Source organism: Agrobacterium sp., from assembly GCF_059499945.1.
Map to the genome: position 1 here is coordinate 228,953 of NZ_JCABZP010000022.1, position 57,491 is coordinate 286,443.

General features: G+C 59.2%; 51 protein-coding genes (2 of these 51 running past the window's edge). 29 read left to right on the forward strand and 22 right to left on the reverse strand.

What is annotated here, in order from left to right; genetic code table 11:
• The 7 genes from AC5I5B_RS25550 to AC5I5B_RS25580 form a co-directional block, all read left to right on the forward strand.
• Window positions 1–162: the 3' portion of a hypothetical protein gene (locus AC5I5B_RS25550; protein WP_080864629.1), read on the forward strand. 771 nt of this gene lie to the left of the window's left edge; the window shows 162 of its 933 coding nt (coding positions 772–933); its start codon lies beyond the left edge, outside the window; its stop codon occupies window positions 160–162.
• 165 nt (window positions 163–327) lie between these two features.
• Window positions 328–711 (forward strand): hypothetical protein, encoded by a 384-nt coding sequence (locus AC5I5B_RS25555; RefSeq protein ID WP_162690422.1) that lies wholly within the window; start codon window positions 328–330, stop codon window positions 709–711.
• An 87-nt stretch (window positions 712–798) separates the two neighbouring features.
• Window positions 799–1,029 carry a hypothetical protein gene (locus AC5I5B_RS25560; protein ID WP_003508366.1) on the forward strand — a complete coding sequence of 77 codons (231 nt, stop codon included), beginning with the start codon at window positions 799–801 and terminating at the stop codon, window positions 1,027–1,029.
• On the forward strand, window positions 1,026–2,504 hold the full coding sequence (locus AC5I5B_RS25565; protein ID WP_111834820.1) for a TolC family protein: 1,479 nt from the start codon (window positions 1,026–1,028) through the stop codon (window positions 2,502–2,504). The genes AC5I5B_RS25560 and AC5I5B_RS25565 overlap by 4 nt, the downstream gene beginning before the upstream one ends.
• A 14-nt stretch (window positions 2,505–2,518) precedes the next feature.
• The gene (locus AC5I5B_RS25570; protein ID WP_080864632.1) at window positions 2,519–3,868 is read left to right on the forward strand and encodes a multicopper oxidase family protein; all 1,350 of its coding nucleotides are present in this window, start codon (window positions 2,519–2,521) and stop codon (window positions 3,866–3,868) included.
• 43 nt (window positions 3,869–3,911) lie between these two features.
• Window positions 3,912–4,388 carry a cupredoxin domain-containing protein gene (locus AC5I5B_RS25575; RefSeq protein WP_111834819.1) on the forward strand — a complete coding sequence of 159 codons (477 nt, stop codon included), beginning with the start codon at window positions 3,912–3,914 and terminating at the stop codon, window positions 4,386–4,388.
• A 23-nt stretch (window positions 4,389–4,411) separates the two neighbouring features.
• Entirely contained in the window at window positions 4,412–4,696 is a 285-nt protein-coding gene (locus tag AC5I5B_RS25580; protein ID WP_080867454.1) for a copper-binding protein, read from the forward strand.
• Between the two features lie 87 nt (window positions 4,697–4,783).
• On the opposite strand, the gene AC5I5B_RS25585 is transcribed toward AC5I5B_RS25580, so the two are convergent.
• Window positions 4,784–5,620: a phosphatase PAP2 family protein gene (locus tag AC5I5B_RS25585; RefSeq protein ID WP_111834818.1), complete on the reverse strand. Its 837-nt coding sequence runs from the start codon at window positions 5,618–5,620 to the stop codon at window positions 4,784–4,786.
• Between the two features lie 174 nt (window positions 5,621–5,794).
• Between AC5I5B_RS25585 and AC5I5B_RS25590 the strand changes: the two genes are divergently transcribed.
• The 3 genes from AC5I5B_RS25590 (at window position 5,795) to AC5I5B_RS25600 (ending at window position 8,752) form a co-directional block, all read left to right on the forward strand.
• On the forward strand, window positions 5,795–6,493 hold the full coding sequence (locus AC5I5B_RS25590) for a response regulator (RefSeq protein ID WP_003508360.1): 699 nt from the start codon (window positions 5,795–5,797) through the stop codon (window positions 6,491–6,493).
• Window positions 6,490–7,647, forward strand: a complete 1,158-nt coding sequence (locus AC5I5B_RS25595) for an ATP-binding protein (RefSeq protein ID WP_107677799.1) — start codon at window positions 6,490–6,492, stop codon at window positions 7,645–7,647. The genes AC5I5B_RS25590 and AC5I5B_RS25595 overlap by 4 nt, the downstream gene beginning before the upstream one ends.
• A 151-nt stretch (window positions 7,648–7,798) precedes the next feature.
• Window positions 7,799–8,752 (forward strand): DUF535 family protein, encoded by a 954-nt coding sequence (locus AC5I5B_RS25600; protein WP_111793770.1) that lies wholly within the window; start codon window positions 7,799–7,801, stop codon window positions 8,750–8,752.
• 30 nt (window positions 8,753–8,782) lie between these two features.
• Here the strand turns inward: AC5I5B_RS25600 and AC5I5B_RS25605 are convergent, their stop codons facing one another.
• Entirely contained in the window at window positions 8,783–10,300 is a 1,518-nt protein-coding gene (locus tag AC5I5B_RS25605) for an MFS transporter (RefSeq protein ID WP_111834817.1), read from the reverse strand.
• 130 nt (window positions 10,301–10,430) lie between these two features.
• Between AC5I5B_RS25605 and AC5I5B_RS25610 the strand changes: the two genes are divergently transcribed.
• Both AC5I5B_RS25610 and AC5I5B_RS25615 read left to right on the forward strand, forming a co-directional pair.
• The gene (locus AC5I5B_RS25610; RefSeq protein ID WP_003522061.1) at window positions 10,431–11,285 is read left to right on the forward strand and encodes a LysR family transcriptional regulator; all 855 of its coding nucleotides are present in this window, start codon (window positions 10,431–10,433) and stop codon (window positions 11,283–11,285) included.
• A 121-nt stretch (window positions 11,286–11,406) separates the two neighbouring features.
• On the forward strand, window positions 11,407–12,189 hold the full coding sequence (locus AC5I5B_RS25615; RefSeq protein ID WP_080867453.1) for a pyrroline-5-carboxylate reductase: 783 nt from the start codon (window positions 11,407–11,409) through the stop codon (window positions 12,187–12,189).
• A 55-nt stretch (window positions 12,190–12,244) separates the two neighbouring features.
• Here the strand turns inward: AC5I5B_RS25615 and AC5I5B_RS25620 are convergent, their stop codons facing one another.
• From AC5I5B_RS25620 to AC5I5B_RS25645, 6 genes are all read right to left on the reverse strand, one after another.
• Entirely contained in the window at window positions 12,245–13,843 is a 1,599-nt protein-coding gene (locus AC5I5B_RS25620; RefSeq protein WP_003508354.1) for an MFS transporter, read from the reverse strand.
• Window positions 13,840–14,280, reverse strand: a complete 441-nt coding sequence (locus tag AC5I5B_RS25625; RefSeq protein ID WP_020813628.1) for a DoxX family protein — start codon at window positions 14,278–14,280, stop codon at window positions 13,840–13,842. The genes AC5I5B_RS25620 and AC5I5B_RS25625 overlap by 4 nt, the downstream gene beginning before the upstream one ends.
• Window positions 14,281–14,488: 208 nt before the next feature.
• Window positions 14,489–16,471: an amidohydrolase gene (locus tag AC5I5B_RS25630; RefSeq protein WP_035213268.1), complete on the reverse strand. Its 1,983-nt coding sequence runs from the start codon at window positions 16,469–16,471 to the stop codon at window positions 14,489–14,491.
• On the reverse strand, window positions 16,471–16,761 hold the full coding sequence (locus AC5I5B_RS25635; protein ID WP_020813626.1) for a XapX domain-containing protein: 291 nt from the start codon (window positions 16,759–16,761) through the stop codon (window positions 16,471–16,473). The genes AC5I5B_RS25630 and AC5I5B_RS25635 overlap by 1 nt, the downstream gene beginning before the upstream one ends.
• Window positions 16,762–16,833: 72 nt before the next feature.
• A complete protein-coding gene (locus AC5I5B_RS25640) occupies window positions 16,834–17,526 on the reverse strand; it encodes a hydrolase (protein WP_087746307.1) in 693 nt (230 codons plus the stop codon).
• 143 nt (window positions 17,527–17,669) lie between these two features.
• Window positions 17,670–18,602, reverse strand: a complete 933-nt coding sequence (locus AC5I5B_RS25645; protein WP_111834815.1) for a ring-cleaving dioxygenase — start codon at window positions 18,600–18,602, stop codon at window positions 17,670–17,672.
• Window positions 18,603–18,721: 119 nt separating this feature from the next.
• Between AC5I5B_RS25645 and AC5I5B_RS25650 the strand changes: the two genes are divergently transcribed.
• The gene (locus AC5I5B_RS25650) at window positions 18,722–19,621 is read left to right on the forward strand and encodes a LysR family transcriptional regulator (RefSeq protein WP_107677805.1); all 900 of its coding nucleotides are present in this window, start codon (window positions 18,722–18,724) and stop codon (window positions 19,619–19,621) included.
• Between the two features lie 120 nt (window positions 19,622–19,741).
• On the opposite strand, the gene AC5I5B_RS25655 is transcribed toward AC5I5B_RS25650, so the two are convergent.
• Genes AC5I5B_RS25655 through AC5I5B_RS25665 form a run of 3 tightly spaced genes read right to left on the reverse strand, consistent with a single transcriptional unit; the run spans window position 19,742 to window position 22,496 of the window.
• Window positions 19,742–20,821 (reverse strand): alpha/beta hydrolase, encoded by a 1,080-nt coding sequence (locus tag AC5I5B_RS25655; protein WP_111834814.1) that lies wholly within the window; start codon window positions 20,819–20,821, stop codon window positions 19,742–19,744.
• Between the two features lie 26 nt (window positions 20,822–20,847).
• Window positions 20,848–21,312, reverse strand: a complete 465-nt coding sequence (locus AC5I5B_RS25660) for a cyclophilin-like fold protein (protein ID WP_111834813.1) — start codon at window positions 21,310–21,312, stop codon at window positions 20,848–20,850.
• Window positions 21,309–22,496, reverse strand: a complete 1,188-nt coding sequence (locus AC5I5B_RS25665) for an MFS transporter (RefSeq protein ID WP_080864642.1) — start codon at window positions 22,494–22,496, stop codon at window positions 21,309–21,311. The genes AC5I5B_RS25660 and AC5I5B_RS25665 overlap by 4 nt, the downstream gene beginning before the upstream one ends.
• Window positions 22,497–22,621: 125 nt before the next feature.
• Here AC5I5B_RS25665 and AC5I5B_RS25670 point away from each other — a divergent pair, with 125 nt between their 5' ends.
• From AC5I5B_RS25670 to AC5I5B_RS25695, 6 genes are all read left to right on the forward strand, one after another.
• Complete coding sequence (locus AC5I5B_RS25670) at window positions 22,622–23,515, forward strand: LysR family transcriptional regulator (protein WP_035213264.1); 894 nt, start codon at window positions 22,622–22,624, stop codon at window positions 23,513–23,515.
• Window positions 23,516–24,225: 710 nt separating this feature from the next.
• Window positions 24,226–27,168 (forward strand): beta strand repeat-containing protein, encoded by a 2,943-nt coding sequence (locus AC5I5B_RS25675; RefSeq protein ID WP_495752925.1) that lies wholly within the window; start codon window positions 24,226–24,228, stop codon window positions 27,166–27,168.
• Between the two features lie 93 nt (window positions 27,169–27,261).
• Entirely contained in the window at window positions 27,262–28,227 is a 966-nt protein-coding gene (locus AC5I5B_RS25680) for a glycosyltransferase family 2 protein (RefSeq protein WP_111834812.1), read from the forward strand.
• A 220-nt stretch (window positions 28,228–28,447) separates the two neighbouring features.
• Window positions 28,448–30,493 carry an O-linked N-acetylglucosamine transferase, SPINDLY family protein gene (locus AC5I5B_RS25685; protein WP_111834811.1) on the forward strand — a complete coding sequence of 682 codons (2,046 nt, stop codon included), beginning with the start codon at window positions 28,448–28,450 and terminating at the stop codon, window positions 30,491–30,493.
• A gap of 102 nt (window positions 30,494–30,595) precedes the next feature.
• Window positions 30,596–31,753: a UDP-galactopyranose mutase gene (glf, locus tag AC5I5B_RS25690; RefSeq protein WP_003510423.1), complete on the forward strand. Its 1,158-nt coding sequence runs from the start codon at window positions 30,596–30,598 to the stop codon at window positions 31,751–31,753.
• 270 nt (window positions 31,754–32,023) lie between these two features.
• Window positions 32,024–37,216, forward strand: a complete 5,193-nt coding sequence (locus AC5I5B_RS25695) for a beta strand repeat-containing protein (RefSeq protein ID WP_111834810.1) — start codon at window positions 32,024–32,026, stop codon at window positions 37,214–37,216.
• Between the two features lie 211 nt (window positions 37,217–37,427).
• On the opposite strand, the gene AC5I5B_RS25700 is transcribed toward AC5I5B_RS25695, so the two are convergent.
• From AC5I5B_RS25700 to AC5I5B_RS25730, 7 genes are all read right to left on the reverse strand, one after another.
• Complete coding sequence (locus AC5I5B_RS25700; RefSeq protein WP_003510187.1) at window positions 37,428–39,371, reverse strand: methyl-accepting chemotaxis protein; 1,944 nt, start codon at window positions 39,369–39,371, stop codon at window positions 37,428–37,430.
• 392 nt (window positions 39,372–39,763) lie between these two features.
• On the reverse strand, window positions 39,764–40,339 hold the full coding sequence (locus tag AC5I5B_RS25705) for a DUF1349 domain-containing protein (protein WP_060723754.1): 576 nt from the start codon (window positions 40,337–40,339) through the stop codon (window positions 39,764–39,766).
• Between the two features lie 202 nt (window positions 40,340–40,541).
• Window positions 40,542–40,784, reverse strand: a complete 243-nt coding sequence (locus AC5I5B_RS25710; protein ID WP_111834809.1) for a hypothetical protein — start codon at window positions 40,782–40,784, stop codon at window positions 40,542–40,544.
• A gap of 116 nt (window positions 40,785–40,900) precedes the next feature.
• Complete coding sequence (locus AC5I5B_RS25715) at window positions 40,901–41,677, reverse strand: ABC transporter permease (protein WP_080864649.1); 777 nt, start codon at window positions 41,675–41,677, stop codon at window positions 40,901–40,903.
• Entirely contained in the window at window positions 41,664–42,485 is an 822-nt protein-coding gene (locus AC5I5B_RS25720) for an ABC transporter ATP-binding protein (RefSeq protein WP_077998766.1), read from the reverse strand. Before AC5I5B_RS25720 ends, AC5I5B_RS25715 begins: the two co-directional genes overlap by 14 nt.
• A 9-nt stretch (window positions 42,486–42,494) precedes the next feature.
• Complete coding sequence (locus AC5I5B_RS25725) at window positions 42,495–43,496, reverse strand: ABC transporter substrate-binding protein (protein ID WP_003510196.1); 1,002 nt, start codon at window positions 43,494–43,496, stop codon at window positions 42,495–42,497.
• Window positions 43,497–43,544: 48 nt separating this feature from the next.
• Window positions 43,545–44,627, reverse strand: coding sequence for a 4-oxalomesaconate tautomerase (locus AC5I5B_RS25730; protein WP_111834808.1), 1,083 nt, complete (start codon window positions 44,625–44,627; stop codon window positions 43,545–43,547).
• Between the two features lie 105 nt (window positions 44,628–44,732).
• On the opposite strand from AC5I5B_RS25730, the gene AC5I5B_RS25735 reads away from it, so the two are divergent.
• Window positions 44,733–45,629 (forward strand): LysR family transcriptional regulator, encoded by an 897-nt coding sequence (locus AC5I5B_RS25735; protein WP_003510199.1) that lies wholly within the window; start codon window positions 44,733–44,735, stop codon window positions 45,627–45,629.
• Window positions 45,630–45,719: 90 nt separating this feature from the next.
• Here the strand turns inward: AC5I5B_RS25735 and AC5I5B_RS25740 are convergent, their stop codons facing one another.
• A complete protein-coding gene (locus AC5I5B_RS25740) occupies window positions 45,720–46,265 on the reverse strand; it encodes a MarR family winged helix-turn-helix transcriptional regulator (RefSeq protein ID WP_111834807.1) in 546 nt (181 codons plus the stop codon).
• Window positions 46,266–46,413: 148 nt separating this feature from the next.
• Between AC5I5B_RS25740 and AC5I5B_RS25745 the strand changes: the two genes are divergently transcribed.
• Window positions 46,414–46,749: a cupin domain-containing protein gene (locus tag AC5I5B_RS25745; protein ID WP_003510203.1), complete on the forward strand. Its 336-nt coding sequence runs from the start codon at window positions 46,414–46,416 to the stop codon at window positions 46,747–46,749.
• 27 nt (window positions 46,750–46,776) lie between these two features.
• Entirely contained in the window at window positions 46,777–47,181 is a 405-nt protein-coding gene (locus AC5I5B_RS25750; protein WP_174054853.1) for a VOC family protein, read from the forward strand.
• 147 nt (window positions 47,182–47,328) lie between these two features.
• Here AC5I5B_RS25750 and AC5I5B_RS25755 read toward each other — a convergent pair whose 3' ends face one another.
• Complete coding sequence (locus AC5I5B_RS25755) at window positions 47,329–48,171, reverse strand: LysR family transcriptional regulator (protein WP_111834806.1); 843 nt, start codon at window positions 48,169–48,171, stop codon at window positions 47,329–47,331.
• 89 nt (window positions 48,172–48,260) lie between these two features.
• Here AC5I5B_RS25755 and AC5I5B_RS25760 point away from each other — a divergent pair, with 89 nt between their 5' ends.
• On the forward strand, window positions 48,261–48,662 hold the full coding sequence (locus AC5I5B_RS25760; protein WP_060723747.1) for a tautomerase family protein: 402 nt from the start codon (window positions 48,261–48,263) through the stop codon (window positions 48,660–48,662).
• Between the two features lie 155 nt (window positions 48,663–48,817).
• Here AC5I5B_RS25760 and AC5I5B_RS25765 read toward each other — a convergent pair whose 3' ends face one another.
• Window positions 48,818–49,591 (reverse strand): SDR family NAD(P)-dependent oxidoreductase, encoded by a 774-nt coding sequence (locus tag AC5I5B_RS25765; protein ID WP_060723746.1) that lies wholly within the window; start codon window positions 49,589–49,591, stop codon window positions 48,818–48,820.
• An 87-nt stretch (window positions 49,592–49,678) separates the two neighbouring features.
• Between AC5I5B_RS25765 and AC5I5B_RS25770 the strand changes: the two genes are divergently transcribed.
• A complete protein-coding gene (locus AC5I5B_RS25770; protein WP_495752926.1) occupies window positions 49,679–50,302 on the forward strand; it encodes a TetR/AcrR family transcriptional regulator in 624 nt (207 codons plus the stop codon).
• A gap of 128 nt (window positions 50,303–50,430) precedes the next feature.
• Here AC5I5B_RS25770 and AC5I5B_RS25775 read toward each other — a convergent pair whose 3' ends face one another.
• Window positions 50,431–51,237, reverse strand: coding sequence for an AraC family transcriptional regulator (locus AC5I5B_RS25775; protein ID WP_003510209.1), 807 nt, complete (start codon window positions 51,235–51,237; stop codon window positions 50,431–50,433).
• A gap of 433 nt (window positions 51,238–51,670) precedes the next feature.
• Here AC5I5B_RS25775 and AC5I5B_RS25780 point away from each other — a divergent pair, with 433 nt between their 5' ends.
• From AC5I5B_RS25780 to AC5I5B_RS25800, 5 genes are all read left to right on the forward strand, one after another.
• A complete protein-coding gene (locus tag AC5I5B_RS25780; protein WP_111834805.1) occupies window positions 51,671–53,701 on the forward strand; it encodes an FUSC family protein in 2,031 nt (676 codons plus the stop codon).
• Window positions 53,698–53,907, forward strand: coding sequence for a DUF1656 domain-containing protein (locus AC5I5B_RS25785; protein WP_111834804.1), 210 nt, complete (start codon window positions 53,698–53,700; stop codon window positions 53,905–53,907). Before AC5I5B_RS25780 ends, AC5I5B_RS25785 begins: the two co-directional genes overlap by 4 nt.
• Window positions 53,904–54,782: an efflux RND transporter periplasmic adaptor subunit gene (locus AC5I5B_RS25790; protein WP_495752927.1), complete on the forward strand. Its 879-nt coding sequence runs from the start codon at window positions 53,904–53,906 to the stop codon at window positions 54,780–54,782. Before AC5I5B_RS25785 ends, AC5I5B_RS25790 begins: the two co-directional genes overlap by 4 nt.
• Before the next feature lie 420 nt (window positions 54,783–55,202).
• On the forward strand, window positions 55,203–56,471 hold the full coding sequence (locus AC5I5B_RS25795) for a sugar ABC transporter substrate-binding protein (protein ID WP_111834802.1): 1,269 nt from the start codon (window positions 55,203–55,205) through the stop codon (window positions 56,469–56,471).
• Between the two features lie 13 nt (window positions 56,472–56,484).
• Window positions 56,485–57,491: the 5' portion of a carbohydrate ABC transporter permease gene (locus AC5I5B_RS25800; protein ID WP_060723737.1), read on the forward strand. 82 nt of this gene lie beyond the right edge of the window; the window shows 1,007 of its 1,089 coding nt (coding positions 1–1,007); it begins with the start codon at window positions 56,485–56,487; its stop codon lies beyond the right edge, outside the window.

Below are 57,491 nucleotides of genomic sequence, written 5' to 3' on the forward strand. Positions count from 1 at the left end.
GGCCGCAAGCTTGCCGCGGCCGAACTGATCGGCGGCATAGGCTGGAGCGGACGGCGCGGCCGTTCCGCGCTCTGGATCTCGCAGGGCTTTTACGAGGAATATGCCCGCACACAGGCCCGCAAGCTTCTCATTCTCGATGATGCCTTCATCGACTTCGTGTGAGCTGCGGACAAACTGCACGCCCTGCCATTCGACTGGAAGGTTTGGCTCCGCATCAAGCGCGACATAAAGGCTTTCGTTGATGGTTATGAGGGATATCCATTGACAAATCACAGGACTGCAGCTTTTCTATCCAGCATGCGTGAGATGTTGCGAGCATCGAAATTGATGGCCCTGTTGTTCAGACTGGTGATGATCCTGTCACTGGCGGGCTATAGCGTTTCCACTGTCAATGCCGCAATGCATCCTGCCGAAGCCGGTGGAATGCAGCACGATCAGTCCGCCATGATGGATCACGGCGCGATGATGGACCATGGCGGTTCAGCCATGATGTCCGACAGTCATGATCACAAAGATATGGTCGCCGAGCATGATAGCGGCGCCCAAAAAACCGCAAAGCCCCAATGCTGCGGCGATTTCTGTCTCGGCATGGCGGTCCTGATCAGCCACGACACCACTGGCAGACCCGTCGTCAACAGCATCCGTTCCTTCCTTGACGACAGCAAGGCGCTCGGCCAGACCCCGCTGCTTCACCGCCCCCCGAATATCTGAACAGGCAAAGCCCGCCTTTGGGCAATGACCGTGCGTGAGCGGCTTTAGCGCCGTCGCGCCGTTGCATCTCCTGTTCGGAAAATATCCATGAACCCGATTTATATTGTGGTTGCAGCGCCCCTGCTTCTGGGCGGCTGCACAGCCACATCCCTGATGAACGACGCCGCCTCCTATGACGATGCGGCAAACCCGACGCTTGGCGCGGGGCCCATCCGCTATCAAACCCCGGTTGCGGGTTACACGCACCGCGCGCCGGTGGACCCGAAGCCCTGGCGTAACCAGAACGATGCACAGGCTCCGAAAGGAGATGCATCATGACATCACGCACATTCAAGCTCGGCGCTAAACTCGCGGCCACCCTTTGCCTGCCGTTTCTTCTCGGCGGCTGCGTCACAGCCGCCCAATATGCGTCGCGCGACGCCGGTTTCACCAATGTTTCGGCCCGAACATCCGAAGCAACAGGCAAGCAGGCGGTCTGGGTGCAGAACCGGGCCGAGGCGCAGGCGACGCAGGCCCGCGTCAAATCGCTGATGACAACCAGCAAGACCCTTGATGTCGAGACGGCGGTGCAGGTTGCGCTCCTGAACAACAAGGGCCTTCAGGCGGCCTATGCCGATCTCGGCGAATCCGCCGCCACCGCATGGCAATCGACCATGCTGGTCAATCCGCGGGTCGGCATCGGGCTGACGGGGATCGGCACCCCGGGGCTCAGGGCCTACAAGGCGATCGAAGGTGTCGTCGTCACCAATATTCTGGCGCTCGCTACCCTCAAGGAAAATGTCGAGATCGCCGATACCGGTTTCCGCAAGGCGCAGCTCGCGGCCGCGCTGAAGACGCTGCAACTGGCGTCGGATACCCGCCGCGCCTGGATCACCGCAGTGGCAGCATGGGAAAATGTCGGCCAGCTGGCGCAGGCACAGACCGCGGCGGATGCCGCCTCGGAACTTGCCGTCAAGCTTGGAGAAGCCGGTTCGCTCAACAAGGAAGGTCAGGCCCGCGAGCAGGTCTTTTATGCCGAACTGACCGGCCAGATCGCCAAGGCGCGGCTTGAGGCCCGTCTTGCCAAGGAGGAACTGACGCGGCTGATGGGACTGTGGGGAGCGGATATCGAATACACCATTCCCAACCGCCTGCCCCCGCTTCCGAAGGCGCTTAACAAACGGGATATGATCGAGGCCGAGGCGCTGCAGCGCCGTGTGGACCTGCAGATGGCCAGGCTCGATCTGGAGGCCACCGCACGATCGTTCAAGCTCACCGAGGCCACCCGATACGTGACCGATCTCGAAATCCGCTCGGGTTTCGAGACCGAACGCGAGCTGGAAGACGGCGAAAAACACAAACAGACGACCGGCAATGCCGAGCTGGAATTCGTCATTCCGATCTTCGATTCCGGTCAGGCGCGCATGCGGGAATCCGAACTTGCCTATATGCGCGCGGCAAACCTGCTCGCGGAAAAGGCGGTCAATGTTCGCTCGGAAGCCCGCTCGGCCTATCAGGCCTATCGCTCGAATTATGACATCGCCCGGCACTATCGCAACAGCGTGGTGCCGCTGCGCACCAAGATCGAGGAGCAGTCGCTGCTGACCTATAACGGCATGATCACCAACACCTTCGAACTGCTCGCCGACAGCCGGGAAAAGGTCAATTCAAGCCTGCTGGCCATCAATGCGAAACGCGATTTCTGGCTCGCGGACGCCGGCCTCGCTCCCGCCATCTACGGCGGAGGTACAGGTGCTGCGGCAGGTGCGGAGACCGAGGTTGCCACCGCTGGCGGCGGCGGTGGCGGACATTGAGAAAGGAAATTACCATGTTCAATAGAAGAAACTTTCTGGGTGTCGGCGCCGCTATGGTCTCCACGGCGGCCTGGGCGAAAACATCGAATAGCAGCCTGCCGGAAGCAGCCGTGATGGAAACGGCCGCGACCCAGGCTCCGGTCAAGCCCACCACAGGCCCCGATTACAACCCGGTCGTTACCCTCAACGGCTGGACCCTGCCCTTCCGGATGAACAATGGCGTCAAGGAATTCCACCTTGTCGCCGAGCCGGTGGAGCGCGAGATGGCGGAGGGCATGACCGCCCGGCTGTGGGGTTATAACGGCCAGTCGCCCGGCCCGACCATCGAGGCCGTCGAAGGCGATCGGGTGCGTATTTTCGTCACCAACAAGCTGCCGGAACATACAACGATCCACTGGCACGGCATGATCCTGCCGTCAGGCATGGATGGTGTGGGCGGCCTGTCGCAGCCGCATATCCCCGTTGGGAAGACCTTCGTCTACGAGTTCGATCTCGTGAAGTCGGGCACCTTCATGTACCACCCGCATTCGGACGAGATGGTGCAGATGGCGATGGGCATGATGGGCTTTTTCGTGATCCACCCGAAGGACCCGGCATTCATGCCCGTGGACCGCGACTTCGTGTTCCTCATCAATGCCTTCGACATCGATCCCGGCTCCTATGTGCCGAAGATCATGACCATGACCGACTTCAATCTGTGGTCATGGAACAGCCGGGTGTTTCCGGGCATCGATCCACTGGTGGTTTCCAAGGACGACCGGGTGCGCGTGCGCGTCGGCAACCTGACCATGACCAACCACCCGATCCACATGCACGGTTACGATTTCGAAGTGACCTGCACGGATGGCGGCTGGGTGCGGCCCGAAGCGCGCTGGCCGGAGGTCAGCATCGACATCCCCGTCGGGGCGATGCGCGCCTATGAATTCGACGCCAAATATGTCGGTGACTGGGCGATCCATTGCCACAAGTCGCACCATACGATGAACGCGATGGGACATGATGTCCCGACCTTCATCGGTGTCGACAAGAAGACCGTCACCGAAAAGATCCGCAAGGTCCGGCCGGAATATATGCCGATGGGCACCGCCGGCATGGCCGATATGGGCGCGATGGAAATGGAGATCCCTGAGAATACCGTACCGATGATGACGGGATGGGGTCCGCACGGCCCCATCGAGATGGGCGGCATGTTCTCCGTGGTGAAGGTTCGCGAAGGCATCTCCGCGGGCGATTACGCCGATCCCGGCTGGTACGAAAACCCGCCCGGAACCCAGGCCTGGGAATGGACCGGCGAGTTGCCGGATACGCAGAAAAACACCGACCCCAAAACGCAGATCACGCCGCAACCGATGAAACACGGCTGATTGCGCAGACCAACGACCCCATCAAAATCAAGGAACATACAGAATGACCAAATTGAAACTTGCACTGCTTCTCACCGCTCTCGCCACGCCTGCCCTGGCATCGGGCACCCACGGCGGCGGCCATGCAGCGATGGCGATCGGCGAACCCGGCGACAAGGCCAAGGTGACCCAGACCATTCAGGTGACGATGAAGGAAACGTCCGACGGCAAGATGCTGTTCGCGCCCGCCAAGTTCGAATTCAAGAAGGGTAAGACAGTTCGCTTTGTCGTGAAGAATGTCGGCGAACTGGACCATGAATTCATTCTCGATGAACAGAAGGCCAATCTGGAGCACAAGGCTGCCATGGAGAAGGCGCCGGAGATGGAACACGACAATCCGAACGCGATCAGCCTCGCGCCGGGCGAGAGCGGCGAAATCGTCTGGAAATTCACCAATGACGGCATGTTCGAATTCGCCTGCCTGAAACCCGGACATTACGAGGCCGGCATGCGCGGCGATCTCAAAGTTTCTGCAAAATAATCCAGCAACAAAGGAATATGACCATGAAGACCATCGTTAAAATCACCGTCGCAGCAGCACTCCTGCTCACCGCTCCCCTCAGTGCATTCGCAGAGGAGTTCACCAAGGGAACGGTCAAGAAGGTTGATGCCGCGGCCAAAAAGGTCACCATCATCCATGAAGAACTGAAGAACCTCGACATGCCGGCCATGACGATGGTGTTCCGCGTCAAGGACGATGCGATCCTCGCCAGGCTCAAGGAAGGCGCCAATATCGAGTTCATTGCAGAACGCGCCGAAGGCAAGCTTGTCGTCGCACAGGTGAAATAAGGCCTCAGCAGCCGGTCCAAAAGAAACAGAAAGGGCAGCGGTTTTCCGCTGCCCTTTCTGTATTGGTGTCAGGACGTCCTGCGAACTCTAGTGTTCGGCAAATGGCCTTGGTCCTGCGGCGGGCCGCGACCCGCCGACCTTGGGCGAGAAGGCCGCGTCTATCGCCTGCCGATTGTTCATGAACGGCCGTTGGAGCAGAAGGAACACCACGAGCATCAAGGGCCATGCAATCAGGACATCGGAGAGGAAGTGAGCCCCCATCGCCACCCTGTTCAGGGAGACAATCACGATAAACGGCGCCAGTATTGCGGTGCCTATCAGGCGAAATTTCTCTGGCAGGAGGATGATGAAGGCCAGGAGGGCGACTGCGGAAGCACTTTCACCGGAAGGAAAAGAGCAGTTTCGGGCGCAGCTGCCATTGAGGGAAAGAACCGGCGTAAAAAACAGCTCTCCCCCGAACTCTGCGAGATGCCGCGGCCTTGCCCTGCCGAACAGGTTTTTCAGGGCATGCACCGTGGCTCCTGGCCCAAGAGCAAAAAAGACCATAATAAACAGTAGCTTATGTGGCGGCAAAAGCCGTAGCAGGCCGCGCGAAAATGGCATGGCGAAAAGCATGCCCGCAAGTCCTGATAACAAGACCGCCGGAAGCATGCGGTTCAGATCACGGACGGCAATCAGGAACTCGTCCTCACCGAGGGTGAAACCGTCCGCCCAGAATTGCCGGCTCACTTCAAGATCGATATCCGGCCTGATCGTAAAGACGATCATCATCGCAAAGGCGACCAGCAGAGCCTGCAGAGAGGGGCTGCCGGAAGCACTCACAAATGCCTGACGGACGACAAAGACGGCGTTTGCGCGAAATTTCGACCGCCGGGTCCAATTCCGCTTCTTTTGGTGGGTTTTACTGGCGAGAGACTGGTGCATGACCAGTTCTCTTCCGCAGAAATGTCAAGGCATTGCGGAGAAAGACACAAGACTGCAAGGAAAGCGGTGCGCATTGGCTTTATTAGAGGATAGAGGCTCTTGCCCGACGTTTCGCATCCGCTTAGCGTCCCGCCACCACCACAGCCTATATATAAATAAATTTGCGGGTTCAGCATGGACAAAGGGCTTATTCTGATCGTCGAAGACGACCCTGATATCATTCAGATTCTGGACGCCTATCTCATTCGCGAAGGATACAGAACCGTCAGAGCCGGCGATGGAGAAACGGCGCTGACCCATTTCTCCATGTTGAGGCCGGATCTGGTTCTCCTCGACATCCGCCTGCCGAAATTCGATGGCATCGAGGTGTTGAACCGCATCCGGCGGGAACGGGAAACGCCCGTCATCATGGTCACCTCTCTTGCGGAGGATATGGACAAGCTGACCGGCCTTCGCCTCGGCGCTGACGATTACATCGTCAAACCTTTCAACCCGCATGAGTTGATCGCCCGGGTGAATGCCGTGCTGAAACGCACGCGACAGCCAGGCTCCGGCGGGGTTTTGCGCTTCGGGGCCATCGAAGTGGACACCGAAGCTTATGTTGCGGCCGTCTGCCATGGTGGAGAGCGGGCCGTTCTGCCCCTGACGCTGAGCGAGTTCCGGATCCTCGCCCATATGACGCGCCGTCCCACCCACGCCTTTCAGCGCGCCGATATTCTCGACGCCTGCCTGCCGGAAAGCGATGCGCTGGCGCGCACCATCGACACACATATCGCCAATCTGCGCAAGAAACTGACGGATCATGGCGCCTGCGGTTATCTGGTCTCGGTGCGCAGCGTCGGTTATCGGCTGGCCGGGGAGCAAAAACCATGAAGCCCTGGCGACTCCGCCTGCGCACGATGACGGCGATCACCATCACCACGATGCTCATCTTTGCCGTTGCTTTGGTCTATTTCGGCGTTTCCTGGTATGCGGACAACATTGAGGAGCGCATCATCGCCCAGCTGTCGCCCGATGCCGCCAAGGCCTTCTCGGATATCGACCTGGGCATGATGCCGGATCAACGCCAACTTCAAGCCCTTGTCGAGGTTTTGCCGGGCCTGGAGGATCAGGCAGATAACGAGCTTATCAAATCGGTGTTCGTCTTCGGATTGCTCGGTGTCTTCCTGTGCAGCTTGCTTGGTTATTTCATATCTCGGCGCATTGCCGCACCTCTCGGCGAACTTGCTGATGCCGCGCGGCGCATGGCGACCGGCAACTTCAGCGGCGGCGCAAAGATCAAGGCGAGCCCCATCGCCGAAGTCGCATTTCTGGTTGACAGTTTCGAGACTCTGACGCGGGAACTTCAGATGATGGAACGCCGGCTGAAGTTCAACACGATGGCGGTGGCCCACGAGCTGCGCACCCCACTCACGATCCTGCGGGGCCGTTTGCACGGCATCGCGGATGATGTCTTTCCCCTCGACAAGCAAGCCATTCGCCACCTCATCGTCCATGTTGAGGGACTGGCGCGTCTTGTTGACGATTTGCGCACGCTTTCGCTGGCGGAAACCAACAGTCTCGTCAAAGACACCGAACCGCTTGATCTTGCCGCCGAATGCGCGGCGGTGGCTGAAGCGGCCCGGCCACTGATGGATGAGGTCGGCATTGATCTCGATATGTCGCTGGAGCCCGCTCCCGTTTGCGGCGATCGACAACGCCTTCGGCAGCTTCTGCTGATTCTGATGGATAATGTGCGCCGCTACGCGGCGAGCGGCGGGTTTCTGCGTTGTTCGACCGGGCTTCAGGACGGGCGCGCCTTTGTCGCGATCGAGGATAAAGGGCCGGGCTTTCCCGCTGGCGTCGAGGCGCACGGCATCGAACTCTTCTGGCGGACGGAACCGTCGCGCGCGCGCAAAACCGGTGGCACAGGTCTCGGCCTGTCGATTGCCCGCGCAATCGCACGGGCGCATGACAGCGATCTGCAGATAAAGGCGCGGCCGGATGGCGGAACTATCGTGACGATTGTATTCGGGGAAGCCTCCTAAAATCTCCCGGCCAACCGTCTCTTTGCGGTTGCTTGTTTTTGCGCTGAGGCGACGAACCGGTCTTCACATGGGACAGGCCGTTTCTCGACAGAATCTTGACAATTCCGGCGCATGCCCCGGCTGAACGCAATGTTCTGCCGGAAGCCCATTTATGTCGCGCATTCAAGATGCTGCCGTTCTGGCAGAGAAACTCCCGGTCACGGATGATGTGGCCGAGACAGTTTCGGAAACACCCCGTTTTTTGTTGTTCTGGAGAATTATGACCTTTACCCGGCGCGCCTACTGGAAGCGGGCGGTTCTTTTCTGGCTGCGTTTTGCGATCAATCCATTGGTCACCTTTCGGTGGTGGCGGTTTCTGGCGGATTTTTCAACAGAGCGAAAACTACCGCTCCCGCATGACGACCTTCTCCAGAAACCTCTGTCGAAACTCCTCATCAATAAAGTTTCCCAGAAGAGACGGCTGGCTTTTCTCATGGATAATTTCGCAATTGCGGACCGGCATTTTTCCAGGAGCGTGATGGCCGGGCTGTGGGCGGGAAAAACCATTGATATGGGCACGGTTTGCGGCCGGAACGATGAATATCGATGCGTCCTGGCCTTGGCGGATTGTTGCGGCGGTCGACACGAGGGTGCGTTTTCCATCAGACTCATGGATAGCCATGACAACACCGTTCTGTGGACGGCAACGTTCACTTTCGTTGAAGGGCGCGAGACACAGAACCACACGATTGTCGTTGGCGGCATGCAGGGCCCACGCGCCGCGAAGGAACAAATGGTGTCGATGACGCGCGATCTCTCGGGACTTCGTCCCAAGGAGGCTGCATTGATGGTTCTGCAAGGTCTCGCTGGTGAGGGTGCACATGACTATTTCGCTGTCGCCCACTCCAGACACCCCATCCGCTACCGGCGCGCCCGACGGCAAAAAATGATGGTTTCGGACATCGATGCATTCTGGCGGGAACGCTCTGGCGAGCCGGATGAAATATTCGGTTTCAAGGTGCCCTTCTCCAGCCTTGAGGGTGGAGATAAACGCAGCCAAATGAAGTCCTCTTTTTTCAGCCTCGGCAAACGTCTCGCCGAGGCCGGAGTAAACGAAAGCGCCTGAGGCTCGTCCCAGGTTGCCTAGGACTTCGCGCTAACCATGGGCAGGTTTTCGCGCCGGACCGAAGATCATGAAACTGATGGCGGCAAGGAACCAGACGCTGGTGCCGGCATAAAGCATGACCAGACCAAAACCGTCCGCAAGCGCCTGATGGACGAGCTCTTCCGAAACACCCTGCGCCGCGCCGGCGGTGCCCGCCGCGATCTTTTCCGCAAGCGACTGCAACGCATTGATGTCAGCACCTGATGGCAGGTTTGCCAGAAGCGAAGCCCGGACGCCCTCGACCAGAATAAAGCCCATGATCGGGATGTTGATGGCGAGCGAGATCATGCGCGCGCTCATGTCGATACCCGAAGCCATGCCGGAACGGGCGGGGGAAACCGCCCCTGTGGTGGTGTTGGTAACAGGCGTATTGGTCAGTCCGAGCCCGATACCGGCAAGGATGCAGCCGGGCAGCATGGTGAGCCAGCTCGCATTTTCGATGCCGCTTCCCAATTTCATCAACATGAAACCGAGGCCGATGGTGAACAGCCCGGCCGGAATGACAAGGCGCGGCTGGTAGCGCAACGACAGGCGCTCCGCCAAAGGCGGCACCACCAGCGCCGGCAGCGTATAGGCAAGCAGGCCGAGGCCGGCGGTGACGCTGTCATAACCGAGGCCTGCCTGAAACCAGATCGGCAGATAGATCATGAACGGCCAGAAGCTGATGTTCATCGCCGCCGAACCGATGATCGCCCCCGAAAATGGCCGGATGCGGAAGACGGAGAAGTCGAACATCGGTCGCGTGTTGAGCTTTTCAGCGAACACGAAGGCGATGAAGCTCGCGACAGAAATGCCAAGGATCAGAAGCGCCGCCGGGCTCACAAAACCGAGCTCGGGTCCCTGGGTGATGAAAAAGGCAAGGCTAAAAACGGCGACCGAGAGAGTGACCATGCCGGCAAGATCAAGACGCGCCGCTTCCGGATCTCGCGATTCTCCCACACCACCGGCGGCGAGCAGCCATGTTCCCACGCCAAGCGCGACGTGAACGAGGAACACCCATTCCCAGCTCCACAGCGCGACGATGGCGCCGCCGATGATCGGGCCGAAACCCAGCCCCACGCCCGAGACGATGCCCCACCAGCCGAACGCCATGCCGCGTTCACGGGCCGTGCGGAACTGATGCGACAGGATGGCGATCTGGCACACCAGCATCGCCCCGCCGCTCAGTCCCTGCAGGAAACGCGCGCCGATCAGCACCGAGACGTTTTCCGTCATTCCGCAGGCGAGGGAAGACAGTGAGAAAGCGGCGATGCTGGCGATGAAGACACGTTTGCGGCCGAAGCGATCGGCCAGCGCGCCCGTCGCCATCAGCACCATCGTCACGCCGATCGTATAGGCATTCATGATCCACTGAAGCTGCCGGAAATCCGCGTGCAGCACCTGTTCGAGTGTTGGCAGGATCGCCGGAACGCTGGAAATTTCCAGTCCGAACATCAGGGCGGAGAGACAGACGGCAGCGAGCGCCATGGCGCTTCTGCTGCCCGCTGGTGCGGTAACGGCAAGGGTCATTCTTCAGCCTTTCGTGGGTCGGCGCGCAATGGCGAAAACCGATCTGTGGAGGAGGCAGGCTAGACAAAGCTTGACCATAACTGAATTGGATGATTGGCTATTTCAGAGACAACAAATCGGAATAATCGACATGAGCACGCTGGATGTTGAGGCCGTCGAGGCCTTCGTCACCATCGCTGATATGCAGAGCTTCACCCGCGCTGCCGAAGCGCTCGGCACCACCCAGGGCGCCATCAGCGTCAAGCTCAAACGGCTGGAGGACAGGCTCGGCCAGCGGCTGCTCGAACGCACACCCCGCTCCGTGCGGCTATCCGCACAGGGTGCGGTATTTCTGGCGCCCGCCCGCGAGTTTCTCGCCGCGCATGATCGGGCTCTTGCAGGGCTTTCCTCGCCGCGCCGCCGTTTCGGCCTTGGTATTGCCGCCCATGTGGCGGGACCGGAGGTTCCGACCCTTCTTGCACGTCTCAACGACCACGACCCCGGGCTTACGATTGAAGTGCGGATGGATCATTCCCGATCCCTGCTAGATGCCTTCGACCGCGGAGAGATCGATGCGGCAATCATCCGCCGCGAGGACGACCGGCGCGACGGCGAGGTGCTGGGACCGGAACATTTCGGCTGGTATGCAACCCCGCAATTCGAACACCGTCAGGGTGAACCGCTGCGGCTGGCGGCGCTCTCACCCGCCTGTGGTGTGCGTGACATAGCCACCCGCGCCCTGGATGCGGCGGCGATTGCGTGGACGGAGGTGTTTCTTGGCGGCACATCGTCGATGGTGACGGCAGCCGTCTCGGCCGGGCTTGCGGTTTCCGCCTTCTCCTCCCGTCTTGCACCACCCGGCACGGTGGAGGTCAGCCAGCGTTTTGGCCTGCCGCCCCTGCCCTCTACCGAAATCATCATGTTCTCGACCCTGACGGACAGCAGATCCCGGGAGGCGTTACGCACGCTCGCCGCCGCCTTTCGCGAGCATCGGCCGGGATCGTGACCATGATCACACAGATTGACACCGTCCGCTTGTCGACAACTACCGGCGGAAAATCTAGCATCGGGCGAAAATGACCCGGCCGATGTCTCTCTCGGTCCAATCGCTGCAGTGGAGTCCCCTCATGTCCCTTCCCCAGAAAATCGGCTTTATCGGAACGGGTGCCATCACGGATGCGATGGTGCGCGGCCTGCTCGCCAGGCCTACCGCCTTGCCGCATGTCATGGTGTCCCAGCGCAGCGCGGATATCTCGGCCAGGCTTGCAGTCGATTTTCCGCAGGTGATCATCTCCGGCGACAATCAGGCGATCGTCGATGGCTGCGATACCGTCATGCTCGCGATCCGTCCGCAGATCGCCGAAGAGGTCATCCGGCCTCTCCGGTTCCGCGACGGGCAGAAGGTCATCAGCGTCGTGGCGGCAACCAGCCGCGAGTCGCTCCTGGACTGGATCGGCGCGGATGTGCGTCTCACCCAGGCAATCCCGCTACCCTTCGTCGCCCGGCGCAAGGGCGTCACCGCCATCTATCCCGCTGATACGGATACTGCCGCAATCTTCAACGTGCTCGGCAATGCGGTGGAATGCGAGACCAAGGCGGAATACGACCTTCTGGCCGCGGCCAGCGCTCTGATGGCCACCTATTTCGGCATCATGCAGACCACGACCGAATGGCTGGCCGAGAACGGTCTGCCGGAAGAAAAGGCGCGCGCTTATCTTGCCCCCCTCTTCGCCGGCCTCTCCGAGGTGGCGATGCTTGCTGGAAGCAAGGCGGATTTCAACGAGATCAGCCGTGAGTTCGCGACAAAAGGCGGCCTCAACGAGCAGGTGCTGCTGGACTTCGACGGCAAGGGCGGCTCAGGGGCGCTGAAAGACGCATTGAGCCGCGTGCTGGAGCGGATTACGCAATAGCCGGACAGGTGCAACGGCAACAACAAAAAAGGGGCCTTTCGGCCCCTTTTTTGTCTTATGCCTTCCCCGGACGGTTGATTGTTAGGAAGTGCCGCACGACAGGCTTTTCCAGTCCGGAATGGTAAGCCAGCACCTTGCCCTGCAAATCCGCGTCGGCATGGGAAACCCGCTTGTGCTGGCGCAGATGTTCAGCCCAGGATTCCACCATGAACCATTCGACAATCTTCTGCGGATCGGCGGAGTCTTCCGTCACGCCCCAGCCATAGGCGCCATCGCGGCGACGTTCCTGGGAGAGTTCGTCCAGCGCATGCAGGAAATCGGAACGGTGATGCTTTTCGACATTATATTCGATCAGGATCAGAACCGGGCCACGATCATGAGCCACCGGCTCGGCAACGAGCGGTTCGGGCCAATGGTTGGACGGCACCATATCCGCATCGCCCGCAGGCAGTTTCAGACGGTGCATGACGAGGCCCGCAACCAGCAATCCCGCAGCGCCGATCAGCAACGCACCCGGCACGCCTGTGGCTTCACCAACAGCACCCCAGCCAAGGCTGCCGGCCGTCATCGCGCCATTGAAGACGGTGAGATAAACGGCAAGGCCACGGCCACGCACCCAGTTCGGCAGAACTGCCTGGGCTGCGCCATTCAGCGTCGTCAGCGCCGTGATCCATGCGCCACCGAGGAACAGCAGGATGATGATGGCAAGCCACTTTGGCGGTGCGAAGGACAGTCCAGCCATGACGAGCGCAGTCGTGAGAGCCGCACCCAGCAGCAGGGCATCGGCATCGAAACGTTCGCGCAGCTTCGGCATGACCAGCGCGCCGCAGATGGCGCCGGCGCCAACGGCGCCGAGCAGGATACCGTAGAAGCTCGCATCTCCACCGAGCAGTTGCCGGGCGACCAGAGGCAGCAGCGCCCAGACAGCACTGGCGAATGCAAAGAAGATCGCTGCCCGCAGCAGGACGACATGCAGCGGCTTGCTGGCGCGGGTATAACGAAGGCCCGCCCGGAATGCGCCGAAGAAACCTTCCGCCAGTGCATCATTGGCGTTCTTTGCCCGTGGCCACCACAGAAGGGCGGCGATAACCACGAAATAGCTGGCGACATCAGCGCCATAGGTAAAGGCCGCCCCGAAGGCCGCGAGCAGGATGCCGCCGGCGGCCGGGCCGATGGAACGGGCGATGTTGATGCCGAGCGAGTTCAGCGCCACGGCGCTCTTGATATCCTCACGTTTCACCAGCTCCGGCACGATGGCCTGCCAGGTCGGGCCCATCAGCGCGGCGCCGATACCGCCGAGGAAGGTGAGACCGATCAGCGCGCTGACGGACAACAGGCCGGTTTGGGCCAGAACCATAAGGGTGACGCTGACGGAGGCCAGCAACAGCTGCACGGCGATCAGGAATTTGCGGCGGTCGAGAATATCGGTCAGCACGCCGGCCGGAATTGCCAGAAGAAAGATCGGCAGCGTCCCTGCCGCCTGAACCATGGCGACGGCCGCCGGCGAGGCCGAAAGATCGGTCATCAGCCATGAACTGGCGACATCGCGCATGAAACTGCCGGTATTGCCGAGCACCGTCGCGGCCCAGAGGACGGCGAAAACCGGTTGCGCAAGAGGAGCAAAGCTGCTCGCCGAGGATTTTGCGGCACTCATTTGCCTGTTCCTTTCGTGAGATCGATTGCGGCGACGATGATGAAGGCGCCGGCAAGGCCAAGATGCTCGAAGAAGGCGTTGGTGGCCATCATGCGGTCCATGCCGGGCGCCATTTCCCAGAAGCGAAGAGCGATGAAGGTGGCCAGAAGCGTGAAGCCCGCAAGTGCCAGAGCACCGGCCCAACGCAGGAAGCCCGACACCACCAATGCGGAGGCGGTGAGTTCGAACAGGATGACGACGACGGCGAATGCGGCCGCCGGCTGAAGGCCAAAATGGTTCATCTCGGCGATCGCGCCGGGGAAGTCGAAGATCTTGGTCAGCGGCCCCTGAATATAGGCCGAGCAAAGCGCCAGAAGCGCAAGGGTTTTCGTGGCGGGGGCGGCAACGACATTTGCGAGGAAGCCGCGAAGGCGAAGGGTTGAAGATGGCTCGGTCATTTTTTGCTCCTGCGATCTGGCCGGTCGGTTCGAGCGGCGCTGCGTTCATGTGATGGAGCGATATTGGCGCAAAGGATTACCGCCAACAATTGCATCAATAGTTTCTATATAATTGCGAATTTTGTAATATTCTTTTTATCGCCGGATCTTTCGCAGACAACGGGCAGCGGCAATCCACTGCCCGTTGGATTTCTCTTGCCAATCAGCCTCAGACCGCCCAGCAGGAGCAGCCGAGAGCGCCGAAAAAGCCCTTCAAATCGGCAATCGGCAGTTTTGACGTCCAGGCGCCGGCATGGTCGTGACCATGCACACCGCAATCACTGGCACAGCCGCAAGACGAGATCGCCGCCCGTCTGAGCGAGTTCTTTCCGGCACCCTGCGGCTCACCCCAGGCGGCATAACCACCGAAGGTTCGCACAGGCGACCAGTCGGGCATCGCCGGCGGAATATTGCTTTCATCAAGCGTCCTGAAGTCGCCGGCGCCATAGACGATCTTGCCGCCGACCATGGTCAGTTCGGATGTAAGGAAGGAGATTTCATCCTCCGCGCAGGAGAAATAATCCTTGTCCGGCACCACTAGATCGGCGAACTGGCCTTTTTCGATGCGGCCCTTCTTGCCTTCCTCGTTGGAGAACCAGGTGACTTTTTCGGTCCACATGCGCAGCGCCGTCTCGCGGTCGAGGCAGTTGGCGCGCGGATAAAGCTGCATGCCGCCCACCGTCTTGCCCGTCACCATCCAGAACAGCGACACCCACGGATTATAGGAGGCGACGCGTGTTGCATCCGTACCGGCCGAAACGTTCACGCCCTTTTCCAGCATCCGCGCAATCGGCGGTGTGGCCTCCGCCACGCCCTGGCCATACCGTTCGACGAAATATTCGCCCTGATAGGCCATGCGGTGCTGGGTTGCGATGCCGCCGCCAAGCGCGGCGATGCGGTCGATCGAGCGGTCGGAGATGGTTTCGGCATGATCGAAAAACCAGTTCAACCCTTCGAGCGGGATATCCCGGTTGACCTTTTCGAAGACATCCAGCGCCCGCGAAATGGTCTCGTCATAGGTGGCGTGCAGACGCCAGGGCCAGCGGTTTTCCGCCAGAATCCGGACAACGTCTTCAAGCTCGCCTTCCATTTCCGGCGGCATGTCCGGCCGTGGCTGGCGGAAATCCTCGAAATCGGCAGCGGAAAAGACCAGCATTTCGCCTGCACCATTGTGCCGGAAGTAGTCGTTACCCTGCTTGTATTTGACCGATGACGTCCAGTTGAGGAAGTCCTCCTTCTCCTGCTTCGGCTTCTGGGTGAAGAGGTTGTAGGCCAGCCGAACCGTCATCTGGTTCTCATCCGACAGCTTCTGGATCACTTCGTAATCATCAGGGTAGTTCTGGAAGCCGCCGCCCGCGTCGATCACGCCGGTCACACCCAGCCTGTTCAGCTCGCGCATGAAGTGGCGCGTGGAATTGACCTGGTAGTCGAGAGGCAGCTTCGGCCCCTTGGCGAGCGTCGAATAGAGGACGCCGGCATTCGGCTTGGCGAGCAGCAGACCGGTCGGATTGCCATTCGCATCGCGGGTGATCTCGCCGCCGGGCGGGTTCGGCGTATCCTTGGTGTAACCAACGGCGCGAAGTGCTGCGCCGTTCAGCAGCGCCCGGTCGTAGAGATGCAGCAGGAAGACCGGCGTATCCGGCGCCACCGCATTGATTTCCTCGATGGTCGGCAGGCGCTTTTCAACGAATTGATGCTCGGTGAAACCGCCCACGACCCGCACCCATTGCGGGGCCGGGGTAATAGCCACCTGACGCTTCAGCATGTCCATGGCATCGGCAAGCGAGCGCACGCCATCCCAGCGCAGTTCCATGTTGAAGTTCAGGCCGCCGCGCACGACGTGGGTGTGGTTGTCGATCAGGCCGGGCAGAACCCGCTTGCCCTTCAGGTCGATGATCTTCGTATCCGGCCCGGCAAGGGCCATAACCTCGGCATCGCTTCCCACTTCCAGAAACAGGCCATCCTTGATGGCCACTGCCGTTGCATTCGGATTGCCGCGGTCGAGCGTCGTGACGCGGCCGTTGTGAAGGATCGTATCTGGGTGCATGGAAGAACCTCCGGTCTTGATGAGATCAGCGGCCTTAGCCGGTGAAAACAGATTCGGAAAGGCAAGGCTCGAAGCCGCGCCAAGAAAGGTGCGTCGTGTCGGCATCAGCTTCTCTCCCGGTTGATAGGCTGTTTGACCTCGGCAAGGCCAGTTGTTTCAGCGCCACCCTTCGGCATATGGCCGAACATATGCGGCTTGATCTGGTTGATCCACGAAACCACGGCCGGCTCCTTGCCGACGATCGTCTTCGCGAGGGGGATGATCTGCTCTCCAACCAATATGCCGAGCAGACCGACGAGAGCAATGACGGGCGGTGCGGGAGAACGCACATTAAGCAGGCTGTAAACTATGCCGACCAGCAGACCGGCGCCAAGGGACAGAAGATAGACTTTCATCGAAACCTCCTCGATGGGTAAAAGCCGCACCGGACTGGATGACGATCCTGCCGGCGCGGCGTGGTTGAAAGCTTATTTCTTGGCCGGGTTGGGGCCGATGCGCTTGCCGTGCTTGACGCGCTCGGCACCGCCGTGGACATGGGTGACGGCATAATCGATGCCCATACCGTAGGCGCCGGAATGTTCCTTCACCAGCGCGGTGACGGCGTCATAGGTTTCCTTGCGTGCCCAGTCGCGCTGCCATTCGAGCAGCACCTGCTGCCAGGTCACGGGAATGATGCCGGCCTGCACCATGCGGTCCATGGCATATTTATGCGCGTCGAGAGAGGTGCCGCCGGAGGCGTCCGCCACCATGTAGATCTCGTAATCCGCGACATCATGGAGCGCCGAGAGTGCGAAGGTGGTGTTGCAGACTTCCGTCCACAGGCCGGAGACGACGATCTTCCTGCGGCCACCAGCGGCGTTCTTCGCCAGCGCATCGCGGACATTCTGGTCGTCCCAGGAATTCATCGAGGTACGCTCGAGAATGTCGTTTTCCGGGAAAACCGCGAGCAGTTCCGGGAAGGTGTTACCGGAGAAGCTTTCCGTTTCAACCGTGGTGATGGTCGTCGGGATGTTGAAAATCTTTGCCGCCTTGGCGAGGCCGACGACATTGTTCTTCAGGGTCTGGCGATCGATCGACTGCACACCGAAAGCCATCTGCGGCTGCTGGTCGATGAAGATGAGCTGGCTGTTGGCGGGGGTAAGGACTTCGAGCTTGGACATTTTCAGTTCTCCGTTCAGGGGGTGATTGCCGATCTGCGGCGGTGGAAACTAGGAAGGCTTCGCCGGCCGGCTGCCCGGCAGGGGCAGCCGTCTTGAAAAGTATAGATCTGTTTTGGTCAGTGGATGCGGATCAGAGATCCGCTTTATGCCGCAAGGGGAGCGAGGTTGGCCTCGATCTGGTTGCGGAAAGGCTCGTAGCGGCTCGGCAGCTTGAGCGCTTCGCCCAGATGCGCGGTATCCTCGTCACGGTCGAAACCGGGTTCATTGGTGGCGACTTCAAACAGAATGCCGCCCGGCGTGCGGAAATAGATCGCCCAGAAATAATCGCGGTCGATGACGGGGGTGACCTGATAGCCCGTATCCATCAGCGCCTTGCGCACTTCCAGCTGCTTTTGACGGTTTTCGACGGCGAAAGCGATATGGTGGACCGAACCTGCCCCCGGACGGGCAAAGGGCGTCTTCGGCAGGGCCGCAAGATCGATCGTGTCGGCCCCGTTGCCGCCGGGAATGACGAAGCGCGTCACATTGCCTTCAGCATCAGCGCGTTCATAACCCATGAAACGAAGGAGTTCCTCAGTGGCGGCCGTGTCGTTCAGATTGAAGCGCGCGCCGGTGAAACCACGTATGGCGCTGTCTTCGGAAATACCCTCGGCCAGCCAGGGGGCGCGGGCATCATTCTCCGTTTCGATCAGCGCAAGTCCATCGCCATCGGGACCGGTGAAGCGCAGGCGCTCGGCACCGAAGACCGTGTCGGCCTGAAGGCCGGCGGCGCCCTTGGCAAGCAGGCGCTCTTTCCAGAAGCCCAGCGAACCCTTGGGGATGGAAAACTGCGTCTCGCCCACCTCGCCGACGCCGGGACGGCCGGCCATCATGTTGGCGAAGGGAAAATAGGTCATGACCGTGCCGGGCGTGCCATTTTCGTCTCCGTAATAAAGGTGATAGACGCTGGGTTCGTCAAAGTTGACGGTTTTCTTGACCCGGCGCAGGCCGAGCGTATCGGTGAAGAAACTGTTGTTCTGCCGCGCATCCGACGCCATTGAGGTGACGTGGTGCAGGCCCTTGATATCCTTGATCATCGGCGGCGCCTTTCGTTGTTGGTGTGTCCGTTTCGATGGACAGAGATGTAACCCGCTTGATTGCATCGCGGAATTGCAATATTTCTCTCGAATGAATTGCGATTTTTGAAATAATAGAGATGAACGATCATAAAGCTCTGAAAACCTTTCTGATGGCGGCCGAAAAGCGCAACTTCGCGCAGGTCGCCCGTGAACTGGGCATGACGGCGGCCGCCGTCACCCGTGCGATTGCCGCGCTTGAAGATGATCTCGGTGTGCAATTATTTGTCCGAACCACCCGACAGGTCTCCTTGACGACGGACGGAGCCATCTTCGCCGCACAGATCCAGCCGGCGGTCGAGGCGCTGGAGAATGCCCGGCGCGATGTCCGCAACGCCCATAAGGCTGATGAGGGGCGGCTGAGGATCAGCGCGCCGACATGGCTCGGCAAGACGGTGCTGCCGCCGATCCTGTCGGGTTTCCGGGAACTCTATCCAAAAATGTGCTTCGAGATTTCCCTGTCGGACGGCCTGGTCAATATCGTGGATGACGATTACGATCTGGCGATCCGCATCTCGTCCGCCCCATCAGACAAATTCACCATCTGGCGCAAGATCAGGGCTGTGCCGAGAATATTGGTGGCGGCCCCGGGCAGCCGGTTCACGCAGATGGAACATCCAAGCGAACTGACCCCTGACGATTGCCTTGCCTATAGCGGCGAAAGCCGGCGGGAGAACTGGGTCCTGTCAGATGGTGGATCAAGCATCGCCATCTCGGCTGGCCGTGCATTCAGCGCCAATAGCGGCGAGGTTCTGGCCGACATGGCGGCGGAAGGCGCCGGCGTGGCCATGCTGCCGGGATTTAACATCGCCGAACATCTCCATAGCGGCCGGCTCGTTCATGTCCTGCCCGGCTGGGCGCCGCCCGAACTCTGGCTGACGCTTTATTATCCGCCCTATCAGGCACTGCCGCCCCGGATCGCAACCTTCTCGAAATTCTTCGAAGAGCAATTGCCGGCGCATATGGTGATGCTGGACTAGAGCCGGCAACCTTAACCCCGCCGACGCGCACGAGCGCGTCGGCCTGATGCGTGGCTTAGCGTGGCAGCAGCAAGAAATGGCAATAGCCGGGGCTGCCGCAACGTTCTGATGGTCGGGCCTCTAGGCCAGATGCTGGCTGAAGAAGGCGGCGATCCGGTCGAACGGGATTTTGTCGGCGCGGTCATACAGGTCCGTATGGTTGGCGTCCGGAATGATCACGAGTTCCTTCGGTTCGGCAGCGGCAGCGAAAGCTGTCTCGCTGAAATATCGGGAATGCGCTTTCTCCCCATGGATGAACATCACCGGGCGCGGCGATATTTCGGCGATATAGGTCAGGATCGGCATGTTCATGAACGACAGGGGTGTCGTCTGCGTCCAGGAATTACCCGAATTGACAGCACGCGCATGATAGCCGCGCGGCGTCCGGTAGTAGTCGTGATAGTCGATCAGGAACTGCGCTTCGCCACCCTTGAGATCGTTATAAGGCGGCTGATAGGCGGGGCTTCCCTTTTCCGCATCCTGCCAGCGCTGCCGGCTCATCTGCTCCAGCGCCTGTGTGCGCTGTTCGAGGGTGACGCTGTCGTTGTAGCCTTTGGACATGGCCCGCGTCATGTCATACATGGTGCTGGCCACGACCGCCTTCACGCGCTTGTCCGCCGCGACAGCGTTCAGCGCCATGCCGCCCCAGCCGCAGATACCGATCACGCCGATACGCTCGCGATCCACATAGGATTGCAGCCCGATGTAATCCACCGCAGCGCTGAAGTCCTCGGTATTGATATCCGGCGAGGCGACGTTCCGGGGCTCGCCGCCGCTTTCTCCGGTATAGGAGGGATCGAACGCCAGCGCGGCAAATCCGCGCTCCGCCATGGTCTGCGCATAAAGACCGGATGACTGTTCTTTTACCGCACCGAAGGGGCCGCTGATGACAAGGGTGGCCAAAGGCGCACTTTCGCGGTTCTTTGGCAGGTAGAGGTCACCTGCCAGGGTAATGCCGTAGCGGTTCTTGAACGAGACCTTCTGGTGATCGACATTGTCGCTCTTCGGGAAGACCTTGTCCCATGAAGAGGTTTGGGCGAAAGCCTGCGTCGCGCTCGCCATCGGCACCATGCCCATTGCGGCGACGGCGATGCCCGTTGCCTTCATCAGGTTGCGCCTGCCGGTATTGCAGGTTTCATCAGTTTCAACTGGCTTGCTCATGCTGGGAACTCCTGTTGTGGTTCGGTTCATTGGACGCGTTCGATGCGCAGCGGAAATTCCCCGGGGATATGAAGCGCTTCATAGCCTTTATCGAAGCGTCCCAGCCGGATGAGGCCGGGATGCCTGTAGTCGGCATAGAACATCGCGAGATTGCCCCAGGGCATGTAATAACAGAGGTCGTAAGGTCGCTCGTTTTCGAACGGACCGTGGCCTTCGACCGTCAGCTTTCGAGGGAGATAGGCGATCTTCTCGTTGGAGCCGAAGTCAGCGATCCTGACGTCGAGCGGCAGCATGGACGCGAAATCGCGGGCTGACGGATTGTCGTAGAGCGTCGCTATCATCGTGTTTTCTGCGAAAATCAGCTTGATCTTCAAATCGGTCCTCTCCTGATTGTTAGGCCCGCTTTTGCTGAAAGCTCGCCCGGGCAGGATGAAGGCGGCGGCCATCGCCAGCAGGATGCGTCGGGCGAAAACCGCCGGGCGACCATTCACGATCGCCTCCGCGCCAGCCGCCAGGCGACAAAAGAGGCAAGCGAGGAACCGCAGAGCAACAATGCGCTCAGTGTGAAGGCCGACCACCAGCCGAAACTGTCGAATAAAATGCCGCCGACCGATGCCCCCGCCGTGATCGCCAGTTGAATGACGGCAACCTGCAGCCCGCCGCCGGTCTCGGCATCATCAGGCAGAATGCGGCTCAGCCAGGTGCCCCAGCCAACCGGTGCGGCGGTTCCAACGAAACCCCAGCCGACAAGTGCGGCTGCGACAGGAAGTTTCGCGTCGCCAAAGGCGACCATGAAGAGCGCGATACCGGCCATCAACAGGGGAATGATCGCAAGAATGCTGAAGAGACGGTGTTGCAGCAGCCGGCCGACGACCCAGGTTCCAACCGCCCCCGCCAATCCCATGATCAGCAGCAGCAGCGACAGCATCGTGATTTCGACCCGCGTGACCTGCTCGAGAAAGGGCCGCAGATAAGTAAAAAGTGCGAACTGACCCATGAACAACAGCAGGATCGCGATCATGCCCGCCGTGACGGCTGGACGTCCAAGCAGCCTGAAGACATTCGCGGATACACGGGCGCGGCGCGGCGGAAGTTCCGGCAGGACGATCCATTGCCACAGGAGCGCAAGCAGGCCGATAGGCACGACCAGAAAGAAGGCGCCGCGCCAGCCGATATAGGCGCCCAGCAGGCTGCCAAGTGGGGCGGAAACCGTTGCCGCAACCGCGTTGCCGGCATTCAGCAGTGCAAGTGCTTTCGGCACCTGATCATGGGAGACGAGACGCATCACGATCGCGGTGGACATCGACCAGAAGCCGCCGATCGAAATTCCGAGCAATGCCCGGCCAAGCATCAAGACCGGGAAAGACGGTGCAAGGGTGACCACGATGCCGGACACCATCAAGAGCGCCGTGAGGCCGAGCACGACAACGCGCCGGTCCAGCCGCCGGGTCAGGCCGGTAATCAACAGGCTGGTGATAACCGCAAAGATGCCGGAGATGGAGATCGCCTGCCCCGTATTACCTTCTGAAACGCCGAGATCGGCGGCGATTGGCGTCAGCAGACTGACGGGCATGAATTCCGAAGCGATCAACACGAAGGCGCAGAGCGTCATGCAAAACACGGCGCTCCATGCCGCACGTCTACTGCCCATCTTGTCGTCATAGGTGAGAGTCATTCGCCAGATCCCACTAAAATCCCGGTTTCTTTCGATGGCGGGAAGATATTGCCGGGCGACTTTGCGGACAATCCGTGCTAATTCGCATGGACTTATCGAAATTCAATATTAATCAGAGGTTTTTGATGCAGCGAGAGGATATGAAGGATCTCCTCTGGTTCATGGAGGTTGCCAAAGAGCGGAGCTTTACGAAGGCTGCGGCGACGCTCGGAACATCGCAATCGACATTGAGCTATACAATCAAGCAGCTTGAAGCCCGGCTGGGCGTGCGCCTGCTGACGCGGACGACACGCAGCGTGGCCACGACGGAAGCCGGCGAACGCCTGCTTTTATCTATCGCTCCGCGATTTCAGGGGATCGAGGCGGATCTGGCGGATCTCGTCGCCTTTCGCGAAAAGCCCTCAGGCACCTTGCGCCTCACCCTGTCCGATCACGCCCTGCAAACAACCGTCTGGCCGAAACTGGGCCGCGTCCTGTCCAACTATCCCGACATTCGTATTGAGCTCTATAGCGACAATGGCATGCGCAATATTGTCGAGGAACGCTTCGACGCCGGCGTGCGACTGGGCGAGAGCGTCGACAGGGACATGATCGCCGTTCGGATCGGCCCGGACTGGCGTCTGAGAGCCGTGGCTTCGCCAGACTATTTCGTCAGACACGGCATCCCTGTCATACCCCAGGATCTGGTCGGCCATGTCTGCATCAATACACGTCAGGCAACCTGGGGTGGATTTTACGCCTGGGAATTTGAAAAGGACGGGCGGGAGCTGCGGGTCAGGGTTGACGGACAACTAAGCTTCAATTCCTCGATCTCCCAGATCGACGCCGCGATGAAAGGCTACGGGATCGCATACGTTCCGGAAGACCTCGTCGAGGCGCACATCGCTGAAGGGAGATTGCAGGCGGTTCTGGACAATTGGAGCGAGCCCTTCACCGGCTATCACCTCTATTATCCGAGCAGGCGCCAGATGTCTCCGGCGATGAAGGTGATCATCGACGCCCTGCGCCATCATGCCTGATATGGAGGATTGACCTCCTATCGGGACAACCGCCCTGAACCCAAACCGGCCCGTCATTCGTGGCGGATCATCGCGGCCCGCGTCTGTCCGTCTAAAGCATTGCCATATCCACGAAACGGGAAATCACAGCTTCCTCTCCCTAAAAACAAACTTCACGGCACCCGATATAAAGGAGACAAAGCAAATTATTGACTGCGGCTGACGCCCGTTACATCAGCGAATCAGCTTGCGACAAGAATTGTTGTTCCGTTTTGACCGACAATAAACATTAAACCCTTGCGCTCCCGCCTGCTCAAACGGGCGCTACTTATACGAGCGCGGACATATCTGGTTTCCCGCAGTGAAAACCGACCGACTGGGTAATTGGATTCGCAATTTTATACTCTATAAAGCTCTAAGATACGCAAACATCAAGAATAAACGCGCCCCCTCCAAATATTAACTAGGCTTTAAATGTTCGCCTGATATGACACGCACGTCGCGAAGATGTTAAGCGGCGGAAATTATTAAGCGGCATTCGCACAAGCTAGCGTGGAAAATCCGGGCCCCCTTCTCCGGCTCGAATTGCATGATGCCTTTCCAGCGCAGGTTCACATGAGCCATGTTCTCCACAATTTCGCTTTATTTGCGGATGTCGGACCGCTGTCATCATGGGCAGTGTCTGGCGGCAGATAGGCGTGACCAGTCGCCATTCGGTAAAGGACACGTTCATGACTTCTATTCTTTCCTCACTGTCTGCTGTGCAGATATCCAAGCTTTCCACGGCCACAATCGCCAGCCTAACCTCTGAAGACGTGAATGCCCTTGACAGCACCAAGATCAAGGCCCTCTCGTCGTCTCAGATCGCTTCTTTGAGCACAGATAACCTTGCTCTTTTCAGCTCTGAAGACCTTCGGGCCATCTCCGTGAGCGCCTTTAAGGGACTGACCCTGACCCAGATCGCAAAACTGAGCTCCGCTCAGATCGGCGGTCTGTCGGCGTCTCAGGTTACGGCACTTTACACCAGCCAGATTGACGCCCTCTCCACCGACCAGATCAAGGCTCTTAACTCGGCTCAGGTCGCCGGTCTCAGCTCCGCACAGGTTGCAACCCTGAACAGCAGCGAACTGGCTCTGTTCTCGACCGACGAAATCAAGGCCATCAGCGCCAATGCCATCGCCGGTCTTTCCGCCGCAGCGCTCGCTGCTCTCAGCACCGAAAACGCCGCCGCACTGACAAAATCCCAGATCGCCGCCCTGTCTTCGACGCAGCTGAACGCCCTGTCTTCCGACAGCCTTGCCACCTTCTCCGCCGATGAAGTCAAGGCCATCAGCACCAAGCTCCTCGCCGGCCTCGACGTCAGCAAGCTGAGCACTGGCAACATCGCCGCCCTGAGCAGAACGCAGATTTCGGCACTGTCCTCGGCACAGTTCGCAGCTCTCTCGACCGATCAGATCAAGGCGCTCAACTCCGATCAGATCGCCGGTCTCAGCTCCGCACAGGTCGCCACCCTGAGCAGCAGCGAACTGGCTCTGTTCTCGACCGACGAGATCAAGGCCATCAGCGCCAATGCCATCGCCGGTCTTACCCTGGCTGGTCTCGGCACCGAAAACGCCGCCGCTCTGACAAAAACGCAGATCGCCGGCCTGTCTTCGACACAGCTGAACGCCCTGTCTTCCGACAGCCTTGCCACCTTCTCCGCCGATGAAGTCAAGGCCATCAGCACGAAGGCACTCGCTGGCATCGACGTCACCAAGCTGAGCACTGGCAACATCGCCGCCCTGAGCAGAACGCAGGCAGCGGCGCTTTCCTCGGCGCAGTTCGCAGCCCTGTCGACCGATCAGATCAAGGCACTCACCTCCGATCAGGTCGCCGGTCTCAGCTCCGCACAGGTCGCCACCCTGAACAGCAGCGAACTGGCATTGTTCTCCTCTGACGAGATCAAGGCTATCAGCGCCAATGCCATCGCCGGTCTTTCCGCCGCTGCACTTGCTGGCCTCGGTACAGAAAACGCCGCCGCACTGACAAAGACGCAGATCGCTGGCCTGTCTTCGGCACAGCTCAACGCCCTGTCCTCCGACAACCTTGCCACCTTCTCTGCCGACGAGGTCAAGGCCATCAGCACCAGAGCCCTCGCCGGTCTTGATGCCAGCAAGCTGAGCACCGGCAACATTGCGGCCCTGAGCAGAACGCAGATTTCGGCACTGTCCTCGACACAGTTCGCAGCTCTCTCGACCGATCAGATCAAGGCCCTCAACTCCGATCAGGTTGCCGGTCTCAGCTCCGCCCAGGTTGCGACCCTGAACAGCAGCGAACTGGCACTCTTCTCGACCGACGAGATCAAGGCCATCAGCGCCAATGCCATCGCCGGTCTTACCCTGGCTGGTCTCGGCACCGAAAACGCCGCCGCTCTGACAAAAACGCAGATCGCCGGCCTGTCTTCGACACAGCTGAACGCCCTGTCTTCCGACAGCCTTGCCACCTTCTCCGCCGATGAAGTCAAGGCCATCAGCACGAAGGCTCTCGCAGGCATCGACGTCACCAAGCTGAGCACCGGTAACATCGCCGCCCTGAGCAGAACGCAGGCAGCGGCACTGTCCTCGGCGCAGTTTGCAGCTCTCTCGACCGATCAGATCAAGGCCCTTACCTCCGATCAGGTCGCCGGCCTCAGCTCCGCTCAGGTCGCCACCCTGAGCAGCAGCGAACTGGCGCTGTTCTCGACTGACGAGATCAAGGCCATCAGCGCCAATGCCATCGCCGGTCTTACCCTGACTGGTCTCGGCACCGAAAACGCTGCGGCATTGACCAAGACACAGATCGCCGGCCTGTCTTCGACACAGCTGAACGCCCTGTCTTCCGACAGCCTTGCCACCTTCTCCGCCGATGAAGTCAAGGCCATCAGCACGAAGGCTCTCGCAGGCATCGACGTCACCAAGCTGAGCACCGGTAACATCGCCGCCCTGAGCAGAACACAGGCCGCAGCACTTTCCACGGCGCAGTTCGCAGCTCTGACGACCGATCAGATCACGGCCCTCGGCTCCGATCAGGTCGCCGGTCTCAGCTCCGCCCAGGTTGCGACCCTGAGCAGCAGCGAACTGGCACTCTTCTCGACCGATGAGATCAAAGCGATCAGCGCAAATGCCATCGCCGGTCTTTCCGCGGCGGCGCTCGCGGGCCTCGGCACCGCAAACGCCGCGGCACTGACAAAGACGCAGATCGCTGGCCTGTCTTCGGCACAGCTTGGCGCCCTGTCCTCTGATAGCCTTGCCACCTTCTCGACCGACGAGGTCAAGGCCATCAGCACCAAGGCACTCGCAGGCCTCGATGCCAGCAAGCTGAGCACCGATAACGTCGCCGCCCTGAGCAAAGCACAGGCCTCAGCGCTCTCTTCGGCACAGTTCGCGGCCCTGTCGACCGACCAGATCAAGGCCCTCAACTCCGATCAGGTTTCCGGCCTCAGCTCCGCACAGATCGCGACCCTGAACAGCAGCGAACTGGCACTCTTTTCGACCGATGAGATCAAAGCGATCAGCGCAAATGCCGTCGCCGGTCTCTCCACAGCTGCCATTGGTGGTCTGAACAGCGCCCAGGCCGGCGCTCTCTCGCCCCAGCAGCTCAAGGTCATGAACGATGCACAGGTCGAGGCGGTCATCAAAGCCTACAAGGCAGTATAAGACTTAAACGACCAGAAAACCTACGACGCGGCTCAGGGCCGCGTCGTAACATTTTAATTGCAGAATGCCCCAGAAGGACATTCAGTCTCTGTCATGGCAAAAATATCCATCATCATTCCGGCCTTCAACATGGCCAGTCTTATCGGCGAGACACTCGACAGTGTTCTGCGTAATGAAACCGAAATGGATATCGTCGTTGTCGACGATGCCTCCACCGACAATACCTGCGACATCGTTGAGCAATACATGGCGCGGCACGCCAATATAAGGCTGATGCGCAGCGAGACGAACACCGGCCCGGGCGTCGCCCGCAACAGGGCGCTGGCGACAATCGACAGCGAATATTGCCTGTTTCACGATGCTGACGACCTCCTGCATGGGGGAGCCGTCGATACCGTTCTGCCCTTGATGGATGATACGAATATCGATGTCGCGGCATTCAGATATAGCGTGCTGAGAACGGCCGGTGGCGCTCCTGGCGAAATGGCGCCTATCGACAAGAATATCTGGGATAGCGTCCTCGGTAGTCGCGACAGCGCCATGATCGATCTCGACTCGACCGCGCAGTTCCTGGTGACGATCAATTACCCGTGGAACAAGATACTGCGGACATCTTTCATTCGCCAGACGAACTGGCGCTTCTCCACCGCGCGGATCAACGAAGACATCCTGCCGCATTGGGCGGCCTATATGAATGCCGGGCGCTTTCTGGCCATCAACAGCAGCCTGACAACACATCGCCTCATCCCGGGACGGGAGCAGCATACGAGCACTTTCGACGAGCGCCGACTTGAAATGTTCGCGGCGCTGAAAGACACCGAAAAGCTTTTCCTGGAAAATCCGATCTTCAGGGCAAAATATTACCCGATCTTCATCGTCTTCAAGGCAGGTCTGCTGGAATGGGCGGCCAAGCAGATGCGGGAGGACCTGCACGGTCTTTTCCGGGAATATGTCGCATATTCATACCAATACTTCACGGACGAAGACTTCGACAGTGTCTATAGGATAAACCCGTCAATCGCTCTGGCGAGTTACAGGATGAAACATTCCCGTCGCTAGACATGTGAGCGATCCTTATTGCGGCGCGACAGCATCAACGCCTCAAAAGCCGGCGCCTGACTGGGAGAAACCTTCGCTCCGCCGGGCCGCCGGCTGATCTGGACACGCAACGCCGCTTCAAACACATCCAGCCACAGGCAAGTTACCTGCGATAGCTAAGTACGGCCCATCAACAGGCCGTTTTTATCTTCGACCCTTTGTCGCCTTGCCGCAGGATGTCATGACCGCCAACCACGTCTCTCCTTCAAACGATGACACCGCTCCCAGCGCACTTGATCTTGCGCGGAACCAACGGTTAAGTCTCATGGATCTGCTGAGCGTGACCGAGGCGCTCAATGCTGCCGGCCAACGAGCCGCTGCTGTGGAACTCTACAAGACCTGGGTCGCATTCAACGACAACAATCCCGTCATTCATCTTGCCTATTTCAACTATGCCGTCGCGCTCAGCCAGCTCGGCGACCGCGCGGGCGCCGTACAGGCATTCCGCGCCTGTTTGAAGGCCAATCCGCAATTCGCTCCCGGCCATATCAATCTCGGTCGTGTCCTTGAAGACAGCGGGTTGATCGGCCAGGCAGTGGAACAGTGGTCGCATTATGCCGAGACGACGAAACATCTCGACGCCGAAGCGGTGGGCCATCGGCATATGGCCCTGCAGAACATCGGCCGGGTCCTCGAAGGCGCCGGAAAGCTTGATGACGCTGAGACCGCCTTGCTGCAGGCGTTCGAGCTGCGGCCGGAATTGCCGGAAGCAGGCCAGCACTGGGTGTCATTGCGGCAGCGGCAGTGCAAATGGCCGGTGCTTGCGCCCTCGAACCACGTCCCTGCCCGCAAGATGCTCGACGCCATGTCGTCGCTGACGCTGAGCTGTTACGCCGACGATCCGATGTTCCAGCTGGCCAAGGCATATCGCTATAGCAAAACGGTGGTCGGCACGCGCCCGGACCTCAGCCGTTTTCCGCGCAGATCACCGAAGCAGAAGTCCGGGACCGGTGAGCGGCTGCGCGTCGGCTACCTCTCGTCGGATCTTCGCGATCATGCCGTAGGCTTCGCTCTTTGCGAGGTTCTGGAGTTGCATGACAAGAACAGCCTTGACGTCTTCGCCTATTATTGCGGTAACGTCCGCAACACTGACAGCACGCAGGAGCGGATCAAGGCAGCGGTTCATTGCTGGCGGGATATCCATGGCCTCGACGATGCCGCGGCGGCATCGCAGATCATTTCCGACGACATTGATATCCTGATCGACGTGAATGGCTACACCAAGGACGCTCGCACGAAGATTTTCGCCTATCGTCCCGCGCCTGTTATCGTCAGTTTCTGCGGCTATCCCGGATCGATGGGAAGCCCCTTCCATCATTATCTGATCTCCGACGGCTACATGATCCCGCCGGAGAACGACATCTATTACTCCGAAAAGGTCCTGCGCATCGCCTGTGACCAGCCGCTTGACCGCAAGCGCCTAATCGCCGCCCGGCCAAGCCGGGCCGAGGTCGGACTGCCAGAGGATGCATTCGTTTATGCCAGCTTCAACGGCATGCAGAAGATTACCGAAAGCTGCTTTGCGCGATGGATGACGATCCTGTCTGAAACGCCCGGCAGCCTGTTGTGGCTGCTGGCGGGCGATGAAGATGTCAATCAACACCTGCAAGGCATCGCAGAAAAAAGTGGCATCGCACCGGAACGGCTCGTATTTGCGCCGAAGGTCCCGAACCCGCAACATATTGCCCGTATTGGCGTCGCCGATCTGTTTCTGGATACGTTCCCCTATGGCGCTCACTCCACAGCCGCGGATGCGATAACATCCGGCCTGCCCGTCCTCACCATGCCCGGCAAGACATTTGCGGCGCGCTTCTGCGGCAGCATCGTCACGGCAGCGGGTGTTCCGGAAATGATTTGTTCTTCGCCGGAAGATTATGTCGCCCGCGCCATCGGTTTCGAACGCGACCGGAAGAGCCTTCTGGAGGTTAGAGAATCGATCGCCCGGCAGCGCGACACCAGCGTATTGCGCGATATCCCCGCTCTGGCGCAACGTCTGGAAGAGCTGTTCTGGCAGATGCAGGGCGAATGTGAGCGCGGCGAGACACCGGTGCCGGATCTCAGCAATCTCGATCTCTATTACGAACTGGGCGCGGAAGCCGTATTCGAGAACATAGAGTTTGAAGACGAGCAGAGCTACCGCAACCGCTACCTCAAGAAGCTTACCCAGTGGCACGACTATGCGCCAATTCCCTATGACCGTCGCCTCTGGCAGAAACCGGACAACTGAGCGCGGACTATTCTCGACCGGCCGGGGCACGCGCTGCACGGCAGCTCTTCGATGCAAATCTTGACCGCCCGCCGGGCGACGTATGAACAGGACTGATTATCAATGTTCGCGGACGAAAGAATTGTCATTGTGGGCGCCGGGCTTTCCGGCGCAGTCATTGGCCGGGAGCTTGCACTGGCAGGCCATATGGTCGACATCGTCGACGCCCGCGATCACATTGCCGGCAATTGCCACACCGAACGCGACAGTGAGACTGGCGTCATGGTGCATGTTTACGGTCCGCATATCTTCCATACCGACGACAAGGAAGTCTGGGACTATGTGAACGGCTTCCAGACGTTCATGCCCTACAAGAACCGCGTCAAGACGACGAGCGGCGAGCGCGTCTATTCGCTGCCGGTCAATCTGCATACGATCAACCAGTTTTTCGGCAAGAATTTCCGACCCGATGAAGCCCGGGCCTTCATCGAGGAAAAGGCCGACAAGTCGATTACCGACCCACAGACCTTTGAGGAGCAGGCGCTACGCTTCGTCGGCCGCGATCTCTATGAGGCCTTCTTCAAGGGATATACCGAGAAGCAATGGGGCTGCTCGCCGACAGAGCTGCCGGCCTCGATCCTGAAGCGCCTACCGGTGCGCTTCAACTATGACGACAACTACTTCTTCCACAAATATCAGGGCATGCCGGAAACCGGCTATACGGACATGATCGAGCGCATCCTCGATCATCCGAACATCACCGTCAGGCTTGGCACACATTTCCAGCGCACCGAGGCGCCCGCCTCCGGGCACGTTTTCTATTCCGGTCCGCTTGACGGTTATTTCGACTTCGAATTCGGCCGCCTGGCATACCGGACGCTGAACTTCGAACGCTTCACCTATGACGGCGACTACCAGGGCTGCGCGGTGATGAACTATGGCGATGTTGCGGTACCCTTTACCCGCATCACCGAACACAAGCACTTTTCTCCGTGGGAGGAACATGCAGGCTCCGTCTGCTACAGGGAGTTCTCCCATGAATGCGGCCCGCAGGACATTCCCTATTATCCCATCCGGCTGGTCGAAGACAAAGAACAGCTTGCCGAATATGTGGCGCGTGCCGAACGGGAAGCGTCGGTAACCTTTGTCGGACGGCTGGGGACCTATCGTTATCTCGACATGGATGCGACCATTCGAGAGGCGCTCGATACCGCCCGGCTCTATCTCGCCAGGCAATCGGAGGGCGCACCCATGCCGGCATTTCTGCATTCGCCCGTCTGAGACGGATCTGTCGCGTTCTTCTCCATAACACCCGCCGGCTTTACCGGAGCTCGCCGACGTTTTGCCGCGACGGCATAACGTCCCTCGCCGGCGGCGTTAAAGACAAGTATCGCAAAGGGAGATCGGCTGAGACGTAGCAACTTCAGGTTCAGGCAAGCCCGATTGCGTAATCAACATCTGAAAAATGGTGGACCCGAATAACCGATGCCCCTTTGGGGGGCTTGGGCGGAAAATCCACCTGTTAAGCTTGGACTTTAGGATTTTTCAGACATGACGTCGATCATTTCTTCCCTGAATGTCAATCAGATCAGATATCTTTCGACAGAGGCGGTCGCAGCCTGGACAACCGACGACGTGGCGTCGCTTTCCACAACGCAGATCAAAGCGCTCTCGTCGGCTCAGATCGCGGCGTTGGATGTAGAGGATGTCAAAGTCCTCAACTCGCAACAGTTGAGCGCCATTTCGCAGGTCGCCATCGTTGGCCTGACGCTGGATCAACTCAATATTCTCGATCAATACGCCATTAAAAGTCTGAATTCGAGCCAGGTTTCTGCGCTCACCACCACCCAGCTTCAGGCCCTGACGACCGATCAAGCGGAGGCTTTGACCTCATCTCAGGTGCGCGCCCTCAGTGCGACGCAAATTGCCGCCCTGAGCGCGGAAGATATCGCAACATTCTCAACCGCTGATATGGCCGCGATCACGAACAGAGCCGTGCCGGGCCTGAGCACGGAAGTGATTGCAGGACTGACCCCGGATCAAATCGCGGCCCTGAGCACAAGCGCCGTTGCAAGCCTGACAACCGACCAGATCGCGGTCCTGAGCCCGGATCAGGCCGAAGCCCTTACGCCGGCACAGGTCAGGGTGTTGAGCTCGATGCAACTCGCGGCCCTCGGCACAGATGACATAGCGACATTCTCCACCGCCGACATCGCGGCGATTACCGTCAAAGCCATGCCGGGCCTCAGCACCGAAGCAATCGCAGAGTTTACCCCTGATCGGATCGCCGCCCTCAATGCAAGTGCGATTGCGGGTCTGACAATCGACCATATCGAAAGCCTGAGCACCGCCCAGATCGCCGCATTGACGACGGCTCAGATTGCCGCGCTCAAAACAACGCACATTGCCGCCTTAAGCACGAGCCAGGTCGAAGCCCTATCACCGGCACAGGTGAGATCGTTGAGTGCAGCACAATTCGTGGCCCTGAGTGCGGAGGATATAGCGACATTCTCAACCGCCGATATCGCGGAGATTACCGCCAAAGCCATGCCACGTCTGGGCACGGAGACGATCGGCGCGCTTACCAGAGATCAGGTCGCCGCATTGACGACGGCCCAGATGAACGCGCTTGGCGTCGCGCAATTCCAGGCCCTGAGCGCTGCTCAGATCGAAGCCCTGTCAACCGCTCAGATTGCCGCCCTCAACACAGGGGTGATCGCAAACCTGATCGCCGATCAGATCGAAGCCTTTAGTACCCAGCAGGTCGAAGCCCTGTCCTCGGCACAGGTGAAGTTGCTGAACTCGGTACAACTTGCGGCTCTGAGCGCGGAGGACATAGCAACATTCTCGACCGCCGATATTGCGGCGATCACGAGTAAGGCCATGGCCGGCCTCAGCACGGACGCAATCGCGGCGCTGACCACCGCCCAGATCGCAGCCCTGACCACCAGCGCCATCGCCGGCCTGACGGCCGATCAGGTCGAAGCATTGAGCACCGGTCAGGTCGAGGCCCTGTCGCCGACACAGGTGAAGTCACTGAGTTCAACGCAAATTGCGGCCCTGAGCATTGAAGATCTGGCGACATTCTCGACCGCCGATATCGCAGCCATCACCAACAGAGCCATGCCGGGCCTGAACACGGATGTTATCGCAGCCCTCACCACGGCTCAGATCGGTGCCCTGAGCACCAGTGCTATTACCGGCCTGACCTCCGACCAGATCGAAGCCCTGAGCGGCAATCAGGTCAGCCTTCTATCCGCCGCGCAGATCAAGGCATTGAGCGCAGCACAGGTCGCCGCTCTCGGCAACGATGTGACCGCCTTGTCCACCAACCAAACAGCCATGTTGAGTGCTGCGAGCGTCAAGGGTCTGACCACGGATCAGATTGCAGCGCTCAGCATCGATCAGTTCTCGGCCTTGACCACCGTCCAGATCGGAGCTCTCAGCTCGGGACAGATTGCGGCATTGAGCACGGACAATATCGCATCGCTTTCCGTGGCCCAGCTCGCGGCAATGAGCACCTCTGGCATCGTCGGACTTTCGAGCAGCCAGATCGCCGCCCTCAGCACCGATCAGGTTTCCAGACTGTCGACCAAGCAGATGGGGCGGCTGAGCGCGGCACAGGTCGCCACCCTTGGTACAGACGACATAGCCGCTCTTTCAACCGCCCAGATTGCCTCCCTGAGCGCTGCGGGCATTGCGGGACTCAGCTCGCAGCAACTGGCGACCCTCAGCACCAGCCAGGCTGAAGCCCTGACGAGTGCGCAGATCGTCAATCTCGGTTCCACACAGATTGCGCAGCTGGGAACGGACGATCTGGCGAAATTCACGACCAAGGACATCGCCGCGATCAGTTCGAGTGCGATCTCAGGATTGTCGGCGGAGACCATCGCCTCCCTGACGACAGCCCAGATTGCCGCCCTGAATATGCAAAGCATCGCTGCGTTGAGCACCGTGCAGATCGCCGCCCTGAGCATCGCCCAGGTCGAGGCCTTGACCACCGCCCAGGTCAGCGCTCTCAGCTCCAAACAGATAGCGGCCTTGAGCGCGGACGACATTGCGACATTCTCGACCAAGGACATCGCCGCGATCAGTCCGAATGCGGTCGCGGGTTTATCAACGGAAACCATGGCGTCGCTGACGACAGCCCAGATTGCAGCGCTGAGCACGGCGGGCATTGGCGCACTGAGCACCGGGCAGGTCGCCGCCTTGAGTACCGCTCAGGTCGAGGCCTTGACCAGCGCCCAGGTCGGCGCACTCAGCTCGACGCAGGTAGCGGCCCTGGGCGCAGACGATATCGCAACGTTCTCGACCAGAGACATTGCCGCGCTCAGTTCGAATGCGGTCCCGGGCCTGTCAACGCAAACCATAGCGTCGCTGACAACAGCGCAGATCGCCGCGCTGAGTACGGCCGGCATCGGCGCGCTGAGCACGGGACAGGTCGCCGCCTTGACTGGCGATCAGGTGGACGTTCTGACCAATACCCAGATTGCTGCGCTCACCTCCAAACAGGTTGCGGCTCTCAGCGTGGCTGACATTGCCTCGCTTTCGGCGGCCCAGATCGCCGCCCTCAGCACCGGCGGTATAACGGGCCTGACCACTGATCAGATCGCGGCCCTCGACACCACGCAGGTCGAGGCCCTGACCGATATCCAGGTCGGTGCTCTCAGCTCGAAACAGATTGCAGTCTTGAGTACGGATGACATAGCAACGTTCTCGACCAAGGACATCGCGGCGATCAGTTCGAATGCCGTCCCAGGTCTGTCAGCGGAAACCGTGGCGTCGATGACCACGGCTCAGATCGCAGCGTTGAGCACGGCCGGCATTGGTGGACTGAACACCGGACAGGTCGCCGTCCTGACCAGTGATCAGGTGGACGCCCTGATGAGTACCCAGGTGGGTGCCCTCACCTCCAAACAGGTTGCGGCTCTCAGCGTGGCCAGCATCGCCTCGCTTTCGGCAACCCAGATAGCCGCGCTCAGCACCGCGGGTATAGCCGGCCTGACCACTGACCAGATCGCGGCCCTCAACACCGCTCAGGTCGAGGCCCTCACCAGTGCCCAGATCGGTGCTCTCAGCGCAAAACAGATTGCGGCGCTTAGCGCCGATGATCTTGATACATTCACCGCCGCCGAACTGGCTGCCATCAGCTCGAGTGCAATCTCGGGCCTGTCGACGGCTGCAATCGCTTCGCTGACGACAGCTCAGATCGCAGCCCTGGGCACGGCGGCGCTACCCGGCCTGACCACCGACCAGATCGCGGCGCTCAGCATCACCCAGGTCGAGGCCCTCACCAGCGCCCAGGTGGGCGCCCTCACCTCCAAGCAGGTTGCCGCTCTCAGCGTAGCCGGCATCGCCTCGCTTTCAGCAGCCCAGATCGCCGCCCTCAGCACGGCGGGCGCGGCAGGCCTGACCGCTGATCAGATCACGGCCCTCAACACCGCTCAGGTCGAGGCCTTCACCAGCGCTCAGATCGGTGCTCTCGGTTCGAAACAGATTGCGGCCCTTGGCGCCGATGATCTCGATACATTCACCGCCGCTGAGCTGGCTGCCATCAGCTCGAGTGCGGTCTCGGGCCTGTCGGCAGCAACGATCGCTTCGCTGACGACAGCTCAGATCGCAGCCTTGGGTGCGGCGGCAGTGCCGGGTCTGACCACGGACCAGATCGCCGCCCTCGGCACCGGTCAGGTGAACGCGCTGACCAATGCCCAGATCGCCGCCCTCACCTCCAAACAGGTTGCGGCTTTGGATACGGCCGACATCGCCTCCCTTTCCGTAAACCAGATAGCTGCTCTGGACGCCAAGGCGATCGCAGGCCTTGGCAGCGCACAGACCGGCGCGTTGAGCATTGAACAGGTTCAGGCATTATCCACCCGTCAGATCGCATCGTTGAATTCGGATGCGCTCAAGGGCCTGTCTGCGGAGATGCTGGAGACCTTCTCGACGGAAGAACTCGCCGCGATTGGTTCAAGCGCGATAAAGGGACTGTCAACGGGCTTTATCGCCGCTCTTTCCACCGCTGAGGTTGCAGCCCTCAGCACGGCCGGCGTTGCCGGATTGACCAGCGAGCAGATCAATGCCCTTGGCAGGGACCAGATCGAAACACTCTCCACCAGCCAGATCGCCGCATTAAGTTCGGCCGGACTTGCGGGGTTGACGACTGAAGATCTGGCGACATTCTCGACCGGGGAGCTTTCCGCCATCAGTTCGACGGCGATCAAGGGACTGTCCGCCGCCGTTGTAGCGTCCCTGTCGCCTCAGGAGATCGCCGCCTTGACCACAAGCCAGGTGGCTTCGCTGAGCTACGGCCAGGTGGCGGCAATGGGATCTGCACAAATCGGAGCGCTTTCACTGTCGCAGGTCAGCGCCCTCAACGCGATGCAGGCAGCCGCGCTTGGCGGCGACGACCTCACAACATTTTCCACCGAGCAAATCATCAGCTTGAGTTCGAGCGCGATCTCGGGACTGAGCACCGGCACGCTCGCTGCCTTGACGACCTCCCAGGCGGCCGCCTTCACGCCGGGTCAGATCGCCGCCATGACGTCCGCGCAGGTTACGGCATTAAATAGCGCAAAGCCCACAAACAGCTCCGTGCAGGATATCGCCTCCTTCATCTCAACCACCGAGCAGAAGGCTGCGACCCCGGACAATACAGCCGGGACCGACACATCAGCGAACGCTTCGAGTGAGACGCAGGAGGCGTCTGACGTCGCTGCAACCATTTTGTCCTACCTGGACGTCTGACTTTCGCTCGTGAGCAGACCGGAAAATCGGTGAAGCCCCAGCCGGCTTGACCACCATGCAAGGGCATAGATGGGCGGCAGTTCCGGGCTCATATCGTTCAAAAGCAGAACACCGGGGATCAGGGTCCAACAAACCTCCGATCCCCGGCGTCAATGTTCAAAGCGATGCTTTCAGTCCCTCAGCTGAGGCCGGCATAAGAGCGGGACAGGGATCAAAACTCCTCCCAATTATCCGCCGCGGTATTCAGTGCCGCATTGCCGGAAAACGCAGCCTTGATCCTGCCGCCCAGGGCGCGGGCGGGAGAACGAGCGGGCCTGTCGGCAGGTGAAGCCGAACGCACTGGCGCAGCGGCCTCGCTGAACGAACCTTCCGACAGTTTGAACTGGGCGATCAGCCCGTTCAGCGAAGACGCCTCGCGCGCAAGGCCGTGGCTGGCGGCAGTGCTTTCCTCCACCATGGCGGCGTTCTTCTGGGTGTCCTGATCCATCTGGTTCACGGCCGTATTGATCTGCTGAAGACCTGAGGATTGCTCCTGCGCCGATTCCGCGATGGCCGCAACGTGCCGGTTGATTTCCTTCACCTCCGTCACGATCAGTTCCAGCGCCCTGCCGGTTTCGCCAACCAGCTGTACACCCTGCTGAACCTGACCGTTCGATGTCGTGATCAGGTTCTTGATCTCCTTGGCGGCGCCGGCGGAGCGCTGCGCCAGTTCGCGAACTTCCTGCGCGACAACTGCAAAGCCTTTGCCCGCCTCTCCCGCACGGGCTGCTTCAACGCCCGCATTCAGCGCCAGAAGGTTGGTCTGGAACGCGATCTCGTCGATCACGCCGATGATATTGGAAATCTCATTGGCGGATGTCGCGATCTGCTCCATTGCCGCAACGGCCTGCTGCACCACCTCCCCGGACTTTTCAGCGCCGACTTTTGCGCGGCCGACGAGGTGACCCGCTTCCTGCGCCCGTTTCGTGGCGTCTTTCACCGTCGTGGTGATCTCTTCCAGCGCAGCCGCAGTCTCTTCGACGGCGGCGGCCTGCTGCTCCGTGCGTCTCGCCAGATCGTCTGCCGCAGACCTGATCTCGTTGGCGCCGGCATCGATGCCGCGTGCGTTCTGCGCCACCTGGCTCAAGGTCGACTGCAACTGCTCCGCAGCCCGATTGAAATCACCACGGATACCGTCAAGGCCGGAGACGAATGGCTGAACGATCCGGTAGGTAACGTCGCCCTCGGCGATCTTCGAAAGGGCCGTGGCAAGATTATCGACGGCAAACTGTACGTCGGCAGCTTCCCTGGCCTTCTGTTTCTCGCGCTCGATCCGGTCCTTTTCCGAAGTCGACCGGTTGGCTTCCGTTTCATTCTCAAGCCGGAGGCGCTCGATTGCACCTTCGCGAAATGCCTGCACGGCCGCGGCCATCTGGCCAACTTCATCCCTGCGATCCATTCCGGCGATTTCGCTCGCCGTATCACCGGCCGCCAGCGATTCCATGCGCGCACGAAGCCGCGCAATCGGGGTGGTGATGCCTCGGGAAGAAACAAGCAGGCCAAGTGCGATCACAGCCAGAGAAACGAGCGCGAGCGTAATCAGGCCCGTCCAGATCGTCGTATTGGTGCTGGCTGTGAGGCGCTCTCTCCCCTCGTTCATGACCTGGATGAGCTGCTCATTGCCGGCACTGATCTTTGGCGAGACTTCGGCAATTTTTCGAAGCACGTTGAGCGCCATCTGCTGCGCTTCGGCGCGTTGCCCTGCCTGCATGAGGGCGATGACCTGATTGCCGATCTCTTCGACTTCGACAACACCCTTGAGGATATCGCGGGCGGCATCCGTGCGCGCCGGCACCAGCTCCATGATCTTGTTCTGGCGTTCCTCGAGCTGCTTCCGGTCGGCTCTGAAGGTTTTGACGGCAGCTTCGAAATCGCCGCTGGCCGGGTCGTTGAGGCTGGCGCGAAGCATCTGCATGCCGAGCGCATTGAGGTTTCCGCTGGTTCTGGCGTTCAGAACCGCAGCAAGGGCCTCATGGCCGATGAAGTCGCTATAGACGTTGTCGGTTTTTTGATATTGCAGGCTGACGTAGCTTATTCCGGAAAGCGACATCAGGCTCATCAGCGAGATGACAAAAACGACCTTCGTTTTTATCTTGGTATTCTTCAGGAAAGACATGAATGGCCTCAAGGCAAGCACTCCTCCAGCCGCCCTCGCGGGAGGCCGGGGAATATATGATGAAACATCGCGGGTAGCTGTTGCCCCTCCTCATAGGGCGACAAGCGAGTGCCATTTTCGAACCGCCGCCAGGCAGGTCTAGGTGGCTCCGCTTGTTCTACCGGCTCCGCCGATGAAACCTTGGAACCTGCGTATTTTAGATTTCACAAAATCACTAAATGAAGTGTTACCCGGACTATGCAAGTGCTGACAATCCGCTGCACCGCAAAAGCGTTCAGGCATCATTTTCACGTGTAGCGGCGGCCTCCGCGGCTATGCCGGAAACCGACGCCATAGGGCTGACCGATAGCGAGATGGCTCGGCTCCGTAACGGATGATTTTTCCGATATTTCTCACGTCAGGTCATGAAGGGCTTTGCCGAGCGGAGGTCCAACACGGAACTCGGAAAACCTGACCTCCAGGCCCTCGCGCTCCGGTGTGCAGCACATGGGCCCGACCTGATAAAATTGCGATTTTGGAAACGGGCAAAGTTTCAGCAGAGGCCAGCGGATTCCATCAGCGGATGTTTGAACGCGCAGCACGCCATCCGCAACGGTGACGCGCAGATACAGATCAGACGCGTCGCCTGCGTAGGCAGTTGTGGACCAGTCCGAGCGACCCAGAGTTAACACATTGCCGATGCAGGCAACACCGTCCGACAATTCGATACCCGCCTTGATCCAGTGTGACTCATCAATCCGGACCATGATCCCTGCCTGATCGTACAGTTCCTCATAACGTCCATGGATCCGCAATGAAGCGGTGAAATCCCCCTGCCATTCCATTCCGAAGAAGTGCCCGCTATCGCGCGTAAAGCCATAATAGGTCTCACGCCAGAAATCGGAGCCTTTATCAGTGGTGACGTGGAGGACCTGGTTATCGAGCGACCATTGCTGCGGCTCATTATGCCAAACACACCTCTCGAACATGGGTATCCCTAGCTTCGTTCATACGACGGAATCGGTGGAGTTATACGTCGAGAGAGGCAGGCTGGCCAGCACACATGCACCTGCGATCGGGAAGCTTAGAAGCCGCGAAGGCACCAGCAGCACAAGCAAAAGCAGCGTAAAGCCCCCGGCCAATAGGAGCATCTCGCCAAAGGCAAGCCAGAAGAGAGCTCGCCATCTGCCTTCACGCGTTACCTTTCAGAACATATTCGTTTATCAGGAGGATGTTCAGCAATATCGCGACCTGCGCGGGTTCAAGCAGCGCGTCGTCGAAGTAGCTGAGGTCCGCGCAAGCCTGCCGGCCCTTGTCGAACAGGGCCGCAAGCAAACGGTGCGCATCAAGATCGATGGAGCCGGCGAGTTCGAGGCAGCCCGAGTCCGGCGGCATGAAGGCGGTGTCGAAATCGGCGTAGTAGATGTCCAGCATCGCAATTGGTCTAGCGGATGGAAGGATTTGAACGCCCTATTTTGCGTGCAAGGCTCAGGCATTTAAAAGGGGCGATCAAGGACCGCCCCCGACGGAATATTCCTGTTTCAGTCCGCTTACGCAGGACGCTCCTCGCCTGCATTCGGTCGCCAGGTAATCAACCTCTTCTCCGCAAAATCCAGAATGAGGTCAATAACAAGAACAAAGACCGCGAGGATGATGATGCCCGCAAAAACGCCGACCGCATCGAAGTTTCCTTCCGAGCGGGCGATCAGGTAACCGAGGCCAGCGGAAGCTCCCAGATATTCGCCGATGATTGCGCCGACCACCGCAAATCCGACGGAAGTGCGCAACGACGATAAGATCCAGCTCGCCGCCGCCGGGAAATAGACATGACGCAGCAGATCCGAGCGCTTCGCACCAAGAATGCGGGTATTGGAAAGCACGACCGGGTTCACTTCGCGCACGCCCTGCATGGCGTTGAAGAACGTGACGAAGAAGACGAGCGTAACCGCAAGCGCAACCTTCGACCACAGGCCAAGACCGAGCCAGAGCACGAAGATCGGGGCCAGAACGACACGCGGAATGGCATTCACGGCCTTGATGAACGGATCAAGCACCCGGGCGACGAAGGGGCTGAGGCCCAGCCAGACGCCGGCGCCGACGCCGAGACCTGTTCCGATGAGATAGCCAAGCACCGTTTCGCTCAGCGTGATGCCGACATGCTTGTAAAAACCGGCATCGGCAACCCAGTCAATCACCTGTTTGACGATGTCATAGGGCGCGGGAAAGAAGAAGCGGTCGATGGCGCCCGAGGTGACACCGAGCTGCCACCCGCCCAAAAGCACGACCAGAAGAACGATCTGGATGATACGAACATTAACGGCTTGCATAGCTTTTCTCCACTTCGCCACGCAGGGACGCCCATATATCGCGATAGAGCGTCATGAATTTTGGATCGAGTTTGATTTCCGCAACGTTGCGGGGCCGTTCAAGATCGACAGGGAAACTCTCGATGACTCGGCTTTTCGGGCCTGCAGCGAGAACGACAACCCGGTCTCCGAGCGCAATCGCCTCTTCCAGATCATGGGTGATCATCACCACCGCACGGCGATCCTCCTGCCACAGGCGCAGCAATTCGTTCTGCATGAGGTGGCGGGTATGAATATCCAATGCGGAGAAGGGTTCATCCATCAGGATGACCTTCGGCTCGGTAATGAGCGCCTGCGCCATCTGCACGCGTTTGCGCTGTCCACCGGAGAGCTGGTGCGGAAAACGGTCTCCGAAACCCTTCAGGCCAACCTTCTCAAGCCAGGCCTGAACCTTGGCGCGCCGCTCATTTTCGGGAACGCCGCGGAACATCAAGCCAAGCTCGACATTCTGAAACGCGGTCTTCCAGGGAAGAAGCGCGTCCTGCTGGAACAGATATCCGATGTTGTTCTGTACGCCCTTGACGAGCGAACCGTCGATGGAAACCTTGCCCTGCGCTGGCTTCAACAGGCCCGCGATGGCGTTGAGAATGGTGGACTTTCCGCATCCCGTCGGCCCAACGATGGAGAGAAACTCGCCATCGCCGACCTTGAGATTTACGTTTTGCACGGCAACAAACGAACCGAACGCCATGGTCACGTCGTCGATTGCCACCATCGGCTGGGGTTTGAGTTCCGTCACGGGTTCTAGCTTTCTGGCTGGCGAAGACATGGCGGCCTCTCAGTTTGCGGCCTTCGAGGCCGCGGCCTCGACGAACTTGTTGGTGTAGGTGGTGTTGAGGTCGATTGTCGCCTTTGCGACCGCATCGTTGAAGCTTTTCAGGACGGCCAGCGGCGTTTCGAGATCGGCAGGCTCAAACTTGCCATCTTCGGAGAAGATCGCCTTGGCCGCTTCAACTGCCTTGATGTAAGTCTGCTTGTCGCCGGACACGAAATCATCGGGAAGCTTTGCGACGATTTCTTCCGCAGAATGCTGCTTCATCCAGTGCAGAGCCCGAACCGTTGCATTGGTGACCTTCTGGATCACTTCGGGATTGGCGTTGATATAATCCTGCGTCGCGTAGAGAACTGATGTCGGATAGATGCCGCCGTAGACATCCTTGGCGCCCTGATCACTACGGGCATCGATGAGGATCTTGCCCAGCCCACGCTCCACGACGATGGTCGCGGCAGGGTCGTAATTGACGAGCAGATCGATCTTGCCCTGCTGCAGGGCTGCAACGGCCGCAGCGCCCGAACCGACACCGATGATGGAAATGTCGTTGTCGCTGAGATTATGCTGCTTCATGTAGTAGCGAATGAAGAAGTCCGAAGAGGAGCCGGGCGATGTGATGCCGACCTTCTTGCCCTTGATCGTCTCGGGCTTGGCCGGATCGAAATCGGTGTCGTTCTTGCCGGCGAGAACCAGACCTGAGTTACGGGCAAGCTGCACGAAGCCGACCACGTGCTTGTTCTGCGACTGCATCTGGATCGTATGATCGTAGAAACCCACGGCAACGTCGGTGGAACCGGCAACCAGAGCCTGAAGCACCTTAGAGCCGCCCTGGGCAAAGTTCTCGGTCGTTACATCAAGGCCTTCCTCCTTGTAGAAGCCTAGACTGGCGGCCACGGGGAAAGGCAGGTTGTTGAGGTTATACGAGCCAACGCTCATTCTGACGGATTCGGCATTGGCGGATGCCGCCAGCGCACAGAGCGCGGCGGTTGCAAGCAGATATTTACGCATAAGGGTCTCCTCCCGGTTTGACTATATTTTGCGCCACTATGGCCGCGTCTAGGCTGCGTCTTCAATCGCAGCGGTTGGTTTGGCGAAGGCAAAGCCTTCGAAAAGCCTGCGCGCCGTCCTTACAAGTCCGGCCGTTATTGCGCCGTTTCGCATTTCCAGCTGCACGTCGAGGCAGCCGGCGGGATGTTCGATGCGGATCTGGGTGGGCACCGAAAGGCCTCCGGCCACATCATATGCGACGGAGCCTTTGGTGACAGCCGCGGTTGCTATGCCAACAGCACCGGTCGTCGCCAGTGCGGGATGACACTCGTTGGGCATGAAATACCGTACCGAGAGAGTGCCACCTTTACGGGCGGGCGCAACGAGCACCGGTTTCGGAATGACCATGTCTTTTACATCACCCATTCCCATCAACTTTCCAGCCTCAATGCGGATGCGCGTCATCCGTTCAATAAGGTCTTTGTTGGCGCTCAGGGTTTGCGGATCCTCGTAACCCGTCATGCCGAGATCTGCTGCGCGGATGAGAACCATCGGAATGGCGCAGTCTATGGCCGTCACGTTGACCCCATCGATCACGTCAACCGGCTTTCCGGTGGGCAGCAGCTTGCCGGTTTTCGCACCCGCTGCATCCATGAATGTCAATGCAATGGGCGCCGCCAGGCCCGGAACACCGTCGATCGAGGCGTCGCCGAGATAAATAACCTCGCGGCCGCGCGTCGGGACCTTCGCCTCGATCAGCTTGCCGGTATTCACGTTATGGATTCGCACAAGAGTGTCGTTGCCCTTCGCCTCGACAAGCCCCGCTTCGATGGCAAAGGGGCCGACGGCGGCCAGCATGTTTCCGCAGTTTGGCGAATAATCGACATACTGCCTGTCGGTCCGAACCTGTGCGAACAGGTAATCGATATCGGCGCCCCTGACCGTGGAAGGTCCGATAATCGCAACTTTGGACGTGACCGGATTGCCCCCGCCAATGCCGTCGATCTGCAACGGATGGCCCGACCCCATGATGGAAAGAAGGGCCGCGTCCCGGTCTGCTCGATCACGCGGAAGATCGGATGCAAGAAAGAACGGTCCACGCGACGTTCCACCGCGCATCAGCACACAGGGTATCTTCAGCAGATCGTTCATGGGTTGCCTCAATATTGCATTTGGCGGATCAATACGCCGTGTTGTTGCAATATGAGCAAAAGAGTCTAATCTGTTAAATGCAATGTTTTGGAGTTTTATTGCGTTATGAGCATCAATTGTGAAATTCTGGATCTGCGGGCATTTCAAGCGGTGGTTGAACTCGCCAGTTTCCACAGGGCCGCCGAGGCGCTGCACATCTCGCAACCGGCGCTCACCCGCCGCATCCAGAAACTGGAGCAGGCCATCGGGGCGCCACTTCTGGAAAGAACGACGCGCCACGTCGCGCCTACCGCCATGGGGCAGGAAGTCATGCCGCTCGTCCGGCGTATGCTCGAGGAATTTGACGGATCGCTTTTTGCCATGAAGGACGGCGCGCAAAGGCGCGGGCTTATTACGATGGCCTGCGTCCCCACTGCCGCTTTTTACTTTCTTCCGACCGTTATCAAGACCTTCAGCCAGCAATATCCCCACATAAGGCTGCGGATCAGGGATCTGACAGCCAATGAGGGTCTGCAGGCGGTCGCCAGAGGCGAGGTGGAATTCGGCATCAACCTGATGGGCAATTCCGATCCCGAGCTTTCATTCGAGCCACTCATCGATGACCCCTTCGTGCTGGCAATGCGAAAAGACCACCCTCTGGCAGCGTTCGAAACGATCGAGTGGGACCAGCTGGAGGCCTATCCGCTGGTCGTCGTGGATCGTTCAAGCGGCAACAGGACGCTTCTGGACAGCGCGCTTGCACGGCACAATCTGAAATTGAACTGGTTTTATGAGGTCACGCATCTCAACACATCGCTCGGTCTCGTCGAAGCCGGTCTTGGGATTTCAGTCCTGCCGCGGCTGGCAACGCCGCAGGACGATCATCCATTCCTCATCACCCGGCCGATCGTCAACCCGGTGGTCTCCCGTACGATCGGCATCGTGCAAAGGCGAAGCAGTGCTCTTTCCCCAGCCGCCGAAAAATTTGTGAGGATGCTGCTCGAGACCTGGAAAACACAATGATCTCTTTAGAAAAATACCTTCTACGACATCCCGGCTGGTGGCGGCGCAAACCGTAGGTGCGCGGTAACAGCCTCTGATTTGCACCAGAAGCTACACCCGGGCCTCGATATCCAGCACCAGTTTTTTCAGCAGCGCCGCGAGGTTCTCGCGCTCGTCCGGAGTGAGGCCCTGCAGGAAATTCAGTTCGCTTCTCATGTCCCGGCGAAACGCCTTTTCCGCCAGCTCGATGCCGGCCGGCATAAGGCACACAACGACGCTGCGCCCATCAAGCTTCGATTTTCTGCGCTCGATGAGGCCGGCCTTTTCCAACCGGTCGAGCTTGTGCGTCAGGCCGCCTGAAGAGAGCATCAGCGTCGTGTACATCTCCGTCGGCGTCAGCTGGTAGGGCGGTCCCGACCGGCGCAATGTGGCAATAACATCGAACTCGCCGCGATCGAGACCAAAGCCGGCGAATGTCTCTTCTATTGACGGTGCCAGAAGGCTGCTGAGCCGTTTGGCGCGCCCGAAGATAGCCATCGGCTCGGTATCGATATCAGGCAGTTCCCGCGCCCACTGGCCACGGAGACGATCGACATGATCTTCCCTGTCAGTTTCAATCGTCCGATCCGCCGTCGTGTCCGGCATCGCCTGCTTCATCTCATCACCCCATTACCACTCTGAAAACCATATACGGCTTTGCCTGCTCCGTGAATATATCTTTGCGAGAAGATAGATATCTTGACAGGAAGATAAATCGCACATATATCTTCTCGCGAAGATAGTTTTGTCTCAGGGAGGAGACCAGATGTTTTCCATACGCCGTCATCACGAGCCGAAGCCCGGCGAGAGCCGGACAGTGCGTTATGAAGGATGCGAATACGGAAGCGCCGTATCCATCTTTCTAGTCAATGCCGATCCGGGTCGCGGCCCTGATCTGCATGTTCACCCCTATGCCGAAACCTGGGTGGTGCGCAAAGGCGAGGCCGAGTTCACGATAGGCGATCAACGGGCGCGCGGCTCGTCGGGAGACATCGTCGTCGGGCCTGCCAATATCCCCCATCGCTTTGAAAATATCGGCACTGACCGGCTGGAGATCATCTGCATCCATCCGAGTGAAACGTTCCAGCAGACCTTCCTGTAATTCCGTTCCAGCAAGAGGAGAAAGACAATGGCCAAAATGATTTTCCTGAACCTGCCGGTGAAAGATCTGGCTGTTTCAACCACCTTCTACGGGGCAATCGGCTGCGTGAAGAACGAGGAGTTTTCCAACGAAGACGCAAGCTCGATGGTGTGGTCGGACACGATTACCTTCCAGCTTCTGCGGCATGACTATTACAAGACCTTCACCGCCAAACCGATCGCCGATGCTCACAAAACAAACGGCATGCTGATCGCTCTTTCGCGCGACAGCCGCGAAGAGGTGGATGCCATGGTTGACGCCGCAGCAAAAGCGGGCGGACAGGCGGATGTTCGAGAGCCGCAGGATCTGGGTTTCATGTATCTCCGCACCTTCGCCGATCCCGATGGCCACGAGTTTGAACCCGCTTACATGGATTTAGGCAATGCGGGCTGACGTCACTATACGTTATCCACAAAGGGATGATCCCCATTGATAGCGTAAAGCGTGCCTCCCGAATGGTTTTGATATCAGGAAGGCGCTTCGCACTTGACCGTGGGCTGCGAACAGCAACCGGAAACTAAAGCACGTCCGCCCCTTCACCTAATCGCCGGTGCCCGATACGGCTGCGGCCAGCGCTCTGATCGCCGATGCGTGTGCCGGCGTTCTTGCACGGGAAAGAAGAACGATATCGGAAGGCGGCAACGAAGGCAGCCCGAGTTCCGCACCCCTGTCGGGCAGGCCACGGGCGCTAATATCGCCGAGCGGCGCGACACCCGCTCCCGCAAGAATTCCTTCATGGAGCGCCGAGCAGCTTCCGGCGGTGAACGCATCGCGCCAATCCACGCCGGCTTTTCTAAGCTCCGACACCGCAATTTCCCGGACTCCACACCCGGTTCCCAGCGACACCAGCGGGATGGCGCTGTTCGCGCGTGGCCGCCAGTCTGGAGCGGCCCGCCATCCCAGCTTGTCAGTACGCAGGATTTCGCCGTCAGAGCCACCGCCGTTGCGCCTGAAAATGACGGCGTCCGCCTGTCCGGACGCGAAATTTTCCTTCACGTGCCGGGAAAAGCCTACATTCACTTCAATCACCGCATTGGCAGGAAGTGCCGCACGCACCGCTCTTATGGCCGTCGAAAGGCGGCCCCCGATCGCATGGTCACTCGCAGCCAGGCTGAAGTGCAGCGGTGATTCATGATTGAAGGTCAGTGCTTCCTCGTGTTTGGCGAGCAGCTCGCGCGCCTTCGGCAGAAACACCTCACCATCCTCCGTGAGCCGCAAATGACGCGGCGAACGGTCGATCAGACGCCTGCCGACACGCTGCTCCAGCATCTTCAATTTTTGGCTGACGACCGGTTGCACGGTTCCTGCCGCCTCCGCCGCCTTTGTCAGGCTGCCGAGCTCGACGGAAAAAATGAACAGGCGAACGCTCTCAAGATCTATCATATGAAATCACTATGTATGGAATAGTTATTCTCATCTTCTCATTATGAAGAGATTTGCGCAAGGTGTCTCGGCAACAAGGAGACAAGACCATGCCCATGATCAAAGCGCGTTACACCAAACCCCAAAACGGAAGCGACCCAAAGCTGGAAGTCGCGGCGCTGCTCTCTCGCCTCACGGCGGAAATCCTGCACAAGGACCCGGCCGTCACCGCGGTTCTCGTCGAGAGTGCCGATCCCGAGGACTGGATCATTGCCGGATCGAGTGTCGCCGACCAGAAGATCGGAAGCTTCTATGTCGAGGTTTCGATTACCGAGCACACCAACATAAAAGATGAAACGACCGAATGGGTCCGGCGGGTTTATGACGGGATGAACGCGCTGGTAGGCCCCGTGCACGAGGCGAGCTATGTCCTGGTTCACGCCGTCGACGGCGACGCCTATGGTTATGGCGGGCAAACCCAGAACCTGCGGTGGGCGCGAAAGCACGGATAACGCCGGCACCAGATGAGGCAGGCCGACAAAGTCAGCGGCGCGGCCCCGGATATACGAAACCTGCCCTAGGAGGAGGATTACAGCCGCCCCACCTCCTCATCCGGGCGTCGAGCGAAACCGCCCAACACCCGTCATCCAAGTCTACGCTCGCGGGATCAAATCCGCGCACCGCCTGTCGCATCGATCATCTGCCCGGTCGTCCAGCGGGCATCATCCGAGGCAAGGAACGTGATGACGTCAGCAATATCGTCGGCGCGACCGATACGTGAAAAGACGGACAGGGCCTCGGCACCGGCACGGGCCTCCGGCGCTGCCAGCCATTCGGCGTTCATGTCGGTTTCAGTAACACCCGGCAGAACCGAATTGACCGTAATTCCGCGCCGGCCGAATTCCGGGGCGAGTGCCAGCGTCAATGTCTCAAGCGCACCCTTGGATGCCGCATAGGCCGGATGCGTCGGCGCCGCAATGCGCGTGAAACCGGTCGAAACATTGATGATCCGGCCATTGTCGCGGAGATGATCAGCGACAGCCTGAATAAGGAAGAATGGCGCCTTGAAGTTGATCGTCATCAACTCGTCGAACGCGGCCTCCGTTGTTTCTTTCAACGGTGTCGCCGGGGCAATGCCCGCATTGTTGACGAGAATATCGAGCGATGGCGCGCCGGTGAAAGCGATCGCGGCTTCCTTAAACTGCTCCCACAAGCTGTCGGTCGCTGCTTTCCCTGCCCGCAGATCGGCATTGAGCGCGACAGCCTTCGAACCGAGGGCCTCGATCTCGCGGATCGTTGCCTGTGCGGCATCGAGATTTGCGCCGTAATGGACGCCGATAAGACCTGCACCTTCTTTCGCAAACGCCAGGGCGGCGGCGCGGCCAATACCGCGTGAACTGCCCGTTATGAGGGCGACTTTGTTTGATAGTTTTCGGGACATGGATCACTCCGTTGCGATTTAACTAGCGATCGATATAATAAAAGCCAATCATAGTCTGTCAATGTTTTTATAGTGATCGATATAATAATGACTGAAACAACGCGAAAACGCGGCAGACCGCGTCTGCTCGATCGGAATGCAGGGCTCGATGTCGCAGCCCGGCTGTTCTGGGAACGCGGCTATGAGGGAACCTCGATAGCGGACCTTACCCATGCGATGGGCATCACCCCGCCGTCCCTCTACGCGACCTTCGGTTCAAAGGAAGAATTATTCCGGCTGGCGCTCGATCATAGCATCGCGCAGCAAAGCCAACGCCGTTCCGAAATGCTGCAGGCGAAAATACCGGCCTACGAGGCGCTCGCCACTTATCTCTACGACATTGCCGAAGGAGACACCCAGCCGGACAAGCCGCGCGGATGCATCGTGTCTACCGCCGTTCTCCAGCATTCGGAAGAAAACGCCTCTGTCGCCCGCACAGCGGCAGCATGGCGCGAGGCGGCAATACAGATTCTCAAGACGCGGTTCGACCGCGCCTTCAGCGAAGGCGAACTGCCCGAGCAAACGGACACGGATACCCTCGCGCGCTTTTATGGCGCCATCATTCAGGGCATGTCTGCACAGGCATGTGATGGCGCATGTACGGCAAGATTGAAGGCTCTGGTCGACGTCGCGCTGACAGCCTGGCCGGGGAAACAGGGCCGTCAGGATTGAGTCCGGAGGCTCTTGAACAGGCAGATTGTGGGCTCAGTCAGAATAGGCCGAATGGAGCTGACAGGCGACTCTCCATCAAAACTTGTTCAAGCCCCACCTGCGCTTTAGTGACAGCATTCCCTTTATGATTATTGGTCGAAGGTCTTGAGATACCTGGCCGGAGATGTACCGAGCGCTTTCTTGAACATCGTTATGAAGGCAGATACGGACTCATACCCAAGGTCGCCCGAAACCTGCTGCACTGTTGCCCCCGCTGCAAGACTTCGCAGCGCGATGATCAACTGTAACTGCTGCCGCCAACGCCCGAAAGTCAGGCCGGTCTCCCGTTGAACGAGACGGGCGAGGGAATTTTCGCTCAACGCCACTCGTGTCGCCCATCGCGCTATCGTGCTTCGGTCAGAAGGATCGTCGACCAGTGCCGACGCGATCCGAGCAAGCCGAGGTTCATCGGTTATCGGCAGATGCAGATCCTCTATGGGCATACGCGACAAGGCCGATAGAAGCAGTGTGGTGAAGAGTTCGGCATCCACCATCGCGACTTCGGACTGGTCAGCCATCTCGATGATAAGTTCCCTGACAAGCGGGGATAGGGAAAGCGTGCAGCACCGGTCCGGAAGGTCGGCGGCGCCCGGCTCAATGAACAGGAAGAACAGACGAGCATTGGCGGTCGCGACATTGCTATGCGGCATGCCCCCTGGAACCCAGACACCACAATGAGGCGGCACCATCCACATCCCGCTTGGAACGCGACAGGTGATCCCGCCTCGCAAAGCCATGACGAGTTGGCCCTTGCGATGTTGGTGCTCGGGAGCTTCGCGCTCGTTTTGCGATACGTCGATCCTGAAGGCATGCGCTCGCGCCGTGGACTCTTCGAGCTCATGGTCGAAGAGAGCTGCGGAAAGAGACATCGGAGGCTGGTTGGATTTAGTGATCATTTGAGAGGATATCTAAATTCCTCCGAGTGCCTTGTCGATAGGATCATCCGAAAAGATTTCGGAGAATGACGATGGCAATTCAAAAGCACGACCCTCACTGGTGGTCCGATATAGTACCGACTGAAATTCGATTGCCTCACAGGTGCTCTCGCAGACTTTGCATCCTGCCCGCACCGCGCAAGCGGGTCGGGTCCACGCGCATAACCTTTTTGAGGAAGCTTACACGCACCTTCTTTTTGAAAATCCACACGTTCCTTGCCCGCCGGTCCAAAGCCACCTCGACTGTTTCGTGTGCCGACCCGGCTGAAGCCTATATGAATGCCTGCCTGGCGGCACCGCCCTTCTGCTATGTTTCACCGGCAATCTACGGTCTCACCGATGCCGACAACCAGCGAGACCTCCCAACCGGAAGCTCCCGGCCGGGAGATGAGGCGTGAGCACCCGCCCGGTCGTCACCACCGCCAACGTCATTTTTTCCTTGAAGACGTTCGCAGCGGCAATGCTGGCTTATTTCATCGCCATCAGCTTCGATCTGCCTCGACCGTTTTGGGCGGTAGCTACGGTCTACATCGTCGCTCATCCGCTTTCGGGCGCGATCTCCTCCAAGTCAGTCTATCGACTGCTCGGAACTCTCATCGGCGGCGGCGCGACGATCCTCATGGTTCCCACCCTCGCAAACGAGCCCATACTGCTTTCTGCCGCGATCATTGCCTGGGTCTCGGTATGCACCTTCATCAGTCTTCTCGACCGCACGCCCCGAAGCTATGTTCCGCTACTGGCCGGATATACGGTGCTTCTTGCGGGTTTGCCGCTGGTCACGGCTCCGGCAAACACGTTTGATACGGTCGTATCGCGCATTGAGGAGATCGGTCTTGCCATCACGTGCGCCTCGATCGTCAGCCATGTCGTCTTTCCTGCCCATGTGGGCAACGTTCTCGTCGGTCGGATCGACGCATGGATGGCAAAGACGCGAACGCTCCTCGCCACGACGGCAGTCGGAGAGGTGAGCGAAATCCAGAGCAGGATGGAGCGACAAGGTCTCGCGGCGGACGCTGTGGAAATGCGCTCGTTTACGACGCATCTTCAATATGACGGCTCCAGATATCGACGTGCTGTTTCGTTGGCGCGATCACTGCAGCACCGAATGGTGTCCTTACTTCCATTACTGGCTGAACTCGAAGATTTGCGGCGCTCGTTGGCCAGGCTGAATACCTCCGGTGCGCAACGGGCTCTGGTTATGATTGCACGGGTGGCTTCTCGTTCGACGAATACCCCAGAACGCCTGAAAGTCGAGATCGATGCGCTTGCTCCGTCCGATACGCTTCACTCCTGGGAAAATCTTCTCCTCGCCAACGCTTCGCGGAATCTCGTGAATATTCTTCGGATATCCGACGAGTGCCGCACTCTTCGAGAATCTCTGGAAGAAGAGAATACGGCGAGAGCGACCCGCCGCTTCACGGCACCCGAGACAATGCCAGCCCAGCATCGCGACATCGGAATGGCTTCGCTGTCGGCGCTTTCAGTGGCGATTTGCCTGGCGACATCAATCTTCTTCTGGATCGCAAGCGGCTGGCCAGATGGAATGACGTTTGCGCAGATATCAGGGGTCACTTGCTGCCTCCTTGCCACAATGGATGATCCGGTTCCTGCGATGCGCAAGTTTGTCCGCGTAACGATTGGCTCAGTCATCGCATCATTCGTCTACGGTTTCGCGATCCTTCCGGCGATCGACGGTTTCGTGCCGCTCGTCGCGGCACTTGGGCTGTTCCTGATCCCGGCGGGAATAAGTCTCGCGGTGCCGTCGCTGGCACTCGTCGGCATGGGATTGTGCATAAATTTTCCCCTTCTCCTCACACTCCAGGCACACCAGAGCAGTGACTTCATCGCATTCTCGAACACGGGGATTGCCACCGTACTTGCCATGGTCTGGACGATTATGGTCTGCGGTATCTTCCGGTCCGTAAGGGCGGAGACAAACGCCAGAAGGCTTTTTTCCGTTACACAGAGGCGTGTTGCGAAAATCGCCGCCGGCAGACATGCAGACGCTCATGTCACGCACCATCACGTCATCGATATCGCCGGTCTGTTTGCTTCGCGAGCGGCAAAACTCCCATCGACTTCCGATGCCGCGAATGCCGATCTTATTCGGGATTTGCGCACAGGCCTTCATGTGGCGAAGATGCAGCGGCTTGTGGATGAAGCGTCCGAGCCAGTTCGTTGTAAAATGGAAGCCGTCTTCAAGGCAGTGGAAGGGCTATATGACCTGAAGTCCAGCAGACGCCGTGAGGCATTGGTAAATGCCCTTGCGGTTTTGGACGAGCTTGTTCTTTCCGCTCCGGGCACTCTCACGGCGGCTGCGGAACGGGAGCTTCTGGTGCAGGTCGCCGCCCTTCGTCTTTGCCTTGCGCCGGACGCTGATCCGCCGGGCTTCTCGACGCCACCTGCAAGTGAGATGGCAGCATGACCGGACAATTCGATCTCTATGGCGCCTTCCTGCCATCGTTCGCGGCGCTCGCGCTGTTCACCTACGGCGTCCTCCGCGCTCTTGCATCGGCTCTCTCCAAGATCGGATTCTATCGGCTGGTATGGCATCGTTCGCTGTTCAACGTCGCACTCTACCTCACCCTTCTCGGCGTGTTTTCATTTGCTATGAGCTGGTTTCAAAGATGAAGAATGTCACACATATTTCGGGTCAGGTTCTTTTGACCCTGTCTATGGTCGCTTGTGCCGCGGTGCTGAGCATGCACCTATGGTCGTTTTACATGGAAGCGCCATGGACCCGCGACGCTCATGTCCGTGCCGACATTGTCAGATTGGCTCCCGATGTCTCCGGCCCCGTCACGGAAGTTCTGGTGTCGGACAACGAGTGGGTGGAGAAAGGCGCAACGCTATTTCGTATCGAAACACTTCGTTTCGAGCTTGCACTGCGTGACGCGGAAGCTCAGGTGCGGAGCGCCAGGGCTTCCGCGGAACTGGCAAGAACCGATTTCGAACGATATCAGTTGCTCGCTTCGAAAGAGGCTGCCAGCCTGAAGCAGCAGCAGCAGGCGGAAAGGCAGATGCATCAGGCAGACGCTTCATATCAATCTGCGCTTGCCACCCGGGATCTCGCCGCGCTCAACCTGGAGCGGACAACCGTGAAAGCGCCCGCAACTGGGGTCGTCACGAACTTCTCTCTGCGCCGCGGAAACTATGTCTCTTCGGGTAATGCCATCGGGGTGCTGGTAGAAAGAGAATCCATCTATGTCGCAGGATATTTCGAAGAGACAAAGCTTCCCCGGCTCCACGTCAACAATCGGGTGAGGATCGACATCATGGGTGAGCCTGAACCTGTGATCGGGCACGTCGCAAGCATCGCGGCCGGCATCGAGGATCGGGAGCGCAGCGATTCCGCAGGTGCTCTCGCAAGTGTGGCACCAACATTCTCATGGGTTCGTCTGGCCCAGAGGATTCCGGTGCGGATATCGATCGACGAGATCCCTGATGGCGTGCAACTGATAGCGGGCCGGACTGCAACGGTTTCGATTGAACAAAAAAGGGACTAGGTCTTATCTGGCTCTATCAACGGCGTTGTGTGATCGCTAACCGGGTTTAGTCGTAAGGTTCCTGGAACCTTTCGCAGCCGATTACGACTCGGTTTGCAGCGAAACAAGCCATTGGAGCCACCTATTGCCAGCCGCCTGGGAGATACCGAGAACGACGACGCCGGCCGGCGTTCCCCGGATCGGGCCGAGGCCGCCAGGAATCACTGCTTCAAAGGCAGACAGCATACGCTCGGGGCCGGTCAACGGATCGAACGTCCCCAAGCGTATGCTGCAAAAGATTGCCGCAACGGCGGAGATGGAGCGGAACTTGCAGCCGCCGTAACGAGGCTTTCGCAATAGGACACTGTTGTCCGAATGCGAATTTTCTGCGGAACAATCTGTAGATGGTGAAGTTACCCTTCTTCAGGAGGAGGACCATCTATGACCACCAAAGCCATTTTTGCCGGAGCAGCCACTGCCCTGTCGATGCTTTTTTCCACTTCCGCATTGGCACAAACCGACCTGACGATGTGGTATCATGGTGCGGGCAATGTTGAAGAACGCAAGATCCTGGCGGGCATTATCGAGGACTTCAATTCGTCTCAGTCAGACTGGCGGGTCTCGCTTCAGGAATTTCCCCAGAGCGCATATAATGAGTCCGTCACCGCCGCTGCGCTCTCCAACAAGCTGCCTGACATTCTGGATGTCGACGGCCCAAACATGCCAAACTGGGCGTGGTCCGGTTATCTGCAGCCACTGCAGATCGATGAGGCAAAGCTTGCCAATTTCCTGCCGGGCACCGTCGGGAAGTGGGGAGACAAGCTCTATTCAGTCGGCCTGTGGGACGCAGCCGTCGCGGTCTTCGCCCGCAAATCGGTTCTTGATGACAATGGCATTCGCATTCCAACGCTGGACCAGCCATGGAGCGGCGAAGAATTTAATGCAGCGCTCGAAAAGCTCGCGGCCAGCGGCAAGTTCGACTATGCGATCGACCTCGGCATGGCCGATAAAACCGAATGGTACAGCTATGCCTTCAGCCCGTTTCTGGAAAGCTTCGGCGGCAGTTTGATCGACAAGGAAAATTATCAAACCGCCGAGAACGTCCTTAACGGAGACAGTGCCATCAAGTTCGGAGAATGGTGGCAGTCCCTGTTCCAGAAGAAGCTCGCGCCCGGAACTTCGCAGTCGCCTGCCGACCATGAAACCGGATTTCTGGAAGGTCGCCACGCCCTGCAATGGATGGGCAACTGGGTTGCGGTGAAGGCTCTGGAGAAATATGGAGACGACCTGCTGTTCCTGCCGGCCCCTGATTTCGGGAACGGTCCGAAGATCGGCGCCGGGTCCTGGCAGTTTGGCGTGTCGGCCACCAGCAAACATCCCGAAGGCGCATCCGCCTTCATCGAATTCGCCATACAGGACAAATATCTCGCGCAGTTCTCCGATGCGATCGGCCTGATCCCGGCCACGTCTTCGGCGGCCCAGATGACGAAGAATTACAAGCAGGGCGGCCAGCTCGAGGTTTTCTTCGAGCTCTCCAAGCGTCAGGGAACATTGCGTCCGGTGACGCCAGCTTACGCCTTCATCTCGCCGGTCTTTTCCAAGGCTGTGTCCGACATTGCCAACGGCGCGGATGTTGCCGACACGCTGGACAATGCAACCGACGAGATAAACAACAACATAGAGCGCAATTCCGGTTACCAACCCAAATAGGGGCATGTGATCGATGGCGCTCTTTTCCTCAAAGGGGAAACTGACCCGGGACGGTTTCACGGGCTGGTTCATGGCTGGACCGGCTATGGTGCTGATCGGGCTGTTCCTGATCACGCCCTTTCTGCTGGGGCTCGGTTTTTCCTTCACCAACCAGCGGCTGACATCTCCCAATCCCACCGAGTTTGTCGGCGTTGAAAACTACACCCGGCTGCTGGGTATCGGCGTGCTCACGCTCGAGCCGGAAAGGGAGGCGGATGGGAGCCTCAAGCAAGGTGCGGATGGCGCCATCTCCTATCCGCGAATTCGCAATTTCACCCGCAACAATCCCGACTATCCCCATCTGGAAGGGATGCGGGAATATAAGAGCTTCACCTGGGGCGAGAACCAGATCGTCATTCTGGCGCGCGACGTTGTGTTTTTGACAGCACTCGTCAATACGCTTTCCTTCGTGGCGGTCGTTGCGCCGGTTCAGGCAGCACTTGCGTTGTTTCTTGCCCTGTTGGTGAACCAGAAGATTCCCGGCGTCACGATTTTCCGTGCGATCTACTTCATGCCTGTGGTGCTGTCGGTGGTGGTGGTGGCCCTGCTCTGGCGGTTTATCTATGCGGCGGATAACGGTCTTCTGAACAGCCTTTTGAGTTACATGAGCTTCGGGCTGTTCCAGCCAGTCGACTGGCTGGGCAGAACCGATACCGCCCTGTGGGCCATTCTGGTGATGTCAGTCTGGCAGGGCGTCGGTTTCCACATGGTCATATGGCTTTCCGGCCTGCAAACAATCTCTCCGGATCTTTACGAGGCGGCTGATATCGAAGGAGCGAGCCGCTGGCAGAAGTTCAGCATGATAACCTGGCCGCTGCTGCGCAACACGGCCGTGCTGATTATCATCGTCATTACCATGCAGGCTTTTGCCCTTTTTGCGCAGATCGATGTGATGACCAAGGGCGGACCCCGCGATTCGACGCAAAGCATCGTCTATCAAGCGGTTGAGAGGGGATACAGACAGCAGGACATCGCGGCAGG

What these genes read in the sequence shown, in the direction of transcription:
- AC5I5B_RS25555 (WP_162690422.1), top strand. Translation starts at nt 328, where the DNA reads ATGGCCCTGTTGTTCAGACTGGTGATGATCCTGTCACTGGCGGGCTAT.
- AC5I5B_RS25560 (WP_003508366.1), top strand. Translation starts at nt 799, where the DNA reads ATGAACCCGATTTATATTGTGGTTGCAGCGCCCCTGCTTCTGGGCGGC.
- AC5I5B_RS25565 (WP_111834820.1), top strand. Translation starts at nt 1,026, where the DNA reads ATGACATCACGCACATTCAAGCTCGGCGCTAAACTCGCGGCCACCCTT.
- AC5I5B_RS25570 (WP_080864632.1), top strand. Translation starts at nt 2,519, where the DNA reads ATGTTCAATAGAAGAAACTTTCTGGGTGTCGGCGCCGCTATGGTCTCC.
- AC5I5B_RS25575 (WP_111834819.1), top strand. Translation starts at nt 3,912, where the DNA reads ATGACCAAATTGAAACTTGCACTGCTTCTCACCGCTCTCGCCACGCCT.
- AC5I5B_RS25580 (WP_080867454.1), top strand. Translation starts at nt 4,412, where the DNA reads ATGAAGACCATCGTTAAAATCACCGTCGCAGCAGCACTCCTGCTCACC.
- AC5I5B_RS25585 (WP_111834818.1), bottom strand. Translation starts at nt 5,620, where the DNA reads ATGCACCAGTCTCTCGCCAGTAAAACCCACCAAAAGAAGCGGAATTGG.
- AC5I5B_RS25590 (WP_003508360.1), top strand. Translation starts at nt 5,795, where the DNA reads ATGGACAAAGGGCTTATTCTGATCGTCGAAGACGACCCTGATATCATT.
- AC5I5B_RS25595 (WP_107677799.1), top strand. Translation starts at nt 6,490, where the DNA reads ATGAAGCCCTGGCGACTCCGCCTGCGCACGATGACGGCGATCACCATC.
- AC5I5B_RS25600 (WP_111793770.1), top strand. Translation starts at nt 7,799, where the DNA reads ATGTCGCGCATTCAAGATGCTGCCGTTCTGGCAGAGAAACTCCCGGTC.
- AC5I5B_RS25605 (WP_111834817.1), bottom strand. Translation starts at nt 10,300, where the DNA reads ATGACCCTTGCCGTTACCGCACCAGCGGGCAGCAGAAGCGCCATGGCG.
- AC5I5B_RS25610 (WP_003522061.1), top strand. Translation starts at nt 10,431, where the DNA reads ATGAGCACGCTGGATGTTGAGGCCGTCGAGGCCTTCGTCACCATCGCT.
- AC5I5B_RS25615 (WP_080867453.1), top strand. Translation starts at nt 11,407, where the DNA reads ATGTCCCTTCCCCAGAAAATCGGCTTTATCGGAACGGGTGCCATCACG.
- AC5I5B_RS25620 (WP_003508354.1), bottom strand. Translation starts at nt 13,843, where the DNA reads ATGAGTGCCGCAAAATCCTCGGCGAGCAGCTTTGCTCCTCTTGCGCAA.
- AC5I5B_RS25625 (WP_020813628.1), bottom strand. Translation starts at nt 14,280, where the DNA reads ATGACCGAGCCATCTTCAACCCTTCGCCTTCGCGGCTTCCTCGCAAAT.
- AC5I5B_RS25630 (WP_035213268.1), bottom strand. Translation starts at nt 16,471, where the DNA reads ATGCCGACACGACGCACCTTTCTTGGCGCGGCTTCGAGCCTTGCCTTT.
- AC5I5B_RS25635 (WP_020813626.1), bottom strand. Translation starts at nt 16,761, where the DNA reads ATGAAAGTCTATCTTCTGTCCCTTGGCGCCGGTCTGCTGGTCGGCATA.
- AC5I5B_RS25640 (WP_087746307.1), bottom strand. Translation starts at nt 17,526, where the DNA reads ATGTCCAAGCTCGAAGTCCTTACCCCCGCCAACAGCCAGCTCATCTTC.
- AC5I5B_RS25645 (WP_111834815.1), bottom strand. Translation starts at nt 18,602, where the DNA reads ATGATCAAGGATATCAAGGGCCTGCACCACGTCACCTCAATGGCGTCG.
- AC5I5B_RS25650 (WP_107677805.1), top strand. Translation starts at nt 18,722, where the DNA reads ATGAACGATCATAAAGCTCTGAAAACCTTTCTGATGGCGGCCGAAAAG.
- AC5I5B_RS25655 (WP_111834814.1), bottom strand. Translation starts at nt 20,821, where the DNA reads ATGAGCAAGCCAGTTGAAACTGATGAAACCTGCAATACCGGCAGGCGC.
- AC5I5B_RS25665 (WP_080864642.1), bottom strand. Translation starts at nt 22,496, where the DNA reads ATGACTCTCACCTATGACGACAAGATGGGCAGTAGACGTGCGGCATGG.
- AC5I5B_RS25670 (WP_035213264.1), top strand. Translation starts at nt 22,622, where the DNA reads ATGCAGCGAGAGGATATGAAGGATCTCCTCTGGTTCATGGAGGTTGCC.
- AC5I5B_RS25675 (WP_495752925.1), top strand. Translation starts at nt 24,226, where the DNA reads ATGACTTCTATTCTTTCCTCACTGTCTGCTGTGCAGATATCCAAGCTT.
- AC5I5B_RS25680 (WP_111834812.1), top strand. Translation starts at nt 27,262, where the DNA reads ATGGCAAAAATATCCATCATCATTCCGGCCTTCAACATGGCCAGTCTT.
- AC5I5B_RS25685 (WP_111834811.1), top strand. Translation starts at nt 28,448, where the DNA reads ATGACCGCCAACCACGTCTCTCCTTCAAACGATGACACCGCTCCCAGC.
- glf (WP_003510423.1), top strand. Translation starts at nt 30,596, where the DNA reads ATGTTCGCGGACGAAAGAATTGTCATTGTGGGCGCCGGGCTTTCCGGC.
- AC5I5B_RS25695 (WP_111834810.1), top strand. Translation starts at nt 32,024, where the DNA reads ATGACGTCGATCATTTCTTCCCTGAATGTCAATCAGATCAGATATCTT.
- AC5I5B_RS25700 (WP_003510187.1), bottom strand. Translation starts at nt 39,371, where the DNA reads ATGTCTTTCCTGAAGAATACCAAGATAAAAACGAAGGTCGTTTTTGTC.
- AC5I5B_RS25705 (WP_060723754.1), bottom strand. Translation starts at nt 40,339, where the DNA reads ATGTTCGAGAGGTGTGTTTGGCATAATGAGCCGCAGCAATGGTCGCTC.
- AC5I5B_RS25710 (WP_111834809.1), bottom strand. Translation starts at nt 40,784, where the DNA reads ATGCTGGACATCTACTACGCCGATTTCGACACCGCCTTCATGCCGCCG.
- AC5I5B_RS25715 (WP_080864649.1), bottom strand. Translation starts at nt 41,677, where the DNA reads ATGCAAGCCGTTAATGTTCGTATCATCCAGATCGTTCTTCTGGTCGTG.
- AC5I5B_RS25720 (WP_077998766.1), bottom strand. Translation starts at nt 42,485, where the DNA reads ATGTCTTCGCCAGCCAGAAAGCTAGAACCCGTGACGGAACTCAAACCC.
- AC5I5B_RS25725 (WP_003510196.1), bottom strand. Translation starts at nt 43,496, where the DNA reads ATGCGTAAATATCTGCTTGCAACCGCCGCGCTCTGTGCGCTGGCGGCA.
- AC5I5B_RS25730 (WP_111834808.1), bottom strand. Translation starts at nt 44,627, where the DNA reads ATGAACGATCTGCTGAAGATACCCTGTGTGCTGATGCGCGGTGGAACG.
- AC5I5B_RS25735 (WP_003510199.1), top strand. Translation starts at nt 44,733, where the DNA reads ATGAGCATCAATTGTGAAATTCTGGATCTGCGGGCATTTCAAGCGGTG.
- AC5I5B_RS25740 (WP_111834807.1), bottom strand. Translation starts at nt 46,265, where the DNA reads ATGAAGCAGGCGATGCCGGACACGACGGCGGATCGGACGATTGAAACT.
- AC5I5B_RS25745 (WP_003510203.1), top strand. Translation starts at nt 46,414, where the DNA reads ATGTTTTCCATACGCCGTCATCACGAGCCGAAGCCCGGCGAGAGCCGG.
- AC5I5B_RS25750 (WP_174054853.1), top strand. Translation starts at nt 46,777, where the DNA reads ATGGCCAAAATGATTTTCCTGAACCTGCCGGTGAAAGATCTGGCTGTT.
- AC5I5B_RS25755 (WP_111834806.1), bottom strand. Translation starts at nt 48,171, where the DNA reads ATGATAGATCTTGAGAGCGTTCGCCTGTTCATTTTTTCCGTCGAGCTC.
- AC5I5B_RS25760 (WP_060723747.1), top strand. Translation starts at nt 48,261, where the DNA reads ATGCCCATGATCAAAGCGCGTTACACCAAACCCCAAAACGGAAGCGAC.
- AC5I5B_RS25765 (WP_060723746.1), bottom strand. Translation starts at nt 49,591, where the DNA reads ATGTCCCGAAAACTATCAAACAAAGTCGCCCTCATAACGGGCAGTTCA.
- AC5I5B_RS25770 (WP_495752926.1), top strand. Translation starts at nt 49,679, where the DNA reads ATGACTGAAACAACGCGAAAACGCGGCAGACCGCGTCTGCTCGATCGG.
- AC5I5B_RS25775 (WP_003510209.1), bottom strand. Translation starts at nt 51,237, where the DNA reads ATGATCACTAAATCCAACCAGCCTCCGATGTCTCTTTCCGCAGCTCTC.
- AC5I5B_RS25785 (WP_111834804.1), top strand. Translation starts at nt 53,698, where the DNA reads ATGACCGGACAATTCGATCTCTATGGCGCCTTCCTGCCATCGTTCGCG.
- AC5I5B_RS25790 (WP_495752927.1), top strand. Translation starts at nt 53,904, where the DNA reads ATGAAGAATGTCACACATATTTCGGGTCAGGTTCTTTTGACCCTGTCT.
- AC5I5B_RS25795 (WP_111834802.1), top strand. Translation starts at nt 55,203, where the DNA reads ATGACCACCAAAGCCATTTTTGCCGGAGCAGCCACTGCCCTGTCGATG.